This is a genomic window from Hymenobacter sp. YC55, assembly GCF_029433095.1.
GTDB lineage: Bacteria > Bacteroidota > Bacteroidia > Cytophagales > Hymenobacteraceae > Hymenobacter.
Window position 1 is genome coordinate 457,365 of record NZ_JARNTX010000003.1, and the last position, 57,671, is coordinate 515,035.

Here is a 57,671-nt window from a genome sequence, read left to right on the forward strand (position 1 = left end):
GCTCAACCAGCCCAAGTTCACGGTTGGCGACACCGCGGTGTTCACCACCAAGCGCAGCATCGATGATTTCCAGCAGCGCTACACCCGCCGCTACCGCTACAAGGTGTACGACATCGACGACCTCTACAACGCCAACGGCTCGTTGAAAGGCGAACGGCGCTACTACCCCTCGTTGCGCAAGTTCGACGACCCCACCCGCGCCACCGCCACCGTAACGGAAAGCTCCCGCGACGCCTTCATGCTGCGCTTGGGCGACATCGTCCTCATCGGGGCCGAAGCGCAGGTTCGCCTCGGCAAAGCCGATTCGGCTGCTTACTACGTGAACCTGGTGCGCACCCGCGCCGCCCTGCCCGGCCGCACCAACGCCATGCAAGTAACTGCCAGCCAAATGACCCTGGACTTTGTGCTCGACGAGCGGGCCCGCGAGCTGGCCGGCGAGCAAGTGCGCTGGCTGGACCTAAAACGCACCGGCAAACTTGCCGAGCGGGTCCGCCTCTACAACCCCGACGCCCGGACCAGCATCCAGGATTTCCACGCGCTACGCCCCATTCCGCAGAGCGACCTAGATGCCGTGACCAACAAGGCCGAGTTCCTGCAAAACCCGGGGTACTAAGTTCTGGCGGGCGCCTCATTTACCGTTCCCTACAGCAATGACTAGCACTAAGCACACATGAACAAGCGCCTTCTTTTCCTTTCCGTTCTTGCTTCTACGGCCGCCCGACCAGCGCTGGCGCAGTACCCCAAGATTCCGCCGGAAGTGCAGGCCAAGGCTGATGCCGCCCTGGCCGAAGCCGAGAAACGCTCGGACGAAGCCTGGAAAAAGGCGCTGCCCATCATTGAAGCCGAGGCCAAAGCCGGCAAGCCCTACGTGCCGTGGGCCGCGAAACCGTCGGATTTGCCGCAATCGAGCCGGCTGGCGTTTCCGGGCGCCGAAGGCGGCGGGGCGCACGTGTTTGGCGGGCAGGGCGGTAAGGTGTACGTGGTGAAGAGCCTGGCCGACAGCGGCCCCGGTACCTTGCGTGAGGCGTTGGAGCAGGGGGGAGCCCGCATTATCGTGTTCAATGTGGCGGGCATCATCAAGCTGCAAAACCCCATCATCATCCGGGCGCCCTACGTAACCATTGCGGGTCAAACCGCCCCCGGCGACGGTATCTGCGTAGCCGGCGAGTCCATCTGGATCAACACCCACGATGTGGTGGTGCGCTACCTGCGCTTCCGCCGCGGCGCCACCGACGTAGCCCGCCGCGACGACGGCTTGGGCGGCAACCCGGTGGGCAACATCATCATCGACCACGTGTCGGCGAGTTGGGGGCTGGATGAGAACATGTCCATCTACCGGCACGTCTACCACAACCCCGAAACCGGTAAGGCCGACAAGCTGCCGACGGTGAACGTGACCATTCAGAATTCTATTTTTTCGGAAGGGCTGGATACCTACAACCACGCGTTTGGGAGTACCATTGGGGGGCTTAACAGCTTGTTCACCCGCAACCTGTGGGCGAATAACATTGCCCGCAACCCCTCGGTGGGCATGTACGGCGATTTCAACTTCGCCAACAACGTGGTGTTCAACTGGTGGAACCGCTCGGCCGATGGCGGCGACAACAAGTCGGAGTACAACTTCGTGAACAACTACTACAAGCCCGGTCCCATCACGCCCGCCGGGGAGCCCATCAGCTACCGGATTCTAAAGCCCGAATCGGGCCGCGACAAAGACGCGAAAAACCTGTTCGGCAAGGCGTATGTGGCTGGCAACGTGGTAGCCGGCAACGCGAAAGTTACCCAAGACAATTGGGCTGGCGGCGTGCAGGTGGAAGGCGTGCCCGAAGCCGATAAAATTGTGGCTGCAATTAAAGCCGACAAGCCGTTCACGCTGCCTAACATGGGCACGGTGCTGTCCGCCCAAGAAGCCTACCAATACGTGCTGGCCAACGTCGGCTGCACGCTGCCCAAGCGCGACGCCGTGGATGCGCGCATCGTGGAGGACGTGCGCACCGGCAAAATCACCTACGCCAAGAACGCGCAACCCACCCCGCCAAGTCCCTACATCAAACGTCGCCTGCCCGCCGATTCCTACAAGCAAGGCATCATTACGGACCCCGCGCAGGTAGGAGGGTACCCCGTCTACCAGGGCAAGCCCTACGCCGACGCCGACAACGACGGCATGCCCGACGCATGGGAAAAAACGCACGGCCTGGACCCTAAAAACGCCGCCGACGCCACTCAGGACCGTGACAAAGACGGCTACGCCAACATCGAAGAGTACCTCAACAGCGTGGTACCGTTGCAAAACGTGCGGCCCGCTGCCGGCAAAGCAAAGTCATAGCTGAAACCATTTAAAAGGCCCTCATGCTTGATCTAGCATCCGCCTGCCGAAGCATGACGGCTTTTTAAGCTTATCAGGAGCAATACCATCACGCAAATGCCCATAAAGCCCCGCAATTTCTTCGTGCTTTTCCTGCTGGCATCGCTCACTGCGTGGGCGCCAGCCGTTGAGCCAACGGGCAAGCTGAAAGTAGCTTCCAACGGCCGGTACTTGGCCACCGAAGCCGGCAAGCCGTTCTTCTGGCTCGGCGACACCGGCTGGCTGCTCTTCAACAAGCTTAAGCGCGAAGAAGCGGAAACCTACCTCGAAGACCGGCGCAAAAAAGGCTTCAACGTCATTCAGGTGATGGTGCTGCACCAAGTGCCGAGCGCGAACGTGTATGGCGACTCGGCGCTGGTGCGTGGCAACGTGGCGCAGCCGCTGCTTACGCCCGGCAGCACTCCCACCGACGCCGCGCAGTACGACTTTTGGGACCATGTCGATTACATCATCGACCTAGCCGCCAAGAAAGGGCTGTACATGGGCCTCGTGCCGGTGTGGGGCACCAACGTGAAGGCCGGCAAAGTCAATCAGCTGCAAGCCAAAACCTACGCCACTTTCCTGGCCGAGCGCTATAAGAACCGGCCCAACATCATCTGGCTGAACGGCGGCGACATTGCCGGCTCGGACTCGCTGAAGGTGTGGAACACGATTGGCAGCACGCTCAAAGCCGTTGACCCCAACCACTTGGTGACGTACCACCCACGCGGCCGCACGCAGTCGTCGGATTGGTTTCACCAGGCGGCGTGGCTGGATTTCAATATGTACCAGTCGGGCCACCGGCGCTACGAGCAGGACACCTCCCGCAACGAGAAAAAGCTCTACGGCGAAGACAACTGGCGCTACCAACTAGTAGACAACAAGCTAACGCCCACCAAGCCTAGTATCGACGGTGAACCCTCCTACGAGGGCATTCCGCAGGGTCTGCACGACATCACGCAGCCCCGCTGGAACGATGCCGATGTGCGCCGCTACGGCTATTGGTCGGTGTTTGCGGGCGCGTTTGGTTACACCTACGGGCAGAACTCGGTGATGCAGATGCACAGTTCGTTCGACAAAGGCAGCGCCTACGGCTCTTCGGAGTTGTGGTCGTCGGCCATCAACGCGCCGGGCGCGGCCCAAATGGTGCACCTCAAGAACCTGATGCTTTCCCGGCCCTTCTTCGAGCGGGTACCCGACCAGTCGTTGATTGCCGGGGAAGTGGGGGAGAAGTACAACCGCCTGTTCGGTACCCGGGGCAAGAACTACGCGTTCGTGTACACTTACAACGGCCGCAACATCAAGGTGAACCACGGCAAAATCAGCGGGGCCAAGGTGAAAGCTTCCTGGTTTAGTCCGCGCGACGGCAAAACCACCGCCATCGGCACCTTCCCCAACAAAGGCATCCAAGACTTCAACCCGCCCGGCGAGGTGAAGAATGGCAACGATTGGGTGTTGATTCTGGATACTGTGTAGCGCTTACTGAACCTATAAAACGAAAGAACGTCATGCGGAGGCGGAGCCGATGCATGGCGTGACAGTCTAGCGTTTCTGAAAAAAATCAATGATCAAACGTAAAGCCCTGCGCTTCCTTACTCCGCTGCTTGGGGCCGCCCTGCTGAGTGCGTGCTCGAAGGACGTGTACATGTTCACGTCGTTTCGGGAGCCGGCTACTGACGGGCTACGGCTGCTCTATAGCCACGACGGCTACAAGTGGACGGACATGGGCCGCTCGTTTCTGACGCCGCAGGTGGGGCCAAGCAAGCTAATGCGCGACCCGTCCATAGCCCGCGGGCCGGACGGCACTTACCACCTCGTGTGGACCTGCGGCTGGAAAGGCGACAAAGGCTTTGGCTACGCCAGTTCCAAGGATTTGGTGCACTGGTCGACGCAGCGTTTCATTGATGTGATGGGGCACGAACCGACCACCGTGAACGTGTGGGCCCCCGAAATCTTCTACGATGCGCCCACCAAGCAGTACCTCATCGTGTGGGCCTCCACCATCCCGTTCCGCTTCCCGAAAGGCATCGAAGAAGAAGACAACAACCACCGACTCTACTATACTACTACCAAGGATTTTCAGTCGTTTACGCCCGCCAAGCTCTTTATCGACCCCGGTTTCAGCTCGATTGATGCCGTGGTGGTGCAGCGCGCCGCCAAAGACTACGTGCTGGTAGTGAAAGACAACACCCGGCCCAACCGCAACATCAAAGTGGCCTTCGGGCCGAGTGCGCTCGGTCCGTTTCCGAACGTGTCGGAGCCGTTTACCGGCAACTTCACCGAAGGCCCGAGCGTGGTACGCCTCCCGCACGACGAGTGGCTGATCTACTACGACGCCTACAAGGAAAAGCGCTACGGCGTGATGAAGACCTCTGATTTCAAGTCGTTCACCGACGTGTCGGGGCAGACCAGCGTGCCGGAAGGGCACAAGCACGGTACCATCTTCGCGGTGCCGCGCAAGACTTTCAACACCTTGTTGCAAAGCGCCCCCGCCGGGGCGGCCGCCGCAACGTCAACGAGCGGAACTCATGAGTAAGCATATAGCACCTCTCGCGGCTACTGCGTTAACTGTGCTGGGCAGTCTTTCCGCCCGCGGCCAGGAAACCATCCGCTACACCGGCACCACGCTCAGCAACGTGGACTACCACCACGGACAGCTGCGGCCGGCCATCGGGACGCACACCCGGCAGGTGCTGCGCGCCAACCGCGAGCAGCCGAGCGCCGCCAACGGGGAGGGGTGGACCTACAACCATGCCCCCATGTTGGCCTACTGGAACGGGCAATTTTACCTGCAATACCTCAGCAACCCGGTGGGGGAGCACGTGCCGCCGGGCCGCACGCTGCTGCTTACCTCCAAGGACGGCGAAACCTGGACCAACCCCACGGTGATTTTTCCGCCCTACAAAATTCCGGACGGCGTTACCAAACCCGACCAGCCCGGCAAAGTCGCCAAGGACTTAGTGGCCGTAATGCACCAGCGCGTGGGCTTCTACGTGTCCAAGAAAAACCGCCTACTAACGCTCGGTTACTACGGCATTGCCCTCGACGCCAAAGACGACCCAAACGACGGCCAAGGCATCGGGCGGGTGGTGCGCGAGGTGCTGTCCAATGGCAAATTCGGCCCGATTTACTTTCTGCGAAACAACAAGACCTGGGACAAGTCGAAGTCTACGTACCCGTTTTACACCAGCAGCAAAGACAAGGGTTTTGTAGCGGCCTGCGAGGAAATTCTGGCTTCGCCGCTGATGATGCAGCAGATGGTGGAAGAGCAGGACCGCGACGACCCATTGATTCCGCTCAAAAAGGAGTACAAAGCCTTCAGTTACTACCACCTGCCCGACAACCGGGTGGTGGGCATCTGGAAGCACGCCCTCACCACTATCAGCCCCGACGGCGGCAAAACCTGGCCCAATCCGGTTGTTCGGGCGCCGAAGTTTGTGAACAGCAACGCCAAGATTTGGGGCCAGCGCACCTCCGATGGGCGCTACGCCACCGTGTACAACCCCTCGGAATTCCGATGGCCGCTCGGCATTTCCACCAGTGAAAACGGGTTGGACTACACCGATCTGTGGCTGGTGCACGGCGAAATCAGCCCCATGCGCTACGGCGGCAACTACAAGTCGTACGGCCCGCAGTACGTGCGCGGCATTCAGGAAGGCGACGGCACACCGCCCGACAAAAAGCTGTGGGTGACGTACAGCATGAACAAGGAAGACATCTGGATTGCCTCGGTGCCCGTGCCAGTGCACGCCAAAGCGGAAACGCAGGCCAACGAAGTATTTGCGCAACTGCCGGCTGGGCAGGAACTGGTGAACTGGAACACCTACAGCCTGGTGCAAGCGCCAGTGGAAATCGGTAAGCTGCCGGATGGCACGAAGGGTCTGGTGTTCAAGGACTCCGACAAGTTCGACTATGCCAAAGCCGAGCGCGTCATTCCAGAGGCCAAGAAAGTGGTAGCGGAGTTTTCGGTGGTGCCTGCTCAAAACGACAAGGGCCTGCTGCAAATCGAGTTTCAGGACGGCAAAGGCACGCCGGCCGTGCAGCTCACCTTCGATGCCGAGGGTAATTTCCGCCACAAAGCCGGGGCCCGCTTCAAGAACATCACCAAGTACCAAGCCGGCCAGCAGTACGACGTGCGCGTGTCGCTCGACGCCGATGCCCGGTCCTTCACGGTGTCCATCAACGGCAAGCCCTCTGGTACCTACATCTTCTTCGCGCCGGTAGCTTCCTTCGAGCGAATCATGTTCCGCACCGGTGAGGCCCGCCACTTCCCCACGCCGGACACCCCCGCCGACCAAACCTACGACCTACCCCAAGCAGGCGAATCAGACCCGTTAGCCACCTTCTATTTGAAGTCGCTGAAAACAAGCGTGCCAGAGGCCGCAACCGGCTCCGCCGCTAATTGACCCCACCCGATGCCCAAACTCCTACTTGCCCTCTTGCTCTGTCTAGCTGCTACTGGCCTCCGCGCGCAGGGCACCGAAACGATGTTCCTGTCTGGTACCGACAAAGACCACGCGAAGAAGTGGAAGTTCTACTGCACCGCCGGGCGCAATTCCGGCAAGTGGACCACCATTGCCGTGCCCTCGAATTGGGAGTTGCAGGGCTTCGGCAAGTACAACTACGGCCACGACAAAGACACTGCGCGCGGCAAGGAAAAGGGCCTCTACAAGTACCAGTTCAACGTGCCCGCCGCCTGGAAGGGCAAGACGGTAAACATCGTGTTTGATGGCTCGATGACCGATACCGAAGTCAAGATCAACGGCCAGTCGGCGGGGGCAGTGCACCAAGGCTCGTACTACCGCTTTAAATACGACATCACCAAGCTGCTGCAGTACGGCAAAACCAACTTGCTCGAAGCCACCGTATCCAAGCATTCCACCAACGAATCGGTGAACGATGCCGAGCGGCGCGGCGACTTCTGGCTGTTCGGTGGCATCTTCCGGCCGGTGTTTTTGGAGGCGCTGCCCACCACGCACCTCAACCGCGTAGCCGTGGATGCCAAAGCCGACGGCTCGTTTAAAGCCGACGTGTACGTGAACGGAACAGTCGCCGATGAAGTGGTAGGCCAACTCTACACGCTCGATGGGCAGAAAGCCGGCGGCGAGTTCAAAGCCACCGTAACCGCGGGCAGCGCCGCCACGCGTCTGCAAACCACCTTGGCCTCGCCGAAACTCTGGACGCCGGAAGCCCCCAACCTGTACCGCGTAGCCTTCACATTGCGCAAGAGCGGTCAGCCCGTGCACACCCTCGACAAGCGCGTGGGCTTCCGCACGGTGGAGCTGCGCGAGCGGGAAGGCTTCTACGTGAACGGCATTAAAATCAAGTTCAAGGGCGTGTGCCGGCACTCGTTCTGGCCCACCTCGGGCCGCACCACCAGCAAGGCGCTCAGCGTCACGGACGTGAACCTGATGAAGGACATGAACATGAACGCCGTGCGCATGTCGCACTACCCGCCCGACGACCATTTCCTGGCTGCCTGCGACTCCTTAGGCCTTTTCGTGCTCGATGAAGTAGCCGGCTGGCACGGCAACTACGATACGCCCACCGGCACCAAGCTCACCGAGGAAATGGTGGTGAAAGACGAAACTCACCCGAGCATCGTGGTGTGGGTGAACGGCAACGAGGGCGGCCACAACTTCGACCTCGACCCCGTCCTCGACCGTCTGGACCTGCAAAAGCGCCCCGTCATTCACGCCTGGCAGGTGTTCCGCGGCACCGATACCCAACACTATATCAACTACGACTACGGCAACGGTACCCACTTGCACGGCCACAACGTGGTATTCCCCACCGAGTTCTTACACGGCCTCTACGACGGCGGCCACGGTGCCGGCTTGCAAGACTATTGGGAGCAGATGTGGCGCGAGCCGCTCTCGGCCGGTGGCTTCCTGTGGGACTTCTCCGACGCCGGCGTGGTGCGTGCCGACAAGGGCGGCATCCTCGACACCGACGGCAACCACGGCGCCGACGGCATCCTTGGTCCGTACCGCGAAAAGGAGGGCAGCTTCTACACCATCAAGGAAGTGTGGGCGCCGGTGTTTTTCGAGCGCCGCGAAATCACGCCGAACTTCAACGGTGCCTTCCGCGTGCAGAACCAGTTTTTCTTCACCAACCTCAACCAGTGCCGCTTCACCTGGAAGCTAGCCCAACTACCCAAGCCCGGCAGTTCCGCCGCGGCCGTCACCAAAACCGGCCCCATCACGGCTCCGGCCATTGCGCCTAGCGAGTTCGGCTCGCTCCAGCTCACTCTCCCCACCGACTGGCAAACCCACGACGTGCTCTACATCACGGCCAACTACCCCGACGGCCGCGAAATCTATACCTGGAGTTGGCCTCTTGCCCGTCCGCAGCGCGTAGCTCAACAGCTCGTCACAATGGATGGTGCCACGGCCGCAACTGTGTCGGAAAATGACTCGCTCTACACCGTAGCAGCCAACGGCGTGCAGCTAGCGTTCAGCCGCAAAACCGGCTTGTTGCGGCAGGTGCGCAACGCCAAAGGCATCATCCCGTTTGCCAACGGTCCCGTGCTGGCTGAGGGCACCACCGAGTTCGAAGGCCTCTCGCAAAAGCAAGACGGCAAGAACGTGGTGGTCAGCGCCAAGTTTGGAAAGAAGAGCAGCTACCAGTCCTTGGATTGGACTATTTATTCCTCGGGTTGGGTGAGGATGACGGCCAAGTACTTTCCCAAAGACTACGAGTTTACCCTGGCCGGCCTGAGCTTCACCTACCCCGAAAAGCAGGTACGCGGCGTGCAGTGGATGGGCGACGGGCCTTACCGCGTGTGGAAAGACCGCCTGAAAGGCAACAACTTAGGCGTCTGGACCAAGGCCTACAACAACACCGCCACCGGCGAAACCGAAGGCACGAAAGGCCCCGAGTACCCGGAGTTCAAGGGTTATTACTCCAACTTCTACTGGATGAAGCTGCAAACCACCGAGCAGCCCATCACGATAGTATGCGACCAGGAGGATGTGTTCTTGCGCCTGTTCACGCCGCGCTTCTCGGCCACGCCCTTCAACACCGCGCCCGCCTTCCCGACGGGCACCATCTCGTTTATGCACGCCATTCCGCCCATCGGCACCAAGTCGCAGAAAGCCGAGAACATGGGCCCCATGGGTCGCCCTAGCATGTACTACGACTACAGCAAAGACCCCTCGTACGCCAAGGAACTAACCTTGTACTTCGATTTCTCCGGCCAGCAGGCCACCCCGGCAGCCGTTGGGAAGCGGTAAGAACTTTGTGTCATGCTGAACGCAGGGAAGCATCTCTACCGTTTCGTTGTTGCGTATCTTGAAACTACAAAAGCTGCGTTTCTGCGTAACTATTGTAGCTTCGTTACATTAGCCACAGCCTGAACCGCCTAACCGTTATGAGCACGAAGAAAAGCAGTGTAACCATCCTAAGCGAGTTCAGAGGCAAGCACTATGGCCCACGCGGAGTTGTCAAAGGGGAAGCGCTGGAAACTGGCTACGAGAATTTCAAAAAAGCGAATGCAGGAGCAGTAGAAGCCCCCGCCGCTCTTGATCTTTCCGCCCTTTTTGGCGCATACTTTAGTAGCGAATCTGCTGATGAAATACTAGCGAGAATCAGAAGTTCCAGAGTTTATACCCGCGGCGATACGTCTCTTGATTGCTAACCCAGCCAGTACAGTAACATTAAATAACACCGCCATGGCAAAGCTTACACGATTCACAAGCTTCGAAGCGTTGAAGTCAGATGCTGAAGAAGCCAAAGCAACTCCAGCAGCACGTGATAAAGCACACGCGGAGTTCGAGGAGTTTATAAAGATTTTGCAGCGTGAGCTAGCCGCCAAAAAGAAGGTGCAATCTTCTGATGAACGCTAATCTAGTAGGTAGCATCCTCGCTGTCTGTAGCATTCTCAACAAGCATGAGGTTGAATATCTTGTTGTTGGAGGTACTGCGGTAGCTTTGCACGGCTACTACAGACAGTCAAGGAATGCAGTCGGCGCAATTGCGGATAAACCCGATTTAGACATATGGTATAATCCGACCTATACTAATTACTTCAAGCTACTACAGGCACTTGAGGAGTTGGGGCAAGATGTCACGAAATTTAAAGAAGAGCAGGCCCCAAATCCTAGTAAATCCTTCTTTAGATACGAATTCGAGCAATTTACGCTTGATCTTCTGCCAGAATTGAAAGCACCACTGAGGTTCGGTGTTTCGTTTAAAAGCCGCGAGACTATTGCTTTGAGGGAAGTTGATATTCCGTTCATCAGTTATGATGATTTGTTGGTTGACAAAGCAGCAAATGCTAGGCCGAAAGACGTGACGGATATCAACCAATTGAAGGCTAGGCGGGCATCTAACGAAAACTAGTAAATGGTGGTGTCACGCCCATCGGCACCAAGTCGCAGGAAGCCGAGAACATGGGCCCGATGGGCAAAACCAACATGTACTATGACTACAGCAAAGACCCTTCGTACGCCAAGGAAATTACACTCTACTTCGATTTCACCGGCAAGCAGATGACACCTGCCGCGGTTGGGAAACAGTAAGAGATAGCGTTAGAATGTAGCAGCGGGTAGCAGGCCGATGAGGTTTGATGCCCGCTGTTTGTTTACAGGCCAATAGCTGCTTTATTTGTGCCTTTGTGTAGCATTGAGTGTATAATTTTTTTAATACTAAGTTCTTTTTATAGCGGAGAGATGGCAAAGACAACTTTTTGGAATATAATTGAAAAGACAATAGAGAAAGCAGGTACACCTTTGTCTCCGAAAGAAATTTGGGTGAAAGCAAATGAACTGGGTACAATTGGTGATTTTGTGACTTCCGGCAAAACTCCATGGGATACTATAGGTGCTTATTGCTACACTGATATTCAGAGAGCTGGGGATAATTCGCTCATTATTCAAACTAATGAAAGACCTGCGCAATTCTTTTTAAGAAAATTGTCCATTAAAACCGATCTAGATAAGGTTCAAAAGCAAAAGGAATTAGAAATTGCTAAAAAAGAGAAAAGTGAAACTAAGAAATTTAATGAAAGAGATTTACACACTATGCTTGTAGCTTATGCTTATGGCGATACTCATTTCAAAGCTAATGTTAAAACAATATATCACGAGACATCTACAAAGAGTGGAAAGGGGCAGAATGAATGGCTGCATCCAGATTTAGTTGGTGTCTACTTTCCCTTTCGTGACTATAAAACTGAAACATTAGATATTCAAAATCACTTGTCAATCAGTTCAATAAAATTATTCTCATTCGAGCTTAAGGTTTATATCAACTTTTCAAATCTTCGGCAATCATATTTTCAGGCAGTCTCTAATTCTAGTTGGGCTAATGAAGGGTATTTAGTAACCCTGAATTTGGACGATGATGCTTCCCTGAGAGACGAAATTAGGAGGCTTAATAATGCTTTCGGTATAGGCGTTATTAAGTTAAATGCTGAGAATATTTATGAGAGTGAAATATTGTTTCCAGCAAGGATAAATAATGGAATAGATTGGGATACGGTAAACAGACTGGTATCTGAAAATCCAGATTTTAGTTCTTTCCTAAGGCTTATATCCGAAGATTGTAAATTGGGTAAGGTAAAAAGCGAATATGATAAAGTTTTGAAAATAGACGAATTAACGAAGTATATAAAAGATAAAGGGATAAAGAATAGCACCGATTAAAATAGATACCGTATGCACTTTGCCTGAATATGTAGTAGCATATTATAATAAGGAGGTATATGTTAAGACAATTGATACGATACTCTTATTCCTTCCATGCCCAAATCCTAAAGCATTATGCTAAGATCGTAGAATGAACGAGCGGGAAATTTGGCGAACTATGGGACTTGAAAAGTGCCCTGCACAAACCCGCGGACTGCGCCTGTCAATCGTCAGGCTTTCCCTTTCCGAAATGAGAGGGAACCGGGGGTAGGGTCATCCCCTATGAACGCAAAACGCCTGCTTGTCTTTCTTTGTACGATCTTACTGCTCACGGCTTTTCGGGCGAATAAGCCCGTGGCCGTGCAGCTCCAACGCCTGCGCTGCGAGCTGCTGACCAACCCCGAAGGCATCGACGCAACAGCGCCGCGGCTTAGTTGGGAGCTGAGCGGTACCGAGCGCGGCCTGGAACAAACCGCCTATCAGGTGCTGGTGGCCTCCACGCCGGCGAAGCTGGCCGCCGACGAAGGCGACCTGTGGAACTCGGGCAAGGTGAATTCCGGGCAGTCGGTGCACGTGGCGTATGCGGGCACGCCGCTCCATAGCCGGGCGCAGTGCTACTGGAAAGTGCGCACCTGGACCAACCAGGGCGAAAGCGCCTGGAGCACGCCGGCCCGCTGGAGTGTGGGCTTATTGAACTACCTCGACTGGAAAGGCCGCTGGATTGGCTTCGACCGGGCGTTTGCCTGGGACAAAGAGGAAAGCCACGCCCGGCTGTCGGCGCGCTACTTCCGCAAGGAATTCAAAACCGAAAAGCCCATCAAGCAAGCCACGGCCTACATCATCGGGCTGGGGCTGTACGAGCTGTACGTGAACGGGCAGCGGGTAGGGGAGCAGGTGCTGGCGCCCGGCCCCACCGACTACACCAAGGGCGTGAAGTACAACACCTACGACGTGACGCCGCTGCTCAAGCAGGGCCCCAACGCGCTGGGCACCGTGCTCGGCAACGGCCGGTTCTACGCCATGCGCCAGAACTACAAGCCCTACAAAATCAAGACTTTCGGCTACCCCAAGCTGCTCATGCAACTGGAAGTAACTTACGCCGACGGCACCCGCGACGTCATCAAAACCGACGATACCTGGCAGGGCACCGCCGACGGCCCCATCCGCACCAACAACGAGTACGACGGCGAAGAATACGACGCCACCAAGGAGATGCCCGGGTGGAGCACCGCCGGTTTCGACGCTAAAAAGTGGGGGAAGGCCGAGCTGGTACAGGAGCCCGGCGGCGCGTTTGAGGCGCAGATGAACGAGAACATGAAGGTGATGGAAACCATCAAGCCGGTGTCCATCAAGCCCCTGGCCGGCGGCAAGTACATCTTGGACATGGGCCAGAACATGGTGGGCTGGCTCCAGCTGCGCACCAGTGGCCCGAAAGGCCAGAAAGTGACCTTGCGCTTCGCCGAAACCTTGCAGAAAAGCGGCGAGCTGTACGTAGCCAACCTGCGCGATGCCCGCGTAACCGACGTGTACACGCTCAAAGGCGGCGGGCGCGAAACCTGGGAGCCAACCTTCGTTTTCCACGGCTTCCGCTACGCCGAAATCAGCAACTGGCCCGGCGCCGCGCCCACCGTAGCCGATTTCGATGGCCGCATCGTGTACGACGACATTGCCACCACCGGTGAGTTCACCACCTCCGACGCCACCATCAACCAGGTGTATAAGAACGCCTACTGGGGCATCCGCGGCAACTACAAAGGCATGCCCATCGACTGCCCGCAGCGCAACGAGCGGCAGCCCTGGCTCGGCGACCGGACCACCGGCGCCTACGGCGAGAGTTTCGTGTTCGACAACGCCCGCCTCTACGCCAAGTGGCTCCGCGACATCGAGCAGGCCCAAAAAGTGGACGGCAGCATCCCCGACGTGGCCCCCGCGTTCTGGCGCTACTACGGCGACAACGTAACCTGGCCCGGCACCTACCTCACCATCGCCGATATGCTCTACCGGCAGTACGGCGACGCCGCCCCGCTCACCCGCCACTACGATTCTATGAAGCGCTGGCTGACCTACATGCGCCAGAACTACTCGGAAAACGGTCTTCTCACCAAAGACAAGTACGGCGACTGGTGCGTACCGCCCGAGTCGAAAGAGCTGATTCACTCCAAGGACCCCGCCCGCAACACCGACGGTGTGCTCATTGCCAGCAGCACCTACTACCACCTGCTGGGCTTGATGCAGGGCTTCGCGAAGGTGCTCGATAAGCCGCAGGACGCGCAGGAGTTTGCCACGCTGGCCGCCGAGCTGAAAACCGCCTTCAACCAGAAATTCCTGAACAAGGAAACCTGCCAGTACAGCAACGGCACCGTCACGGCCAACCTGTTGCCGCTGGCTTACGGCATGGTACCCGAAGAAGATCAAGGCAAAGTGTTCCAGAACATTGCCGACAAGATTCTGGTGGAAAACAAGGGCCACATCAGCACCGGCGTAATCGGCACGCAGTGGCTGATGCGTGGCCTCACCGCGCACGGCCGCCCCGACATTGCCCTGCGCCTAGCCACCAACCGCGACTATCCAAGCTGGGGCTACATGGCCGCCAATGGCGCCACCACCATCTGGGAGCTATGGAACGGCAACACCGCCGACCCCGCCATGAACTCCCAAAACCACGTGATGCTGCTCGGCGACCTGCTGGTTTGGTACTACGAAAACCTGGCCGGCATCAAGTCGGCCCCCGACGCACCCGGCTTCCAGCGCCTGGAAATGAAGCCCACACCCACCGCCGGCCTCACGTCGGTGCAGGCCTCGTACCACTCGGTGCGCGGGCTGATCAAGAGCAGTTGGAAGCAGGATGCCAAGCGCTTCACTTGGAACTTGAGCGTGCCCGGCAATACCAAGGCGCTGGTTTATATCCCGGCCAAAGACGCGAAAGACGTGCAGGAAAGCGGCAAAAAAGTGTCCGGTGTGGCGGGGGTGAAGTTCGTGCGCATGGAAGGGGATAGGGCCGTATTCGAGGTTGGGTCCGGGGACTACGCCTTTGTAGCCAATACTAAGTGATTGATTTTGTGGATATGAACGATAATTTCGCCGGGCGTTGGATAGCAGTGTATGGCATAGCCAGTGCGCTGATTGCGTCACCGAGCTTCGGCGGACCGCTCTTCGACCACGACCTAACCGAGCTAACCGAGCCCGCTGACCCGCGGTTCCCCAAGAAATGGTCGGAACGGATGCTGGTGTCGGTGCTCAACCGCAGCCCCTGGATGGCCGACGCCGCGCAGAAAGACACCTGGGGCTACACCCAAGGCCTGATCATTCATGCCCTGGAAGAAATGTGGCGCAAAACCAAAGACCCGAAGTACCTGGCCTACATTCAGCGCTACGGCGACAAGATGGTGGACGAGCAGGGCGCTATCAAAACCTACAAACCCGAAGACCTGAGCCTCGACAACCTTAATTCCGGCAAAGTCCTCTTCAACCTCTACAACCTCACCAAAGACGAGAAGTACCGCAAGGCCCTCGACCAACTGCGCCACCAACTCAAATGGCAGCCCAAAACCACCGAGGGCGGCTATTGGCACAAGCTGAAGTACCCCTGGCAGATGTGGCTGGATGGCGCCTACATGGCCAGTCCGTTCCTAACCCAATACGCCAGCACCTTCCACGACGAAGCTGCTTTCGACGAGGTGGCCCGGCAACTGATGTTGATGGAAAAGCAGCTCCGCGACCCCAAAACCGGTTTGCTCTACCACGGGTGGGATGAAAGCCGCCTGCAGCCGTGGGCCAACAAGCAAACCGGCGTATCCAGCAACGTGTGGGGCCGGGCTATGGGCTGGTACGCCATGGCCCTGGTCGATGTGCTCGACTACTTTCCCTCAACGCACCCGCAGCGCAAAAACCTGCTCGCCATCCTGGACCGGGTGGCCGTGGCCGTGCACAAATACCAAGACTCGAAATCCGGGCTCTGGTACCAGGTGATGGACCAACCCGAACGGGCCGGCAACTACCTGGAGGCCTCGGCTTCGTGCATGTTTGTGTACGCCCTGGCCAAAGGCGCCAACCGCCACTATCTCGACAAAACCTACCTGCGCGCCGCCGAGAAAGGCTATTCCGGCATCCTCGACCGGTTCGTGGAAACCAAGCCCGACGGCGAGCTGAATTTGTTGCAAGTGTGCGAAGTAGCGGGCCTCAGCGCCGACCGCGACGGGTCCTATGAATACTACATCAAGGAGCCTGTTCGGGTGAACGATCCGAAAGGTACGGGCCCCTTCATTTTGGCTAGCCTGGAGCTAAACCATTAATTCAGGTTGCAACAAGACCACTGCATGAAAAAGATACTTCTGGTTGTAATTGGGAGCCTATTAGCGGGCAACCTAGCGGCGCAAACCAAGCCATGGAAGCAAGGCATTCTGACCGATGAGTTCATCTTCGAGAAAGCGCCGTTTCCGGAAAGCCACGCCGCCACCATTGCCGAAACCCCCAAGGGCCTCGTGGCGGCTTGGTTTGGCGGCACCAAGGAGCGCAACCCCGACGTCGGGATTTGGGTGAGCCGGCAGGAAAACGGCCGCTGGACCACGCCCGTGGAAGTCGCCAACGGCGTCGTGAACGAGACGCTGCGCTACCCTACCTGGAATCCGGTGCTCTACCAAGCTCCCGGCGGTGACCTGCTGCTGTTCTACAAAATCGGCCCCAAGCCTTCGGATTGGAAAGGCTGGCTGAAAACCTCGAAAGACAACGGCCTGACGTGGTCGGCGGCCGAGGCCTTGCCGGAAGGCTACATCGGGCCCGTGAAAAACAAGCCGGTGCTGCTCAAAAACGGCACGTTGCTGAGCCCTACCAGCACCGAAGGCAGCGGCGGCTGGCGCGTGCACTTCGAAGCCACCCCCGACTTCGGCAAAACCTGGACTATGACGGCTCCCGTCGAGAACGGCCAGACGCAGGGTGCCATTCAGCCAAGCATTCTGCTGCACAAAAAAGGCCGCTTGCAGGTGCTGTGCCGCAGCCGCGACCGGGCCATCTTGGAATCGTGGTCGGATGACAACGGTAAAACCTGGTCGCCACTCGCTAAAACCAACTTGCCCAACAACAACTCCGGCACCGACGCCGTGACCTTGGCCGACGGCCGCCAATTGCTGGTGTACAACCACGTATTGCCGCCCGGCACCCTCGCCAAAGGTCCTCGCACGCCGCTGAACGTGGCCGTTTCCAAAGATGGCAAAACTTGGTACGCCGCCGCCATCCTCGAAGACTCGCCCATCAGCCAGTATTCCTATCCTTCGGTAATTCAAACGAAAGATGGCCTGGTGCATTTCGTGTACACCTGGCGCCGCAAAAGCATCAAGCACGCCGTCATCGACCCAAAAAAGCTGAAGCTGGTCAAGATCGAAAACGGCCAGTGGCCCGCCCTGAAAGGCTACCAAGCCCCCTCCGCCACGGCCGAAATCACCCAAGATTAGGGACTAACAAGTGCCTGACCAGAACGATATCCCCTAATGACAGCCGTTCCTCCACCATGTCTAGAATCCTGCACCTGCTTTTTGGCTTGCTTCTGCTGACTACGACCACCGTGGCCCAAACCTCGGACGACCAGTACCGCCTGCCGCTGCAAACGGTGCTCGACCAGATTCAGCAACGCTACGGCGTGAAAATCAGGCCCGACGCGGCCATGGTGAAGGATAAGTGGGTGACCTATGCTGAGTGGCGCTACCGGCCCGACGTAGACGAAACCCTGAAAAACGTGCTGGCCCCGTTTGACCTCCAAGTGTCCAAAACCGGCGACAAGGCCTACAAACTCAAAACCTTCCAGTACCACCTGAAAACGCCCGAAGAAGGTGCCGCGCAGCTCGCCTACCTCGCCACCCGCTACCACGACGCAACTACTTGGGAAAAGCGCAAAGCCGAATTACGGAGCTGCATGTGGGAGGCGTTGCGCCTCTCCCCGATGCCGCCCAAACCCACCAGCAAACCCATCATCACCAACAAGCGCCAGTACGACGGCTACACCGTGGAAAACTTGGCCCTGGAAACCATGCCGGGCGTGTACGTAACGGGTTCGTTGTATAAGCCGCTCAAGGCCAAGGGTAAAGTGCCCGTTATCATCAGCCCCGATGGGCACTTTGGCGATGGCCGCTACCGGGCCGATGCCCAGTATCGCTGCGCCACGCTGGCCCGCATGGGGGCCATGGTATACAGCTACGACCTGTTTGCGTGGGGCGAATCCTTGCTGCAGTTTAAAGGCGAAGACCACCGCCGCAGCCTGGCCATGACGGTGCAGGCCCTGAACGGCCTGCGCAGCCTGGATTATTTGCTGTCCTTGAAAGACGCTGATAAAACCCGCGTGGCCATTACCGGCGGCTCGGGTGGCGGCAGCCAAACCATGCTGCTCACTGCCCTCGACGACCGGATCAAAGTAAGTGTGCCGGTCGTGATGCTCTCCACCTACCACAATGGTGGCTGCCCGTGCGAAAGTGGTATGCCCGTGCACCTCTGCGGCAACGGCACCAACAATGCCGAGCTAGCCGCCATGGCCGCCCCGCGCCCCCAACTCGCCATCACCGACGGCGGCGACTGGACCGCCCACACGCCCGAAGTGGCGTATCCCTATCTCCAAAAAATCTACGGCTACTACGGCAAAACCAGCTTAGTTGAGAACGTGCACCTCCCCAAAGAAGGCCACGACTACGGCGCCTCGAAGCGCCAAGCCATGTACGAGTTCCTAGCCAAGAACCTAACCCTAAACCTTTCTGCCGCCGAAGACAAAACCGGCAAGCTCGACGAATCTAAAGTCACCATCGAGAAAGAAGAAGTGCAAAAAGTATTCGGCAAGAACGGCGAGCTGTTACCATCAAATGCCCTAAAAGGCTTCGAGGCCTTACAAGCCGCTTTCAATAAGTCAACGCCTGCTACCGGAGAAGCCAAAAATCATAATTAGATGAAGACTAGAATCTAATTCCCCTCCTCATCCTCAGATCAGAGAAGGAACCAGCTCTTGCTTCCACCGCAGATTGAACACTTAGAAGCATTGATGATACGAACTCTTGCATACGGCCTGCTACTCGCGTTCAGCCTGCTGACTGCCCAAGGCTACGCGGCTGATATATGGGTGTCGCCAAAAGGTTCTGACCGGGCTGCTGGTACGGCCTTGCAGCCGCTGGCTACGGTAGCGGCAGCCTTGCGGCAAGCGCGGAATTTGCGCCGGTTGAACGATCCTTCGGTGCAAACGGGTGTGCACATTTGGGTGCGCGGGGGCGAGTACCGACTGTACGAGCCGTTGTTTCTGCGGCCCGAAGATGCCGGTACTGCTACCAGTCCGACGCTGATTGAAGCCGCCCCCAACGAGCAACCTGTATTGAGTGGTGGCGTGACCCTAACCGGCTGGCGCAAAGATACCAGCAACCGACCCGGTTTGCCGGCTGCCGCGCAGGGGCAAGTATGGGTGGCCGATGTGCCGATGGTAGGTGGCCGGGCCTTGGCGTTTCGGCAACTGTGGGTGAATGGCCGCAAAGCCGTCCGGGCCCGCACCCCCAACAATGATAATCTGCCACGCCTGCTCACGTGGGACATAAACAAGAAAGAAGCTTGGGTTCCGGCCACCGCGGTAGGTGCGCTACGGCAGGCCGGCCAACTGGAAATGGTGTTGCACCAGATGTGGGCCGTGAATGTGCTGCGCGTCAAGACGCTGACAGTGCAGGGTGCCAAGGCCCGCGTCACGTTTCATGAGCCCGAAAGCAAAGTTCAGTTCGAGCACCCCTGGCCACGGCCCATCATCGACGGCAAAAACGGCAGCTCGGCCTTTTACCTAACCAACGCCGTCGAGCTACTCGATCAGCCCGGCGAGTGGCACTATGATGCGCAACGCGGACAAGTGTTGTACTGGCCCCGGCCGGGCGAAATTATGAGCAGCGCCCACGTGGTGGCGCCGGTGCTGGAAACCTTGGTGCAGGTATCCGGCAGCCTCGACCAGCCGGTAGCCTACGTGCAGTTCAAGGAGCTAACCTTTGCTTATACCACCTGGCTGCGACCCTCCGAGCAAGGCCACGTGCCGTTGCAGGCGGGCATGTATTTGCTGGATGGCTACTCGCTTCAACAACCCGGTACCCCCGATAAAGCCGGTCTCGAAAACCAAGCCTGGATTGGTCGTCCGCCCGCGGGCGTGGAGCTTGCGGGTGTGCACCACACGCGCTTCGAGCGGTGCCAGTTCCTGCACATGGCCTCCGCCGCCCTCGATTACCAAAGCGGCACCCACGACGATACAGTAGTCGGCTGCACCTTTCGCGACGTGGCCGGCAACGGCATCCAACTCGGCAAATTCTCCGACGAAGGCACCGAAACGCACCTGCCCTACAACCCCAAAGACGAGCGCGAAATCTGCACCAACGAGCTGCTGGAAAACAACCTGCTCACTGATTGCGCCAACGAGGATTGGGGCTGCGTGGGTATTGCCGCCGGCTTTGTACGCAACACCACTATTCGGCACAACGAAGTTTCGCAAGTGCCTTATACCGGTATCAGCGTAGGGTGGGGCTGGACCAAAACCGCCAACTGCATGCGCGACAACCGCGTGACGGCCAACTACATTCACCACTACGCCCAACACACCTACGACGTAGCCGGCATCTACACCCTCTCGGCCCAACCCGGCACGACCATCACCGAAAACCGCGTCGAGGGAATCGGCCAGGCGCCCTACGTGCACGACCCCGACCACTGGTTTTACTTGTACTTGGATGAAGGCTCGGCGGGCATCACGGTCCAAGACAATTGGTGCCCGGCCGAGAAGTTTCTCGCCAATGCCAACGGCCCCGGCAACGTCTGGAAAAACAACGGCCCCATGGTAGCCAACGCCATCAAGCAAGCCGCCGGCCTAGAGCCCGCCTACCAGAACTTGCGCCCTGAAACCAAGAAGGCAGACGCTATCAAATCACAAGCCAAGCAATAGCAAGCCAAGCAATTAAAGAACGTCTGCTGAATGAAGCTGCTGCATCTCGCTAGGGTGGTAAACTCCTAATGCATAGGCAATAAAGCGGTAAAGATGCTTCGGCAAGCTTCGCAAGACAGTCACTTTGGCAACGCTCTAGCATGATGGCATAATGCAGCCACATGACTTAAGGCCGATCAACCTATCACCCCACCTGATGATAAACCAGTATCTGACCCGCATTGCCATGGCCGCCGTTATGCTAGTGATGTTGCTTACAAGTGCTTCCCAAGCGCAGCAACGCGCGAAAGCAGCCACTTGGATCTGGTATCCTGGTGACTACGAAATCTGGTTGGGTAACCAAATGCAGAATCGGCGCACCGAGCGGGGCTCGTTCTTCCCGCCGTTTTGGCGGCTGGATAGTCATTATGCCCTGATTGATTTCCACCAGGATTTCGACCTCAAGCAGCCGGAGGAAGTTGAACTGCGCGCCGAAGGGCAGTACAACGTAAAGCTGGATGGCAAGCTGATTTCCGGCGCGCCCGAGCGGCTGACGGTGCCCGCGGGCAAGCACCGCCTCAACATCAAAGTCTACAACCAGGAGCACGTGCCGGCGGTGTACGTGCGCGGCGCCACCATCGCCACCGATGGGTCGTGGCTGGTGACGTACGAGGACAAAGAGTGGATTGACGCGTCGGGCAAGGTTTCCGACCAGTCGGGTACGACGTGGCTGACGGCGAGTTCCTGGAACTTCAACGACCCGCAGGTGCTGCCTTCCGCCTTCCGCCTGACAACCGAGCCGCGGCGGGCAGCCAGCGTAACGCGCACCCCGGCAGGCGGCATGGTAGTGGACTTCGGGCGCGAAACCTTTGGCTACGTGCAACTGCACGGCCTGAAAGGAAAGGGGCCGGTGACGCTGTACTTCGGCGAGTCAAGAGAAGAAGCCTTAGCCACCGAAACCTGCGAAACGCTGGAGCGCCTGAGCGTGGACCAGCTGCAGAAAGCAGATAAGCTGACCGCGCTGTCGAAAGCGTTTCGCTACGTGAATATCCGGCCAGAAGCGGGCGTGAGCCTTGATTCGGTGTCGATGCTGCATGAGTACGCGCCGGTGGTGGAGCGGGGCAAGTTTCGGTGTTCCGATGAGCAGCTAAACAAGATCTGGGACGTGGCGGCCTACACCATGCACCTCAATACGCGCGAGTTTTTCATCGATGGCATCAAGCGGGACCGGTGGATATGGTCGGGCGACGCCTACCAGAGCTACTTGATGAACTACTACCTGTACTTCGACACGCCCACGGTGAACCGCACCACCTTCGCGCTGCGCGGCAAAGACCCCGTCACCAGCCACATCAACACCATTATGGACTACACCTTCTACTGGTTTATCGGCATCTACGACGCCTACCAGTACACCGGCGACAAAACCGTGGTGACGCAGCTTTACCCGCGCATGCAAAGCCTGATGGACTATTGCCTCGCGCGCCGCAACAAAGACGGTTTGCTTGAAGGCTTGGCCGGCGACTGGGTGTTTATCGATTGGGCTGATGGCCTGAGCAAGAAGGGCGAAGTCAGTTTCGAACAACTCTTGTTTTGCCGCAGCCTGGAAAGCATGGCCCTGTGCGCTAATCTGGTAAACGACCAAGCCGGCGCGCAGAAATACCAGCAACTGGCCGCCGACCTCAAAACCAAAATCTTCGCCACCTACTGGAATGCCGAGAAAGGTGCCCTAGTACACAGCCGCGTGAATGGCCAGCCCACCGACAACGTGACGCGCTACGCCAACATGTTCAGCATCTTTTTCAACTACCTCTCGCCTGAGCAGCAGCAACAGGTAAAGCAGTCGGTGCTGCTGAACCCGCAAGTAGCTAAAATCACCACGCCCTACATGCGCTTCTATGAGCTGGAAGCGCTATGTGCCTTGGGCGAGCAGCCCTACGTGCTCAAGGAAATGAAGAGCTACTGGGGCGGCATGCTCGACCTGGGCGCTACCTCGTTCTGGGAAGAATACGACCCCGCCAAAAAGGGCGCCGAGCACTACGCCATGTACGGCCGGCCCTTCGGCAAGAGCCTTTGCCACGCCTGGGGTGCCAGCCCAATTTACTTGCTGGGCAAGTACTACCTGGGCGTAAAACCGCTAACCGCCGGTTACGCTACCTACGAAGTGGTACCGAATCTGGGCGGCTTGCAGTGGATGGAAGGCACGGTGCCCACGCCCCAAGGCGACATCACGCTGACCGCCAGTGTCAAGCAACTCAAAGTTAAGGGCGCCGCCGGCACTGGCACATTGCGCTTCCGCAGCAAGTCGAAGCCAAGCTGCAAAGGCGCCAAAATTCAAGCGAAAGGCAACGGGCACTACGAGCTACAGCTAGAGAAAAACCGGGAATACGTGGTGACTTACCAAGCGGGGTAATGAGACAGCCACCACTTGATACCCGGAACGAAGTTAAACCGCATACCTGCGTCTTGCCCTTGTTGCTGGTATTGAATTCGCGCGACAGCATTGGTTCATCGCCGAAACACGATTACCTGTCGCGGCCTCGTTCCTTGGTTTGCCTTCTAACGACGGTTTTGGTGCTGTTTTCTCTTGGTTCTGCTTGCGCCCAAACGAGTGGTAAAGCAGCCATCCTCGAAGTAGTCGGGTCGAACGCGGCGCCGGTTGCAGCCGATAAACTGCTAGCGCTGTGCAAGCAGTATCAAATGCCTGCTTCGAGCGTGTATCGTTGGCAAAATCACTTGGTTGTGTATGGGCCGGCGGCCAGCATCCAGAGGCTACAGCAGCCCCTAACTGCCGCTTACCGCGGGGCGACAGTGAAACACTACGCCGCGCCGTTCTACAAATTCGACCGGCAGTGGTGCACCGACAAAACGGTCAGCCAGCAGTGGGACAACTTACTCCTGACGGCCAACTTGGTGCGCGACCCGGCCAAGCAGCAAGAGTACTTGCGCTACCACGCCACGCAGTTCGAGTTGTGGCCGGAAGTGGCCGCTGGCTTCTGCAAGGCTAGTTTTCAGCAACTCTTGGTGTTCCGGAACGAGCGGCAGCTTATGCTGGTCATCAGCGTTCCGAAGGGGGCCAGCCTCGATGAACTAAACCCAAAAACCACCGAGAACAATCCGCGCGTCGATGAGTGGAACGCGCGGATGAAGCAGTACCAGGAAGGCATCCCCGGCACCAAGCCCGGCGAGGTTTGGGTGTTCTTGAAGCCTGTAGTCGCGCCAGGGAAAACCATTATCAAACAGTGAAAAAGGGTGTTATGCAGAGCGCAGCAAAGCATCACCTTTTATACCATAATTGATTTCAACATGCTGAAATTAGGAATCCTGGGTTTGGGCGAGGGGCGAAGCACCATGTCAGCCGCGCTTAACAGCCCGAAAGTGTCGTTGCAAACCATCTGCGACCGGAATGAGGACTTGTGCCGACACCGGGTCGCGGAATTTCAGTTTGAAGGTCGGGTCACGACGCAGTACCAGGACATGCTCGAAGACCCGGAAATCAACGCCATTGCCATCTACACGCCCGACCACCTGCACGCCGAGCACGTGAAGCTGGCGCTGGAGCACGGCAAGCACGTGGTTTGCACCAAGCCCTTCATCGACGATTTGTCGAAGGCGAACGAACTGCTGGCGTTGGCCGAGCAATCGGGTAAGAAGGTGTTTATCGGCCAGAGCTCCCGCTTTTTCGAGCCGATGAAGCGGCAGCGGGTTGATTTCGAAGCGGGCTTGTTAGGGGAGTTGATTACCATCGAAGCCTACTACCACGCCGACCACCGGTGGTTTTTAGAGAAAGGCTGGTCGTTGGAAAAAGCCTTCAAGTGGTTGTACGGCGGCCTCAGCCACCCCGTAGATTTTATCCGATGGTACTTGCCCAACGTCGAGGAGGTAATGGGCTACGGCATGCTTAGCTCGAACGGTGCGAAAGGCGGCCTCAAGCACCAAGACACTATGCACTTCATTTTCAAAGCCACCGACGGCCGCGTGGCTCGCGTGAGTGGCGCCTACACCGGCCCCGTGCAGCCCGTCACCCGCGACTCGGAAATGAGCTGCATCCTGCGCGGCACGGAAGGCTGTAGCCAAGGCGACTACATGGACCTGCGCTACGCCATCACCGACCGTACCGGCGAAGAACGAATCGTGACCTGGGAGCACAAGCTGAAGCATTATTTCCGCTTCGAAGGCAAAAGCCACCACGCCGGCGAATACCAGAACTACCTGGAATACTTCGCCGATTCCATCGAGCAGAACTTCATTGCCTACCCCGACATCCAGGAAGGCATCGGCACCATTGCCCTGCTGCAAGCCATGGACCGCTCCCTGGCCACCGGCCAGCCCGTGAAAGTCCGCGACGTGCTGGCTGAGCATGGCGTTGAGCTCCCGTAGGTGCGGTCCGGCCGTCTTTACATCCTTGAAATCCTACTCCAACTGCTACCCATATGGGAAACAACCTACTTGGCCGCTTGACAATCTGGGATTATGCCATCGTCGTGGCGTATGTGGTTATCCTGTTCATCATTGGGTATCAGGCCAGCTTTTCCGGTTCCAAGAAGACCGGCAACTCTATTTTTCTGGCCAACAAATCGTTGGGGTGGGCCAGCATCGGCTTCAATATGTGGGGTACCAACGTGGGGCCTTCCATGCTGCTGGCCTTTGCCTCGATTGGGTACAGCACGGGCATTGTGGCGGTGAATTTCGAGTGGTACGCTTTCGTGTTTCTGTTTCTGCTGGCAACCGTGTTTGCCCCGCGCTACCTGGCCGCCAACGTGAGCACCATGCCCGGCTTTATGGGCCGGCAGTACGGCGACTCCACCCAAAACATCCTGGCCTGGTACGCCCTCATCAAGATTCTGATATCGTGGCTGTCGTTGGGCTTGTTTGCGGGCGGCTTCTTGGTTCGGCAGATACTCGGGATTCCGATGTGGCAGTCGGTGATTGTGCTGGTGCTGTTTGCGGGGCTGTTTGCGTTTGCGGGCGGCTTGAAGGCTATTGCCCGAGTGAACGTGTTTCAGATGATACTGCTGATTGTGGTGTCGCTCACCCTCACGCTTATCGGCGTGGCGAAAGTGGGTGGGCTGACCAAGGTGTTTTATAGCGTGCCCGGCAACTACTGGAATCTGCTGCACCCGGCTTCCGACCCGAAGTACCCCTGGTACGCCATTCTGCTTGGCTATCCGGTGTCGGCAGTGGCGTTTTTCTGCACCGATCAGGCCATGGTGCAATCGGTACTCGGGGCCAAAAGCTTGGAGCAGGGGCAGTTGGGGGTAGCATTCATCGGCTGGCTGAAAATTTTGTCGTTGCCCTTGTTCATCCTCACGGGCATCTTGTGCTACATTCTGTTTCCCAACCTCACAGACCCGAGCGAAGCCTACATGACGATGGTAACCAGTTTGTTCCCGCCGGGCATGAAGGGCCTGGTGATTGTGGTGCTGGTTGCGGTGCTGGTCGGTACGATTGGCTCGTCGCTGAATTCGCTGAGCACGGTATTTACCATGGACGTGTACGCCCGCAACATCAACCCGCAGGCCACCAATCAGCAACTGGTTACGGTGGGGCGAGTTACCATTCTGGTTGGGTGCCTGTTTGCCGTCCTGATGGCCCTGGCCATTGACAGCATCAAGGGCCTGAACCTGTTCGATGTGTTTCAGTCGGTGCTCGGGTTTATTGCGCCACCGCTGTCGGTGGTGTTTCTGCTGTCAGTGTTCTGGCAGCGCACCACCCGGCGCACGGTGAACGTGATTCTGTCGCTCGGCTCGGCCTTCAGTCTGGGCGTTGGGGTGGTGTATCTGTGGGTGCTGCCGCCGGACAAGTACAGCTTCTGGCCGCACTACATGATGTTGTCGTTCTACATCTTCGCGGCCCTCTTCCTTGCGGCCGTGCTGCTCTCCCTCACCGATAAAGCCGGCCAAGAAAGCCGCGAAGCCGTGGAGTATGGGGTGCTAGTCAAGCCCACGAAGCGGGTCCGGATCCTGTGGGGTGCGCTAGCGGCGGTGATGGTCGGATTGTACTTAGTTTTCAACGGGCATTAGTTGCCGCAATATCTGGCCAGGCAGCATGACAATTATTTAAAGCCAACCAGCCCAGCCACCTTACGCAAGGCAACTGGGCTGGTTGATTTTAGACAATTAGCGGAAACATGCCGCTAAGCGTGGCTATACCAGTGTGCTTAGTGCCTCGCGGCTATAGCCCTTCATTTCGTCTGAGCGGCCCTGCTGGATTTTCTCCACCCAGTTCGGGTCCACAATCAGCTGGCGACCCACGGCCACGAGGTCAAACTCGTTGCGGTCGAGGCGGCGCAGCAACTCATCAATGGAACGCGGTTCAGAAGCTTCGCCCGCGAAACCAGCCAGAAATTCGCCCGACAACCCCACCGAGCCTACCGTGATGGTGGTTTTACCGGTAAGCTTTTTCACCCAGCCAGCAAAGTTTAAATCCGAACCTTCGTTTTCGAACTCGGGCTCCCAGAAACGGCGCTGCGAGCAGTGAAAAATATCTACGCCGGCATCGGCTAGGGGCCGGAGCCAAGCCTCCATTTCCTGCGGCGAGTGAGCCAGCTTCACGTCGTAGTCCTGCTGTTTCCACTGCGAGAGGCGCAGGCTGATAACGAAGTCTTCGCCCACTTGGCGGCGCACTTCCTGCACCAGTTCCACGGCAATGCGGCTGCGGGCCGTTAGTTCGTCGCCGCCGTAGCTGTCGGTACGGTGGTTGAGGCCGGCCCAGAAAAACTGGTCGATCAGGTAGCCGTGGGCGCCGTGCAGTTCCAGGCAGTCGAAGCCCAGGCGCTTGGCATCAGCGGCAGCCCGGCCGAACGCGGCAATGGTGTCGGTGATGTCATTTTCAGTCATAACCTTGCCGGTGGCTTGGCCAGGTTTGAGCAGGCCCGAGGGTCCTTCGAAGGCTTCCGACGGTTTCCAGCCGGAGCGGTGCTCACTCATCACGCCCATGTGCCAGAGTTGCGGGCCCATTTTGCCGCCGCCGGCGTGCACTTCCTCGATAACGTGCTGCCAGCCGGCCAGCGCCTGCTCGCCATAGAAATGGGGAATATTAGGGTCGTTGGACGAGGCCGGGCGCTCTACTACGGTGCCTTCCGACAAAATCAGGCCTACCTGGCCTTCGGCCCGGCGGCGGTAGTAAGCGGCCACGTTGGGGCCGGGCACGCCATTGGGGGAAAAGGAGCGCGTCATGGGAGCCATGACAATGCGGTTCTTGAGTTGTAAAGACTTCAGCGCAAACGGCGCAAACAAGGCATTGATTGACATATACTCGGGTTGTTGAAACAAGAACCATTACAACCAACAAGCCTACCTATTTGATTTTTCAAACCACGATTATCGCCCAAAAAGCCGTTGCCTTGTCACTAAGCTAAGCCTGCGCAAACATCTATCAATCCACCACTATATCCTTGCGGCGCGACTCCGGTATCACCTTTAGTATCTGCACGTTTCCATCTTTTACCACGGCTTCCACAGTGGTTTGGTAAGGCGCGTGCAGCTTGAAATGCACGTCCCAGGTTCGGGGCCAGGCGGGCAGCAACAAGATTTTGCGGCCGTCGGTTTGCAAAAGCATTTCCTGGAGGCCGAGCATGCCGGCGCCGCCCCAGTTGTGGTCGGGCGCCCAGTCGTAGCCGGGGCCCCAGAAGGCGGGGAAGCGGCGGCCGGAATCTTGCAGCTTCTTCACGGTTAGCTCGGCGGCTTCGTCGGTCAGGCCGAGGCGGGCAGCAAAAATGTTGTGCTGCTTCCACCCGATGTGGCTGCGAAATTTCTGCACATCCGGGTCGTAGCGGTAGGTATTGACGGCCACCGCCAAGTCGGGCTTGCCGATGCCGTACAAGCCCCACGGAAACACGGGGTAGAGCTGCGGACTTTCCACGTTGTTGATTCGCTCCCAGGACTTGGCCGGGGCGAGCAGCTTGTGGCCTTCCACTTCTCGCAAGCTGATGTCGGGAACCCGGTCGAGCATGGCCGTCCACGTTTTGCGCTGTTCGGCGGTACCGTAGGTAGGCGGCAGTTCCAGCAGGCGCGTCAGTACGGTGCGCAAAGCGGCAATGGTGGCAGTGGAATTGTAGGCCATCTTGTAGGTTTCGGCACCCGAGCCAGGATAAAGCACCAGGTGGCCTTCTCCGTCGAGGGCTTTGGCGCCACGCTGGCGCGCCAGGTATTGGTAGTGCTCATCGAAAAAAGTCAGGCAGCTTTCCACGAAGGGCAGGTAAGCGGCTACGTCGTGGCCGGCGTAACGCTCGGTTTCCAGCATCATCAAGCAGAATTCCAGCACCGTGTCCCACTCGTATTCCAGCCAGGCGTTGTGCTCTAGGCCGGGGTCGAAGCCGGGCGGGCGTTTCCAGTTGTATTCGGCCGGGTTGGGCAAGCCGAAGTTTTCGAGTTGCTCGGTGAAGCAGGCGCCTTTGTGGTGCCAGTACGTTTCACTGCGCAGCTCGGCATTGCGCAGGATGCGCAGGTAGAAATCGAACTGCGGCTTCATTAGGGTAGCATCGCCGCTTTTCAGCATCGGCCAATACACCAGCCGCTGGTTTTGGGCGGTGTGGGTGCCGCCGCCCCAGTTGCGAAAATCCGGGGTGAACTTCAACGTGGAATCCGTTAGCGAAGGGTCGTAGGTGAACAAACCCCCGTTGAATTTGGTGGGGTAAGCACCGAACGCATTGCAACCTAGCATATAGCGCATTAGCTGGTAGTTGCGCCCCGCCTGCCACTCGGGCGCGTTGGCGGCCTGCTGCCCCGGTTGCACATAAATGAAGCTGCGGTTCCAGTAGTCGCGCCACCAGGCCAGCGTGCGTTGCCGGCTTTCTTTCAGGTTTTGTTGCGCAGCCGCTAACGTCTGTTGCAAGCTCTGCCGCCACTGCGCCGCGCTCGGCGAATAGGCGGTGTGCATGGCTACCACCATGGAGTGGGCGCGAGCCGCCCGACTTTTCAGCTTCCAGCCCTGATAAGGCGTATCGAGGTACTTGCCGGAATAAGTGCCGGCCGGAGCGAAGCCGCGCCCTTGCAGCGCACCGCCGAAAATCAAGTTTTGCAGCGGGTTGAATAATTGCGGCTTTATAGCTGCCAGTCCTTGCTGCTGCACCGTCACGTCGAACACCGTTTGGGCGCGATTCTGGTGGAAGAACTCCACGCCCTGGCGGCGGAAGCGGATGCTGTCTTGCAGGGTTTTTACCTCGCCCTGCGGCGCCCACTTATAGGAATTCTGGTTGTTTTCCTTGCCTTTGGTGGGGTGGTCTTGGTAGCGCCAGCTTTCGTAGCTGGCCTCCGCCACCAGTTTCTCGGAGCTGCTGACCTCAACGTGTACGACCGGCTTGAACACGTCCACCCAAATGTGCACCTGCGCCGAGTTGTTGCCGACGGTGCCGCTCAGGGTTACGTCGCCGGCTTCAAGGTTGAGGTGTTGCTTGAAGGTGCCGCCTGCGAAGGGATTTGGGGAAAGCCGCAGCCGTACGCGGCCGAGCTTGAGTAGCGTATTGTTTTCGTCGAAGGTGCCACTGCGGGCCACGTAGAACAGCACGTCGCCTTGCTCCACCCACACGTTCAGGCCCACGTCGCCGCCCCCACAGGGCATGGATTCGCGGGCGTTGCAACTCGGGCTGGTCCAGGTGATGTTGCAGGCCGCTAGCTCGGGGGCGGCTGCCGCGGTTTTTTGGGCGCGAATAGTAAGCGGGAGCAGGCACAGCAACAGCGCGCCCAAGCGCCCAAGAAGAAACTTATTCATTGCGCCCAATCATCAGTCCGAAACGACGATACGGGCAAGCCTTCGTTGCTGAACAACGTGGCGCGGGTGAAGTCCTGGAAGGCGTAGCGCACGGCCACCGGCGCCTTCACCGCCTCGCTCGACACCGTGATGACGCTGCCGTTGATGGCGGCTTTGGCGGGGTAGAACTTCTGGTCGGTGCCGGCCACTTCAAAGCCCGTTAGCTCCAACCCGAAGCTGCTCAGGCCGTTCGGTGCGTCCTTGAACTTCACTGCTACGGCCCCGTCTTTCACCTCCAGCGACTCGTAGGCCGGGCTAGTAGCGCCGAAGCCTTTCAACCCATACGTTTTGGCTAGGGCTAGCAGCGCCAAGCGGGTACCGCCGGGCTCTTTGCGCATGGGGTGAATGGAATTTTCTTCGCCCACATCAAGCAGGACGGCCATGGCGACATTCGGAATTTGGGGTTCGGCCTTGCGCTGGGCGTCGCGCAGGAAGGCCGAGTTGAACTTGCCGCCTTTGTTGTAGGGCGGGAGCTGGGCGTAATTGTACGGGGCAATTTGGGCGTAGTAGAACGGAAAATCGCCCATGCTCCACTCCGTGCGCCACTCTTTCACCAACGCTGCCAGCCGGGCCGGGTACTCGTCGGGGTGCTCGTAGTTGGATTCGCCCTGGTACCAGATAACACCCCGAATACCGTAGCCGACCACCGGGTGCAGCATGCCGTTGTAGAGCGTGGTGGGCGTGCGGTTCACTGCTTTGATGGAGTCGGTTTTAAGTGGAATTGTCACGCCGGCGAATTGGCGGAGCGTTTCGGCGTTCATCCAGGCCTCAATAGTAGAGCCGCCGTAGCTGCAATTGATCAGGCCCACCGGCACGTGCAACAGCTCGTTGAGCAGCCGGCCAAAGTAATAGCCGGTGGCGCTGAAGTTCGACACGGCTTCGGGCTCGGCCACCTTCCAAGTGAAGGGCTTGCTGTTGTCTTTGGGTTCGGTGCGGGAGTTGCGCGGCACGTTGTAGAGCCGAATGTTGGGGTTGCTCGACTTCAAAATAGCCTCGTTGGCGTTTAGAATCGGTTGGCCCTTGAAACCCTTCATCGGCATTTCCATGTTCGACTGTCCCGTGCAGAGCCACACCTCGCCCACCAACACGTTCTTCAACGTCACGGGCTTTCCGTCGCTGATGGTTAGTTGGTACGGTCCACCCGCTTGTGGCGTCGTTACTTTAAGTTTCCACTTACCCGCCGCGTCGGTTTTGGTGCTGTACTTCTGCTTGCCCCACGAAGGCGCTACGGTGATGGTGCTGCCCGCCTTTGCCCATCCCCACACCGCACACGCCGCTTGCTGCTGAAACACCATGTTGTCGGTGAAAAGGGCAGGCAATTTAACTTCCGCCCAAAGCAGGCGAGGAATAAGCAGTGCGGCGAGGCAAAAGAGAAGTGACTTGGTGTTCATGTAAAAGAGCGGCAAACTCAGTTGGACGTTCGGGTGGTGTTGGGAGTGGCAGCACGCATTTCTGTTTTGCTGAGCAAAGCTGAAGGTTGATGGGCTTTTGGTGTTGGGGAATGCATGGCAAACCACTACCGGCTCACTGGAATCCAGACTTGCATATCGGTGTGGCCGCGGTTGCCCCAGGCGTAGTAGGGGATGAGGGTGAGCGGTACCGTGGTGGGTTTGCGGTTGGAAAGTGGGCGGTAGAGCTGGCTGCCCCATTGTGGGTCGGGTGTTAGCTCCCCTTTGCCGGTAAGGGTCATTACGCTGCTGCCCTCGATGCGTAGCTGCTTCGGCGAAAAGCGAGTGCCGGCCGAAATGGTGAGGGCCGAGAGCTTTTGGCTAGCCGGGAAGTCTTTGGTTTCCGCGCAGTACACGATGGGGCCGCGTTTCACGGCTACCTGGTTGCGGGTTTCCTCGACTAGCGGGTTGGCTTCCACGAGTCGAGCGGGCATCGGCAATTGCAGCTCCACTAGGTCGCCGGCCTTCCAGGTGCGGTTCACTTCGGCGTAGGTGCCGGGCTTTAGCGCCACGTTCTGCGCTTTGCCATTGACGAGCAGCTTAACTTGCTCGCTCCAGCCCGGAATCCGGAGAAACAGCGAAAACGGCTTAAGTGGCGCTTCGTTCAGCGTCAGCTTCACGGTGCCGTCCCACGGGTAGTCGGTTACTTGGCTCATGCGCACGGCGGAGCCATCCCGAAGCTTGGTGTTCAGCGTATTGCCGCCGTACATATTCAGCCACAGACCTTTGTCTGATACGCTGTACAGGTAGTTGCTGACCTCGGCTACGGTGCGCACTACGTTGGGCGGGCAGCAGTTGGAAAGGCTGATGTAGTCGACCCGATCCTTGGACCACCGCTGGCTGAATGGCAGCTCGTCGGAATACGCCAGCGGATTGGTGTACAGAAACCGCTTGCCATCTAAACTGATACCAGAAAGCACGCTGTTGTAGAGTGCCGTTTCCAGCACGTCGGCGTACTTGGCGTCGGCGGTGACTTGCAGCATGCGCCAGTTCCAGAGCACGTTGCCGATATTGGCGCAGGTCTCGCCGTGGGCCGTGTAGTTGGGGAGCTGGTAGTCGCGCCCATACGCCTGGTGAATTTTCTGCACCGTGTCGGGTTTGTAGGCGGTGCCGTCGGGCGAAACCCCGTCGTAGAGCGCTCCGCAGGCGCCGGTGACGTACATTTTGTGGCTGGTCACGTCGTCCCACATCTTGTCTAGGGTAGTGAGCAACGTTTTGTCGCCGGTTTCGGCATATACGTCGGCCACGCCCGCAAACAGGTAATTGGCGCGCACGGCGTGGCCGCCGGCTTTCTGCATCTGCCGGAACGGCAGGCGGTCCTGGTTGTCGTCGGTGCCGTTCTGCACCAGCCCCCGGATATTGATCAGGTTTTTGGCGAGTTCCAAGTAGCGCGGGTCGCGGGTGGTGCGGTACATTTCCACCACGCCCATGTAGTGGGAAGGGCAGATGGCATTGCGGGCCAGCTCTGGCGAGGACCGCTGATAAAAGTTGTAGAGGTAATCGGTAGCCTTTTTCGCCAAATCCAGCATGGTCGTTTTGCCGGTGGCGCGGTAGTGCACGCAGGCGGCCGTCATCAGGTGGCCTAGGTTGTAGCTTTCGAAATTGAGCCGGTCCTGAAACTCGGTGCCCTTGCCCGTGTTCAGCGCCGCAATGGTAGCCTGCGTATTGAGGTAGCCGTCGGGGCGCTGGCACTTGGCAATAACGGTGATGGCCTCGTCCATCATGCGGTCCAGGGCCGGGTCTTTGGTGGTGGCGTAGGTGGCGGCCACGGCTTCAAACAGCTTGTAAAAATCGCCGTCGTGGAAGGGCGGACCTTTGTGCTCGCCTTTTTCCAGCCCCGCCGCAATTTCAAAATTGCGGAACGAGTGATTTTTCACTGGATCATGGTACAAGGCCCACATGGTTGGAATCATGGATTCGCGGCACACTTTAAACCGGTCGGCCCAAAAGCCTTGCTGCCAACTCACGCTGCCTACGTCCACGCCGCTCAGCTTGGCATAAGTGCTGGCAGATGTGTTAACCAGTCCTTTGTCTTGGGCCGTCGCTGGTCGGGCAATCAGCGTTGCGAAGCTCAAAAGCGCAACAAGAAGGAAATTGCGGGTGGAACGATTCATGGCAATAAGCTCAGAGTCAAAAATTAAGAAAGGCCATTGTGCTGACCTGGCACCTGTCCTGCTGAGCGCAGTCAAAGCATTTCGCTAGTGTGGTAAAATCAACCTCAACACGCGAGATGCTTCGACTGCGCTCAGCAGGACGTTCTGGTTGGCAATAGCAACACAACACAAGCCTCGCGGCACTCTGCACGATGGTTTTTGAGGTTCATATTTCATTTCGACGATTCCGTGGAAACGCTGATGCCAACTGGCCCGAGCAAGCCAGCCGGTAGCAGCGGCTTGCCAGCGGCTGGCGAAGGCGCAGGCGTCCAGGTGTGGCGCTGGTCAGTGGGGAGGGCTTGGTCGCCGATGAGACGGTTAGCCCAAGTGTTGGTCACGAGAATGCGAAGCTGGTTGTCGCCCTTGCGTAGGGCGTTGGTGATGTCGATGCGGTAGGGAGCAGTCCAGGTAATGCCGCAAGCTGTGCCGTTCACCTGCACTTCGGCTAGGTTGGCGAGTTGGCCGAGCTCCAGCCACACCCGCTGCTGGCGGCGCTTACTTTGCTTCCAGCGGAAAGTCTTGGTGTACTCGGCGGTGCCGGAATAATGCCGGATGGCCGTGTCGGGGTGCTTGCTCCAGTCCCTGAGGTCATGGAAGACGACGGGTTGGGCGGGGCCACCGGCTTTGGCGTCAAAAGAAACCTGCCACGGCCCGCTCAGGGTTTGCTGCAACTCTAAGTCCGTCCAGTTTCGGCCGGTATGGGCGGCTTGCTGCGTGGTCGGCTCCCGAAACACCACGAACACGGACTCGTTGCGGTTTAGCCGCAACGGCAGCCGGGTCCGGCCATTTTCGAGTTGCCAGTCTTGCGCTAAGCGCGTTTCACCCGTTACCGGGTTCCATAGCTCCGGCTGCCGCCCCGCCACCCGCACCGACAGGTTGATGGTTTGGAGCGAGTCGAGCTGATTGGAAATGAAGTAGATATCGAACTGCGCGTCGGTGCGGTGATTCCAGGCAATGCCGCGGGCGCGTTGGCCGCTGGCGCTGGTTGCTACTACATCCCGCGTCAAGCCCAACGCCTCAAACGAATCAGCGGTGAAAGGTCCTTGCACTACTCGGCCTTGACCGAAGGAAAGCGGCGCCACGGAAGTTGAAGCGGTTAAGTTGTTCGTGGAAGGCAGTTGCGCCGTGAGCTGCTGAATTTGTTTGTCGGCCGCCGGGAAGTCGCGCAATTCCGGCGAGTGAGTTGGCCGGCGGTTCAGGAGCACGGTGGCCCCGGCTTGCACCAACTCCCGCAGCCGACCGGCCACGGCCGGCGACATAGCCGTGCTATCGGGTGACAGGGGGTGGGCTCCGGGAATTATCAGCAAACTGTAGCTGGCCCCGCCCGGTAGCGTGATGCGGCCGTTCTGCACCGTGGCGCGGTTCAGCAGTACATCCTTGTTAAAGGAATCGTAGGCATAGCCGTGCAGCGGATCCACCAGGGTTTCGGCCGTGGCCATGTTGGCGGAAGCCGATACTTTTTCGGGCAACTCGCGCATGGGCAAGCCAACGTTGGCGAGGCGCTGCTTTTCGCTGGCTACGGTAGCCGCCCCGAAAATGCCCGGCAGCGTCGAAACCAGCCGGTCGGGCAGGATGGCGCGGCGCGGGGTTTCCTCGCCCGTGAATACCGCTACGTCCGTAACGGGGTGGCCGAGTTGGAGCAGGGCTTGGCAGCGGCGGGCGTAGTCCACCCAGGCGCGGCCAGGTTTCCACCAGGTTTGGTCGCGCTGGAAAAATAAGCCGATGCCACTTAGCGTCATGCCGGGCTTTCGGTTCAGCCAGGGGTTGTGCACGAATACGTGGTACACCATCCGGTTGATGCCCAGCGCGTAGTTGCGGTCCTGCAAGGCTTTGAGCATGCCGGGGTGCTCGTCCCAAGCTAGCCTGAGTTCGGTGAAAGCTTCGGCCTGCACGATGTTCTTGCCGTAGATATGCGCGCCCGAAATGGCGTCGAGCATGTCGTTGGGCTTGTCGTGGGTGGGGCTGCGCAGCCAGAACTCGCCCATCGGTACGTCGGCGTGTTGGTAGTGCAGCAGGCCGTCACTCACCATGGTAGGCGCAATAGCCTCGGCCGAAAACGTGCAGCCTTTGGCGTGGGCCTGCTCTTTCAGCGTCACGTAGAACTTGTCGTTTACCAGTTCCGCAATGGTTTGGCGCACATCAAATAACACCCTTTCCGATACGTCGGCGCTTTCCAGCGGCACCCCGGTCAGCACCGGCAGATAGGGCAGTACATCGTAGCCGCGGCGCTGTTTGAACTCAGTGGCAAAGTTAATTGACCAGTTCTGCGAGCCGCATTCCCAACTGTCCACGTGAAACATCTTCAGCACCCGACTGGCTAAATCTGGCCCACCCTGGCGGATAGCTTCGCCAAACCAGCTGTCGAATTGCAGCTTCACGGCTTCGGGATTGAACTTGTCGCACTCCAGCCCCCGGGCCCCGCCGCCCGTGGTATTGATTTGGCCCGTCGAGCCGTGGCCGACACGCAGAATTGTCCAGTTGCCGGGCGGGGCGTTCCAAAGCAAGCGGCCGGTAGCGTCCAATTTGCCGGTCAGGTTGACAACTTTGCTTAGCGGCACGCATAGCGAATCCGGGAGCTGTTGCGCAGTAGTTCGCTCACTTACGCGCCACACCTCACCGTTTTTGCCTTCGTACTGATGAATGCGCGCCGCGCCCGACAGCCGGATTTCATTCACTTTCAGCGACTGTTTCCACTTGGCTGCGTCCAAGTCCTCGGCACCCGGTTCCGAACCCGTCGGGTCGTAGCGGAAGCGGAAGTAGCGGGCGGTGGTGGGGGGCAGCGCGTGCGTTACGGCGCTGCTGTCTTGCCAGCCGCTGCGGGGCGGTTGCAGCCGCGTGACGGGCCGGAACTGCTGCCCATCGTTGCTGACTTCCACCAGCAAGCGGTTGGCCTGGTAGTTATAGCCGTTGGAACGAATGCGCAGGGAGCGGCAAGTAAAGGGCTGGTCGAAGGCGTACTGAATCCAGCCCGGTTCACTGGTTTTAAAGCCTTCTTTGTTGCCTGCCACGGCCAGCAGTTCTGGCTTGCCGCCCGCTATGTTGCTCGTAACGCGGGGTTTGCTGGTGGCCGTGGAGCTAATGCCTTGGGGAGTAGGATAGGCGTACACCGCAATGTCGCGGTAGTAGTTTTGCACGGTGGCGGCCTGCGGCAGCACTTGGTTTATGCGGCGGCCACCTTTCACCAGGCTCTGCGTGTACACCACCTTCTGCATCGACAGCTCCGGCGTAATCCAGGGGCCACCGGCCAGGGCAAATCCGTCGCTCACATGCATGGCGAGTTTCAGGCCGAGGCGGTCGGCTTCCCTCATGGCGTGCTTCACCATTTTCCACCATTGCGGCGAGAGTTGCACGGCTGGCGGCGTAATAGCCGGCGGATTTTCAATGCCCTTTATCGGCATGAGGTAGGCCCCTCCGATGCCCGCTTCGCTCATAGCTTCCAGGTCGGCCGTAATGCCCTCGGGCGTCACGGCGGCGTTCATCCAGTACCAGAACACCCACGGTTTGGCCGCCTCGGGCGGATTCTGAAACGCCGCCTTCAAGTCGACAGGCGCCACGCTGGACTGCGCCTGCGCCTCGGGGCTGACCACGCAGGTAACCAGCCCGAGAAGCAGGTTGCACGCGAAGAAAGAAGGAGTGAGCCTACGATTCATGCTACAGTTTGCCGGTGCTGCCGACGGTAGGTGTTTTTCCTTCGCGAACCTGGGTTTTACTCTCAAACCGCACCTTCCGCGCTAGCGCGCTGACGTCAACTTTCTTGCCGCCTAGGGGTAGCAAATAAAAGCTGTAGGCGTAGGGTTTGGCGGGCAACTGGTACTTATCAATCGGCGCGGCCTGCGCATCCCAACTGGTGTTGCCGCCGACGCCCATCTGCGCGAGGTCGATGTTGAGGGTGATAAAACCCGCGTCTTTAAGCTTGTTGGTGTGGCGGGCCGCCTGAATGTTTTGCTCGGTGTAGGGCCAGGCGCTCATACTCAATAAGCTGTCGGCTACTACCAGCAGGCCAGCTTTCTGCTGGTCGGCGAGCTGCATCCAGCGAACATCGGTGCGGTTGGCGTATTCCATGGGCACCACGTAGGAATCGGCAAACTCGCTGAGCGGCTGGCTGTAAATGCCCGCGTCGAAGCCGTAGCGCCGGTCGATATAGTTTTCCAACGGGCCGCGGCCGTAGTAGCTGATTTGGTCGTAGTTGCGCCGAATGCCCACCTGCATGCCCACCTTCGGGATGTTGGGCAAACCCGCGGCGGGCGTCAAGGCGTACTCCACTTTCAGCACCCCATCGCCGTTGACGGTGTAAGTCACTTGCACCGTGGTTTTGTCTGCGATAAGGCGGTAGGTGCTTGTCACACTGGATATGCCAGCACCCGACTTATCGAGCGTCATGGTTTGCAGCTTGGGGGAGGCCGTGTACCACTCCTTCAGCTTTTTGTCGGCTTTCCAGCCGCGCCGGTCGTTGTCGGTGAGGGGACGCGTGAAGTGGGGCAGGAGCGGGGCGGCTAGCTGCTCGGTGCCACGGTGGCGGTAAGACGTTAGCGCGCCGCTGGTTTTATCGAAGGCTACCTGAAAGTCCTTGCCACTGAGCGTGTAGGTGTTCGCTTCCTCGCGCACCGTCACGGCCGGATACTTGCTAGCCGATGCCGATGGCCGGGCCAATCCAGTCAGCGCAAACTGGTTGCTGGCTACCTCGTGGCCTTTGGGGGCCCAAGTAGCTTGCTCCGGCAGCGCGAAGGAAATCGTGGCCAGATACTCGGCGCCAGATTTCATTTTTGGCAGCAAGGGCTTGAGGGAAAGAATGGTGTCGCGGCCCGCCGCCAGTTGCAGGCGCGGCAGCGTCTTAACGGAAACTACCCGGCCATCCTCGCGCACTGTCAGCGCCGCCGTGTAGTCGCCTAAGGACTTACTGGCGTGGCGGTTTTCAATTTTCAGCAAGCCTTTGCTGGCATCAGTCAAGGTGCATTCTGCCGGTTGGTACACCCGCTTGCACTCGTAGATGGCCGCGTGGGGCTTGCCGTCGGAGGCCACAATGCCTTTGATGGTGAAGTCGTCGTAGTACTTCTCTTGAAAGTCGCCCCCGTAGGCATAAAAGGGCGTGCCAATTGAGTCTCTTTTCAGGAGTCCCTGGTCTTTAAACTCCCAAATGCAGCCGCCAATCACGCGCTTGGTGGCACGCCAACCGTCCCAAAATTCCTTCATGTTGCCGGTGGCGTTGCCCATGGAGTGAGCGTACTCGCAAAAGAAAATGGGCCGGGTGTCGCCGTTTTGCTGGTTGGCGAGCAACTCGCCGGTAAACAAGCCGGGGTACATGCGGCTCACCATGTCCACGTAGGCTTGGTCGCGGGGCGTTTGGATGCGGTAGGCGTGGTTTTTGGGGTAGGCGGGGTCGTTGGGGTCGATGTAGCCTTCCACGTGCGGGTCGCCCATGGCCGGCTCGTAGTGAATGGGCCGGGTGATGTCGAAATCGTGCAGCCAGGCGGCCATGGCGGCGTGGTTCGGCCCGCGCCCCGACTCGTTGCCGAGGCTCCAGAAGATGATGCTCGGGTGGTTTTTGTCGCGTAGGGCCATGCGCATGCTGCGCTCCTGGTAGGCAGTGGTCCAGGCCGGGTCGTTGCTGAGTTTAGAGCCTAACCCGTGGGTTTCCAGGTTGGCCTCGTCGATGACGAGGATGCCGTACTCGTCGCAGAGGTCGTAGAAGTACGGGTCGTTGGGGTAATGGCTGGTGCGGATGCAGTTGAAGTTGAACTGCTTGAGGGTCTGCACGTCCTGCCGGATGTCGTCCCTGGTCACCGCCATGCCCTTGGTGGGATGGTGGTCGTGGCGGTTGACGCCGTAGAGGTAAGTTTGCTTGCCGTTGAGTAGTAGCTTGCCGTTGTCCTTGGAAAACTCGATGCTGCGGAAGCCAACCTTGCAGCTCTTGGCTTCCAGCACGTTGCCGGCTTGGTCGGTGAGCGTCAGTACCAGCGTATAGAGGTTGGGCGCCTCGTCGCTCCACTTCAGCGGGTTGCGGATGGTGGTTTCCAGCAGCCCGAACTTGGCGTTGTCGAGGCGCGGGTAAGGCTCGTTGATGATGCTTTCGGCAGTGCGCTGCAAGGGCTGAGTTAGCACCGCGGCCCCCGCCTTATCATAGAGCTGCGCCTTTACTTGATAGCCGCTTAGGTCGTTGTTGCCGGTTAGGTTTTCTAGCCGGGGCCGGATGCTAAGCACCGCGTCTTTGTACTGCTTATCGAGCTTGGCCTGCCAATGGAAATCGGCAATGCGAAACTTCGGCTCGACCAGGAGCAGCACTTCGCGGTAGATGCCGCTCAGGCGCCAATGGTCCTGGTCTTCGAGGTAGCACCCATCCGACCAGCGCATCACCTGCACCGAAACGGTGTTCTCACCAGCTTGCAGATAAGGCGTTACGTTGAATTCCGATGGTAGGCAACTATCCTCCCCGTAGCCCAGAAACTTGCCATTTACCCACACCTTGAAGGCCGAACTAACGCCGCCGAAGTGCAGCGTCACGTTCTGATTTTGCCAGCCCGCGGGCACCGTGAACGTGCGCTGGTAGGAGCCCACGCCGTTGTAATCCTGCGGCACGAAGGGCGGCGCAACGGGGCGAAACGGGTACTTGGCGCTTTTGTAGATCGGTAGGTCGTAGCCGTTCATTTCCCAGTTGGCGGGCACCGCCAGCTGCTTCCAACCACTCACCCGGCTTTTGTAGAAGTCTTTGGGAGCGTCAGCGGGCCTGCTGGCAAAGCTGAAATCCCAATTGCCATTCAGCGAAAGCAGCCGCGGGGTTTTGGTCCGGTCGCCAAATAGGGCCTCTTTTTCAGAAGGGAAAGAGTACGCCGTGGCCCGGGCCGGGTCGCGGTTGAGTTCGGTAATCTGCGGAATCTGGTAGCCGTCGGCTTCGCCGGCGTACACTGTCGGCGGATGAGAAACCCCGGGAAAGAAGTACACGCTGGCCTCTTGGGCGTGGAGTAGCGTGGGCAGCAGGAGCAGCAGGGTGGCCCAAACAGTACGCCTCACTTCCCGGCTTCCTCTCAACGGGAGCAGGAAAGCCAGACGATTAGCGGCGTGGAAAGTAGAATTCAAACAGTGATGAGTCATTGGTTTTACAATCAGTTCTTTGCCGCATGCGACTGACTTGCCTGCTCTTTTCCGGTTAATGCCCCGGGGACTGCTGCGCTTGTTAGCGTCACGGCGGCCGACGTCAGGTTGTCGGCGGTGGCCTGCACCGTGATAGTTCCTTCTTTTTCCGTGGTTTGGATGATGGCCAGGCACATGCCGTTGTAGGCTTTGCGCGACTCAGCCTTGAACGGCTCCAAGCTGGCTTGATAGCCGTTGTCGACGCCAGCTACCAAGCCGGGGCCGTTGACTGCAAACTTCACCAGGTTGGCCGCATCGGGTACCAAGTTGCCGGCGGCATCTAGCACCCGAACGGTGAGGAAGGACAAATCTTTGCCGTCGGCTTGGAGCTTGCTGCGGTCGGCGGTTAGCTCGATTTTGGCGGCGGGGCCAGCCGTGTTGATGGTGCGCGTCAGCACGGTTTGGCCGCCTTTGCGCGACACCGCTTGCAAAGTGCCGGGGGCGTAGGGTACGCGCCATTGCACGTGCAGGTCGGCGCCTTGCTTTTTGCGGGTGCCCAGCGACTTGCCGTTGAGTAGTAGCTCCACTTCGTCGGCTTGGCTGTAGTAGGCCCACACGTCCACGGTTTGGCCGGGGCGCCAGTTCCAGTGCGGCAACAAGTGCAGTACGGGCTGGTTGGTCCACTCGCTTTGGTAGAGATAGTAGGCATCCTTGGGGAAGCCGGCCAGGTCGATGACGCCGAAATAGGAGCTGTGCGCCGGCCAGGGGTAAGGCAGCGGCTCGCCGAGGTAGTCGAAGCCGCTCCACACAAAGGTGCCGGTCAGGTGCGGGTTCTGCTTGATGGCGCCCCAGGCGGCCTCGTGCGTGGCGCCCCAGTAGGGTCGGGCGTTGTCGTAGCTGGAAGCCGTGAAGTCGGGGTTGCCGGTGGTAAGCTTGGTTTTGCCGTCCAGCGGCCAGACGCGGACACTATCGGATGGCAGGTCGTAGTGCCCACGGGTTTCGAAGGCCGCCGCGGTTTCGGTGGCCAGAAAGATTTGGCCGGGAAAGCGCTGAGGCAGCTTGGGATATTCCGCGTGCTTGTAGTTGAAGCTCAGCACATCGAGCACGCCGGCCTGACTGATAAAGTTCTTGTCGGGCTCCTGCTCGGTCAGGGCCGAGGTCACGGGCCGGGTGGAATCGAGTTGCTTGACAAGGGCGGTCAGCTCCTTGGTGAGGCGAGTGCCGGTGCTGTCGAATTGCTCCCTGATTTCGTTGCCAATGCTCCAGATAAATACCGAGGGGTGGTTTCGGTCGCGGCGGATTTGGTCTTCCAGGTCGCGGCGGTGCCACTGCTTGAAATCGAGGTGGTAGTCTTTGCCGTTTTTCTTTTTCTGCCACATGTCAAACGCCTCGTCCATCACCAAAAAGCCCATTCGGTCGCAGAGGTCGAGCAGTTCGGGCGCGGGCGGGTTGTGCGACATCCGAATGGCGTTGCAGCCCATAGCGCGCAGGATTTCCAGCTGCCGCTCGGCGGCCCGCACGTTGAAGGCCGCCCCCAGCGCCCCCAAATCATGGTGCTGATTAACGCCTTGAATGCGCAGCAGTTGGCCGTTGAGTTGAAACCCTTGTGGTTTAAATACGGCAGTACGCACACCCAGTGGCGTATCATAGGAATCCACAGCCTTCTTGCCCTGAAACACGGTGGTATGCACCCGGTACAGGTAGGGCCGCGTCGTTGACCATAGTTGGGGGTTGCTCAGGCTAAGGGTCTGCGCTACGCGGGTAATAGAATCGGTGAGTTTGATACCTTTCGTGAGCTGCCGAGCCACTTCTTTGCCCTGTGCATCCAGCACGACTGTTTCCAGGTTAGCTTGTTGCTTGTTGCCCGCCGCGTTGCGAATCTGCGTTTGTACGGCTACCGTGGCGGCCGTCGAACTTACCTGCGGCGTGGTCACGAAGGTGCCCCACTGATCTACGGCCACCGGGTGGGTGGTTACCAGCCGTACGTTGCGGTAGATGCCCGAGCCCGTGTACCAGCGGGAGTTCGGCTGCGCGGAATTGTCAACGCGCACGGCCAGCACGTTGACCTGCCCGGAGGGGCGGAGGTGAGGCGTCAGGTCGTAGCGAAAGGAAATGTAGCCGTTGGGCCGGTAACCCAAGGAGCGGCCGTTCAGCCATACCTCGCTGTGCTGATGTACCCCGTCGAACTCGATGTAGACCCGCTTGTTTTTGACAGGGGGCAGCGTGAAGGTTTTGCGGTACCAGCCAACGCCAGTGGGCAAGCCGCCACCCTCGGGTTTGGCCGGGTTCTTCTCGTCGAATTTCCCTTCGATGCTCCAGTCGTGCGGCAGGGTAAGTTTCCGCCAGGTAGCGTCATTGAACAACACTTCTTTGGCTTGCGTCTGGTCGCCCAAGAAAAACTTCCAGTTTTTACTGAAGTCAACTACCACCCGCGTTTCCGGTTGCGCACCGAAGGCCGTGCTTGGCACGCCTAGCAGTAGCAGCAGAAGAAAGGGGAGGAGAGAACGAAGCATAAGTGTTAAGTTTTGAAATGATGGGCCGGGGGTGGGGTTAGTTAGGGGAGGCTTTAACTTCTTTTTTCTTTTTCTCCGGTGGGGCAATGAAGGTGATGTTGCTCTTGCCCAAGTCTTTGGAGGTGGCCACGGCAATACCGCGCTGGTCGGGCTTGTTTACGGCGCAGTAGTAATGATAAACCACTCCTTTGTGCTTCACTACAAACGACTTATGCGCAAATAGCTCGTCGTAGGGCTCGGACGGTTCCACGAGGTTGGCACCAGTCCAGTCGGTCCAGTTTTTTAAGTCGTAAGAGCAGGCAAAGCGGTTCACGGCACCGCTCACGCCGGGGTAGAAGGCACCGAAGTAGAACATCACCCACAGCCCGTTATTTAGTTGCTGCAGGTAGGCATCGCCGCTGATGCCCCTGTGGTGGTTGATAACCGGGTTGCGCAGGTACCGCGACCAGTGCGTCATGTCGTCCGAGACGGCCATGCCGATGCGCTCGGCGCCGCGCTTGGTGTCGAGCGAGTCACCGTTGGCATTGTAGTACATCACGAACGGGTGGCCGGTGAGCTTGCTCTTGTCCCAGATGACGGAGCTTTTGTAGATGGTGTGGTTTTCCCACCAGCGGACATCCTTGTCGTCGGGTCGCAGCACCGGTTGGGGCAGGCGTTGCCACTGGTGCACGGTGGTTGGGTCTTTGGTCGTGTAGGCCATCCCGATGGAGAGCAGGCCTTTTTCGTAGCCGCGCGAGTTGCCGCCGAAATACGACAGCCAGTATTTGCCCTGGTAAGGTTGCCACTCGTAGCTGCCACCCCATTTGTGGTCTTGCAGGGCCACGTAGCCCGCTTTTTGATTGGTGTCCCAGTCGGTGGTGTCGGTAAAGGCCATGATTTTGCCTTTTGTTTCCCACTTCAATAGGTCTTTGCTTTGCGCCAGCCAGGTTTCGTAGCCGCGGCCGTCGTAGATGATGTAGGTCATGTACCACTTGCCGTTTTTGCGAAATACGCTCGGGCAGTCCATCTTCTTGCGGTTGTCGTCGGTCACGAGCACGAGGCCGTACTTGTGCGGCGTTTTCACTTCCTCGTACACTTTCTGCATCACGTCGGCTGGCACCTGCGGCGGCTTCGCTTGCGCACGGGCTTGGGATTGACTCAGCCAACCAAGCAGCAACAGACAGGCATATTTCAGTTTCATGTGCGGGAAAGTTTTGTTGTCAGATTTATCGTCCGTCCTATTAGCTCCAGCGTCCATCTATGTAATATCTCGCGTGCTGCCGTTGTGCTAACAGCTGACGTTATAGAGGCACTGTCATGCTGAGCGGAGCCGAAGCATCTCGCGTACTGATGCTAGAGTAGTAATTACCATACTAGCGAGATGCTTCGGCTGCGCTCTGCATGACGGTCATATAGATATGGATTGGGCAACGGCAGCGCGTGTGCTACTTCGGCAGCCTCAGTAGGAAGTTCTTTTATCATTGAACAACGACAAAATGGTAGGTGCCCGAACCCACCTGGACGCGAGTTTTTCCTTTATCGAATCCCAAACTGGTCAGTTCTTTGCGCTGATGGAGTTGCTGGCCGCTTTCCGTGATGATTGACGAAGCCATGGCCGGCAAATGGATAATGGCGGTGGTATTGGCTGGAATAGTCACCTTCATCTCAAAGCTGGTACCCGTCTTTTTCCACTCGTTGGCAATCAGCCCGTAGGGCGAAAGGTGGCTAGCTTTAGCGGAAGTCACGTCGCCGACTGGTTCGGGTCGGATATCGATTTTGTTGAAGGCCACCGCATCCTCGGCCGGCCGAATGCCCGCTAAGCCTCCGTAGAACCATTCCATTAGGTGGCCCAGCATCAGGTGGTTGTTGGACACCGAGGGCAGCGCCGCCCACGATTCGGTAAGGGCGGTAGCGCCTTTAACCAGTTGGTAGCCGTAGCCGGGCACATCGGCGCGGTTGTTCATTGCAAAGATGACATCGGACCGGCCTTCGTCGTCGAGCACTTTCAGTAAGTAGCGGTAGCCGATGTCGCCGGCTGTCAAGCTGTTATCGCGGTTGCGAATGTCTTGCACAATGTTTTCCACCACGGCGGCCTTGTCGGCAGGCTCCACCAAACCCATGTACACGGCCATGGCATTAGCTGCTTGGCTGCCAGTGGCGTATTGTTTGGTGCCTTTGTTGAAAAACTTCGCGTTGAAAGCAGTTTTCACTTCGGCGGCCAACTTTTCGTAGGCCGCGGCATCTGCTGGTTTGCCTAGCAAGCGTGCAATGGTGGTTAGAATCGTAAGGTCGTAGTAGTAAGTAGCGGTGCCGGTTACGCCCATCGGGGTTTGTTGCGACACACCGGGCGGCTTAGGCCCGAGGTCGTACCAGTCACCGAGGCCTTGGCTGAGAATATACCCTTGGGCTTTGGTGCCGAGGTAGGCTACGTAGCGCTGCATCATGGGGTAGCTTTCGCGCAGTACTTGCTTGTCGCCATACCATTGGTACACGTACCAGGGTAGGATCACACTGCTACTACCCCATTCCGGCGAGTCGCGGAACATGTCGCCGCCCCACTCAAACTTCACGTACTCGGGCGCAATTTCCGGAATCAGCCCCTCCGGCGTCTGCGATACTCTTAGGTCTTCGATAACCTTGCGGCAGAGCGCGGCAATGTCGTAGTTGTAGCGCACCGACGAGCCCATCAGATGGGTTTCCTCCTGCCAGCCTAGCTTTTCGCGGTGCGGACAATCCGTGAACACGCTGGCCATGTTACTCTTGATAGACCAGTCAATCAGGGAGTTGGTGCGGTTGAACAGGTCGTTGGAGCAGTTGAACTCACCTACTCGGGAGGCCGCGTTGCGCGTGTGCAAGGCTGTCAGGGCCAACACCACGGGCCGGTTGTTGGGATTCGCTTCTCCCTTGGGCACGCCGCCTTCCACCTGCGCGTAGCGGAAGCCATAGTAGCTGAAGCGCGGCCGCCATATTTCCACGCCTTTGCCTTTCAGTACGTAGGTGAAATAGTAGGGGCCGCCGCTGTTCTTTTGCGTGATAGTGTTGTCATCTTTCAGCAATTCAGCAGGCAGAATTCGTACCGTGTCACCGGCCTGGCCTTGCACTTGCAACTCGATGATGCCCGAGGCATTCTGGCCGAAGTCGTACACCCATTTGTTGGCGGGTAGCGGCGTGATTTTCTGAGGGGCAAAGGTCTCGTGTACTTTCAGTGGGTCGGCCATCTGCGAGGCCAACTCGGGCGGACCGCTCACTAGCAGCGCCGGTTTCCAAGTTTTATCATTGAAGCGCGGGGTGTCCCAGCCGGGCTGCTCGAGCGTGGCGTTGTAGTCCTCGCCGCCGTAGATGCTGCTGAAGGTTATGGGGCCTGTTGTGGTTTTCCAGGTGGCGTCGCTTAGCACATGCTCCGTGCTGCCATCCTGGTAGTCAAGCACCACACGGCACAGCAGTTTCGGGTAGCCAAAGGCGGTTTTGAGCTTGCGGAACCGGCCCTTCACGGGCGGCACGTAGTAGAAGCCGTTGCCCAGTAGTACGCCCACGGTATTGGCGCCCTTGCGCAGTTGCTCGGTCACGTCGAACGTGACGTACTGAGCGTGCTGGTCGTACTTGGTCCAGGCGGGGTCCAGAAAATGGTCGCCCACTTTCTGCCCGTTCAGGTACAGTTCAAACTGCCCAAGGCCGCAGACATAAGCAGTGGCGCGTTGCAGCTTCTTCCGAACGGTGAAATCCTTGCGTAGCAGCGGCAGCACGTTGTTGCCGACAAACACGTCCTTCTTGCCGTCGGTCGGTAGTACGTTGACGTGGTCGTCGGGCAGTTTCTCGTAAGCAATCCAGTGGGCACCCTGCCAATCGGCGGTAGTCAGCAACCCCATCTGCCACCGCGCCGGTCCCGACCACGCCGAAACCCGTTGTGCTTGGTCCCAGACCATCACTTTCCAATAATAGGTTTTGGTAGCCTTCAGCGGAGCGCCAGCGTAACTCACCTGAATGGAGGCGCTGGAAGCTACTTTTTCCGAATCCCAAACGTTGCCGATGTTGTTGCCGAGCTGCTTTTCGGTATCCGCTACCAAGATTCGGTAGCCGGTTTGCTTGGTTGCGCGCTGGTCGGACGTCAGCTCCCAGCTGAAAACTGGCGCCGCGCGCGGCACCCCCAGTGGGTTACGCTGGTACTCACACTTTAAATTGCCAACGACCAAGGGCTGCGCCGAAGCCCAAAAGCTGGCGAATACGAGTACTAGGAGCACGCAAATCGTGCAGGAAGTAGAGTACCAGCATACTGAAAAGGGTTGACGCATTACTTTCCGGTTTGCTGAGCAAAGGTCATTGGGCCGAGCGGGGTACCCGCAGGCGTTCTATTTCGAATCCTCTACTAGGCTTGTAAGGGGCCATTCAAGTCAACTTTTCTCGAGGTGACGGAGGTGGGTACAAATTTAAATTCTCTGTTGCCGCGCCTGTACTGGCCGTTAGCATCTTGTTGTAGGATGTTAGCAGAGATACTAAAAGCAGCCAACGAAGAAGGCTAAAGATGAAGTGACTTGGTTTAGCGTAGGGCACCCTCGCAAGTGTTATTCGGGATAACCTGATCTTATTTAATTGAAAAAGCACTCTTGACCTTGATGTTTATCAAGGCCAAGAGTGCTGCGGATCGTATGGATATATACTCTGGCCGAGGTGCTCTTGCTGAACACCTAGCAACGGATGAGCAATGTCACGAGGCCTGGCTGGAAGAAGCTAAGCAAGAAGATACCTTAGTGAACGAGCTTGGCTTGCCACAACGCTATGCTACCTCGGTACTGAAACTGCTGCTCTGCTTGCCTACAGCCCGTAAATCCCGCCGGAAACCGACAGTTTTTCGCCCGTAATCCAGGCTGCATCGTCCGAGGCCAGAAAAACGGCCACTTTGGCAATATCTTCGGGCTGGCCCGTCCGGCCCAGGGGCGTTGTTGCCACTAATCTGGTTTCTGCCTCGCTGCCGATAAAACCAGCACTGCGCGAGCCCTCGGTTTCCACTACGCCTGGTAAGATAGAGTTGATGCGGATGTTGCGGCCGCTAAACTCTTTCGACAAGGCCGTGGTCATAGCGTCCAACGCGGCTTTGGAGGCCGAGTACACCGACCCGGTGGGCAGCGGCGTCCGAGCGGCTTCGGAACTGATGTTGAGGATGGTGCCGCCCGCGGTCCCGAACTGTTTTACGGCCGCCTGAATGGCGAGCAACGAGCCCAATACGTTGATATTGAAATGCTGATGAAACGCGGCGATGGAAACTTCCTCTACTGGGGCGTACTGGTAGATACCCGCGTTGTTAACCAGAATATGCACGGGGCCGAACGCCGCGTTGGTTTCGGCAAACAGGCGGTTGACATCGGCTTCGTTGGCTACATCGGCCTGCACTGCAATAGCCGAGCCGCCGGTAGCAGTAATAGCTTTCACCACCCGGTCGGCCCCATCCTTGCTGGTGGCATAGTTCACCACCACCTTGGCTCCTTCGGCAGCAAAATAGGTGGCGATAGCCGCTCCTATTCCTTTAGAAGCGCCGGTAACGATGGCGACCTTATTGTTTAATTTGCTCATTTTTTAATTAATTCGAGAAGTTGAAAATTTGCCTGTTCGGCGCTCAAAGACCCTGGAGGCTAAGCAGAGTCTATCATTGCCAGCGCCTGGAACACAGGGCGCTGGACTATGCCGTTTGGTTTCGCAAAATTGGGGATGGACCCGGGGGCGAAACGAGGACATTTATCACCGAATTCAACACTTCCCGGACTGCCTGGTCATTGCTACAATAGCCTCCGGTGCCGTCAACCCTTGTATTCCAGCGAACAGGCCATGTCTCGGACTTAAAACAAGTTGCCAGGGTTGCAGTAAGGCTTGTTACGCGCTGTTGTATTTACTCTACTGCGGAGCGCCAAACCCTAGCTCTGACGGAGTGGTTTACTTAGTTAGATAAAACCGTATTTGCTTGGCCTAGCTTTCCCGTCCTGCAAGGCGGCTGTTCAGCTAAGGCAAGCAGCTCACTTAAAACAACGTGCCTCGTCATGGTTGAACCGTTCCGGAACTACCTAACTTCGAAAGCCGCTTTCACCGATGCCGAGTTAGAGCAGTTAGAAGCGCGGGCCATAACTAGAAAGTTGAAGCGGCGCGAATATCTACTGCGGAAAGGCGATGTGTGCCGCTATATGGCCTTTGTTGTTAGTGGCTCCCTGCGTCTTTACCGCACCGACGAGGCGGCGCAGGAGCACATTCTGCGCTTTGCAATCGAGAATTGGTGGATTACCGACCCCGAAAGCTTTCGGATCGGCCTGCCGGCCCAAGGGACCATCGAGGCCCTGGAAGACACCCGCGTGCTGCTGTGGTCAAAAGAAAACTTCGAGTTGGTGAAAAGAGAAGTACCCGCCTTCCACGCCCTAGAGAATCAACTAGCCGGCCACTACGTGGATGCGCAAGTCAACCGGCTCTATACAGCCATCAGTTACAGCGCCGAAGAACGTTATCAGGAGTTTGTGAGAGCTTTCCCCGATTTCTACCAGCGCATACCCTTGCACATGATAGCCTCTTACTTGGGGGTGTCGCGCGAAACCCTTAGCCGCATCCGGAAGCAGACCGGTCTTTAAGATGAGTATTCATCGTAACACTGCGCTACCTTACGTAGATTGCTGCAGGGCCTAAATCCATTCGACTGCCCCTGGTAACGTCTTTTTTGTAGCAGGTGCTATCAGCCGCTCGTACGTGAGTGGAATATCGGCGTTCGGTATTTCGCGCTGGGCTCTGTCTGCTACCCAAAACTTGCAATTGTAACCCGGAGCTATTTGTGTTTCGCAATGCCGAGAATAAAGCATAAGTCCTTGAATAAGGTGGCAGGCCCGAAGCCGGCGTGTTTTTTTAGCGGCCAGTGAGTCCGCAGCAACTGAGGCTATTTTAGCTTGAGCACCTGCTGCTGTGCAATTTGCTTTGCGGGCGGAATACCAGCCATTGTAGACTGGCAAATGGCTTAAATAAATTACCCTCGATAAGCTTTACTTATCGAGGGTAATTTCGGTTTCAGCTAAGCTAGAGTTGTTCTGATTGCAGTAATACCTTTCGCCGTAAGTAAAACAGCAAAACAGCAAGAACATACTGCTGCGAACAACTCATTGAAAACCTGCAAGTAAGGCTATAATCGCTGCCTCATATTTAGAGTAATCACTAAAAGGTAATCGCTAGTTGCAGAGTTAAGTTTAATTTTTGTGCTAATCCACTTTGGTGCTAAGTACAAAGAATAATTTTGTACTTAGCACCAAAGTGGATTCTCAGCACTCAATTCGGAACTGTTATTTTGCAACTGGCGGTTTGTGAATTCTTGTAACCAGGGGTTCGCTATCCTACCTGCACCACGATTTTACCGAAGTGCGAACCATTGCCCATGTAGTTAAGGGCCTCCTTTACTTGATCGAAGCGGAAGGTTTCCCCGATGACAGGCTTAAGGTGGTTACGGTCAAAAGCGTGGAACAAGTCGCTGAGCATCTGCGCGCTCCCCACGTAGATGCCTTGCAGGCGCTGCGTGTTAATTGGGAGCATGGCCAGGTTGGGAGTTTCCTCGTTGGGGCCACCCACCGCCCCAATCTGAAAGATGCTGCCGCCTGCTTTCAGCGCTTTAATGGAGCGCGCCAACTGCCCGGCAACTTCCACTACGTGAGTTGCTCCCTCACCGTGGGTTAGCTCCCGGACTTTTTCTTCCCAGTTTGGGGTGTGCTTGTAGTTGATTAGGCAGTCGGCCCCGAGGGCTTGGGCTTGCGCAAGCTTTTCATCCGAGCTGGACGTGATAATCGTTTGGGCGCCTAGCAGCTTGGCAATTTGCAGGCCGAAGATGGAGACGCCGCCCGTGCCTTGCAGCAGTACGGTATCGGTGGGTTGCAGCCGGCCTTCCACAACCAGCGCGTGCCAGGCCGTAACACCCGCGCACGGAAAAGCCGCTGCTTCTTCAAAGGAAAAGGAGGCGGGTATTTTCACAACGGCCTCTGCGGGGAAAGCTACGAACTCGGCCAAAACGCCGTCGGTACTGCCCCCTAAGGAGCGGGCTGTTTTAGCAGCCGAGAACGTTCCATCGTGCCAGTCGGGAAAGAAGTTGACGGCTACTCGGTCCCCGGGTTGCAGCTTGGTTACGCTGGCTCCCACTTCCGTTACAATTCCGGCCGCGTCGCTGAAGGGAATAAAGGGCAGCTTTTCCCCGGGATAGCCGAACCAACCGTTGGCTAGTGCCCAGTCGCGATAGTTCAAGGAAACGGCCTTCACTTGAATCTTCACTTCGTTGTCGCGCACGACAGGCTCGTCGTAGTCGCCGAGCTTGAAATTATTTAAGCTCTTTGGCCCGTGTAGTTGGTAAGCTTTCATACGAATGGTGGCAGTAAAGCCCGAACAACCGCTGGCGCGTCGGATTGTTGCTCGTAAAGCGCGAAGCCTTGGTACTGGTAAACTCTGCTGTGTTGGCCTCGGAGGCATTCCGCTTTAGTAGGAATGATTGTCCGCTGCCAGACTATACTACTAGTAAAGCCCTCACTAGGCGGTTGTAAACCGCGGCGGGGTTGAGGCGCTTTTCAACTCTTCTTGCAAAGGTTTTCAGTTCCTGCTGTAAGCTTCCTACATTAGGCTAGGTTGAACGTTCTTTCTTGTGGCCCCCTCGATGCGAAATATTCTGTACCTGGCGCTACTGCTGGTCGCGGTTGCCTGCCCCACTGATTTACCTGCCAGCGAGCCCTCAGTTGCCGCTAAGCCCCGCCCGGCCATTATTGCCTACTACGCCGGCGATGCCACCGGTTTTCAGCAATATCCAACCGAGAAGCTCACCCACATTATCTACAGCTTTCTGCACTTGAAAGGCACAGCTTTCGCCTTCGATAGTCCGCGTGATCAAGCCACGGTGGCCGCGCTGGTTGCCCTCAAAAAACAGCACCCGCAGTTGAAAGTGATGCTCTCGCTCGGTGGCTGGAGCGGCTGCGAAACCTGCTCGATGGTATTCGCTACCGCCCAGGGCCGCAACGAGTTTGCAACTTCGGTTAAGCAGGTGCTCACCGCTACCCACACCGACGGCATCGACTTGGATTGGGAGTACCCCGCCGTTGCCGGACCGCCGGGGCACCGTTTTGCGCCGGAAGACCGCCACAATTTCACGCTGCTGGTGCAGACTTTGCGCACCACGCTCGGCAACAACTATGAAATCAGTTTTGCTGCCGGCGGCTTCCCCGATTACTTGCAGCACGCCGTGGAGTGGCCACTTGTCATGCCGCTGGTCAACCGCGTCAACTTAATGAGCTACGACTTAGTTAACGGCTACAGTACCAGCACCGGGCACCACACGCCCTTGTATTCCACCCCGCAGCAAAGTTTCTCGGTGGACCAGGGGGTGCGTTTTCTGGATTCGGTGGGCGTGGCGCCGGGCAAGATCGTAATTGGCGCGGCGTTTTACGCCCGGGTATTTAGCGGGGTGCCGGCCGCCAACAAGGGGCTCTACCAAGTCGGTAAATTCAAGCAAACCTTTAACTACAAAGATTTCAAAGACAGTCTGTCGGCGGGTCGGGGGTTTGTTTCCTACTGGGACGCTACGGCCCGGGCGCCTTATGCCTACAGCTTGCGCCGCCAGGAGTTTGCTTCCTTCGACGACGAGCAATCTATTCGTTTGAAAACGAAATATGTGCTAGACAAGCAGCTTGGCGGTATTATGTTTTGGGAGCTAACCGGTGACAAACCTCGGCAAGGCCTTCTCGATTGCTTGTACCAGGCCGCTCAATAACTCCTGGTTTTAACCTGGTAGCTAAGCTTGCGCAGTACAGAAGGTTGGTTGTGGTTTCCTATTACTGCAACTTCTATCCTCATAAATAATCAGCTCGTACGGTTACACTATTTAGGTTCAACAATACCATGTTAAATAATCTGCGTATCAAAGCAGCTACGTTTCTGTGTATCAAAGATAATATGTATCAAGGATTGTATATATCTAAAATACATTGATGCGTTGATACATTATGTTTAAGTATCTTTGTATCCTATAGGTGAGTTAACAATATGACTATTTAATGTACTTAACCTGGCATTTTCATTGTAATCGAAAACATTAGATAGCATGTTTACCATTACTTGTGTTTTATAAGCGCGGCCCCCGCCGCTTAAGTGGTAAGATTGAGCTTTGATTGGTTTCCATAGCCCTGGGGGTGGGTAGTTGAGTTGTAGGGGTAGCAGGCGCTAACGTTCTTTGCTGCTGGTTTTCTAAATAGAGTTTGGCAATCTCGCGTCCGTGTTTACGCTCACCGCTCGTGCCGCGCAACAACTCGTTTACCTGGTTTTGAAAGAGAGGCTTGATAGCAGCTTCAATTGCTTTATTATCGACTTGGCTACGTTCTAATCTTTGCAACCACGCCAAGCGGTGTTCCCGCTCTATGCACGGCATTACATCAACCAAGGCTAACGGGGCGTCAACTCCTTTTAGCAGGGAGTCCTTGGCCTGGGTTAAAAAGAACTGCGTTCCTACTCCGGCCCCGTATTGTATGTTATTGCGAGTTAGACCTTGGCCGTACTCGGCGGGCTGGGCCACGATAACGCTGGCTGCCTTGATTGGACGAAGTACTCGGTATACGGCGACGCGCGGACTGTATAAATGCTCGCCGATATCTGCCTGCCGATAAGGTTTAACTTGCAGGGCCTCCGCCAAATCGCGGGCTTTTACTTCCTGGGTAGGGGTTAAATGCTTGAGCAGCGTGGCTGCATCAGTGAAATAGGCGGACACAGTTGCTTCTCCTTGCCTGATGTCAGCCTCGGGTCGAAAGTCGAATTGCACTAGTAGCGTGCCCGCGGGCAAATCATGCTTGGGGTGAAGCCACTGATCTACGCCAGGGTAGAAGTTGGTGCCTTGGTCGAGAAAAGCCGTCCAGGCGGGCGTGTTAACGGGGGGGATCAACGAGGCCACGCTTACAGCTGAAAAATAAGTGGTGGCCCTGGTACCGAGGCCTGATTTATAGCCACAAAATTACGAGTGTCTTCCACGGCAGTACCCGTTAGCGTAATCGTAGACGGAAACGTAAACTGCTCTCGCAGCTGAGCTACGGGCAGTGGCTGACGAAATAAATACTCGCCGTAGCCGTCGCGGTTGAAAACAAATTCGTCCCCGTTAGCAGGCTCGTTGCCAAGGGCCTTTAGAAAGTCAATGACAGGCTGCAAGTGGGCAGTCCGCGAATCTGGTAGCTTCTCAACGAGTGCTATTTTGTCTGATGTTAAACTCATGCTATTAAGCTGGAAAAATAAACGTGTAAACAGGCAGCTGATGCAATGCCTTGCTGCAGAAATCGACGCAAGCAAGATAAAGTTGTTGTCCTTAAATTTTAAAGCAATAAAATCTTTGATCAGCATTTTGCACTTAGCCGGGCAAAATCATTTTACTGTGGCGTACACGCAGAAGCATAAAAAAGTAATAAAAGTAAATAATCTTAATCTATTTGTGCCTTTTTAGACTAAAGTGTATATCATTAGGCTTAGCTTCCTATCCTGACAGTCCTTAACCAGTTTTTATACTAAATTTTAAGTTAACTTTTAATATCCTGCACACTAGAATTTGCGTCCATCAATCGCCCTTTAGTTCTACTGCCGATAACGCTCAGGTCTGTAAGGTCGTATCATTGCAGATTCTCGGTACAAAATCTTACTCCTCAGATAGCCTTGCTCATGAAAGCTATTATCCTCTTGACAGCCGCTTTTATTGCTTCGACAATGCCGGCGCTAGCACAAACTGCAGTTCCTACTGCCGCAGTCCGCGCCACTGCTGATCGAGTTACAACTAAAAAAGGCCCCCTAACGGTACAGCCTATTACGCACGGCAGCGTCGTGTTTACCTGGAATGGTAGAACCATTTATGTTGATCCGTACGGTGGGGCCTCGGCTTATGCCGGACTGGCCGCGCCCGATGTAGTTCTAATCACCGATATTCACGGTGACCACCTGGACCCGAAAACGCTCGCGGGCCTTGCCGTTGGCAAGGCCCTGCTAGTGGTACCCCAAGCGGTGGCAGATCAGCTGCCGGCTGAGTATAAAGGGCGAGTTCGTTTGCTTGGCAACGGCCAGCGCCTCGACACGCTCGGCCTGGGCATCTCCGCCGTTCCCATGTACAACCTGCCCGAAGCAGCCGATGCCATGCATCCTAAAGGCCGGGGCAACGGCTACGTGCTAAACCTCGGCGGCAAAAACATCTACGTATCGGGTGACACGGAAGACATCAATGAAATGCGCGCCCTGCAAAATATCGACGTGGCATTCGTGTGTATGAACCTACCTTACACGATGGACGTGCAGCAGGCCGCACAGGCCGTGTTGGCCTTTAAGCCGGGGATTGTGTACCCCTACCACTACCGGGGTCAGAATGGGCTGAGCGACGTGGACAGCTTCAAGAAAACTGTGAATGCGACCAACTCGAAAATCGACGTTCGTTTGCGCAACTGGTATCCGGCCGCTAAGTAAAGGCGCTTAGTTTCACAGAACGTGTTGCCGAGCAAGTGAAGCTAACTCGGCAGCACGTTCTCATGGCAACCCATGGCACGCCGGCACAGGGTGCCACTTACTCAGTTCAGGGCCTTGGAACTAACGGGAACGACAAGGCCATCGAGGTGTTGATAAGCAGAATGTTGTTTCTTGCCGCCTATGACAGAACAAGAGCAGATAAACCGAGAAGAGCAGCTTGCAAAGTTGCTGTGGAGCCCGCACGACGACAACCACCTCAAGCAGTTCGATTTCGAGGATGGAACGGTTTGGATGGTTTACACAACAAAAGAAAACCCCGCCACCGATATGGCCACGGACGTGGTTCGTTTGGTTGCTACCTACCCCGACACCGCTGAACACGGCGTTGACAAGTGGCACACTATCTGGCAGGATTTTCCGGTCACGGATCCGGGGGATGCCGCTACGATGCTGGTGCTGTTCGATCAGGAGTACGCCCGTAAATGGCGAGAGGAAAGAAAAGAGCAAAGCAACCAACCCAACTACTAACTTCTGCCTATCAACCCCAAACTCTCGTAAAGATTGCCCGGGGTTTACTCGGCCGTGGTGACGTAAGTAATAGGGCACCCGAGGCGTTGAAAAGCATCTTTGAGCGGCCCCCAGTCCGGATCCGTACCGTGGGTCGACGCCACAACCGCTTCTCCGGGGGCCAGATGATCAACCAAGAATCCTTGCTCGGTTAGCAATTCGCGGGCGGCCACGAGTTGCTCGGGGTCGGCCTCTGGCGTGAACCGCAACTCGTGGCGTACTAATTGGGTGTTGTTGGCGGTCGGGTCGTTGTGCATGGTAAACCAAGTTAAGTGACGTACGCACTCGTATACGAAAAGCAATTGCGTAGCGCTGAGTTGCTAGCCACAAAAAGCTCTCCTCCATAAGGGACAGTTTAGTTTCCAACGCTGGGGACCTTACCAGACAGCAGCCGGCTACCTTGCATACACCCGGCTACTCGAGCAAACAGGTAGTTGCCCCGCAACGCACAAAAGGCTAGCTTAGCGCGTCAGTAGTTGAATTCCCCTCCCGCCTCCACACTTCTTGTAAGGCGTCTGCGGTTAAAAGTCTTCTGCAGCCGTTAACGGTTATTTGTACTCTTGCCACTTAATCGTTATGCTCCCTTCTCCAGCTGCGGATGAGTCGCTTTCCGAAACCGAGTTACTAACGCAACTTTTTCCGGGTGGGGGCGAGATGGGGAAGCGCATACGCCAGTTAGAATGGTCGAAGACCTTGCTCGGGCCCGTGCACGGCTGGCCGCAAAGCTTGCGCACGGCCGTAAGCATCATGCTGGGCTCCCGCTTTCCGATGATGGTGCACTGGGGCCCGCACCTGGTGCATTTTTATAACGACGGCTACGCAACTATTCTGCAAGCCAAGCACCCCGGCG

General features: G+C 57.4%; 38 protein-coding genes (2 of these 38 cut by a window edge). 24 read left to right on the plus strand and 14 right to left on the minus strand.

All coding sequences use genetic code 11. The features are described from left to right. The 19 genes from P1X16_RS22240 to P1X16_RS22330 all read left to right on the plus strand — a co-directional run. Positions 1–613, plus strand: the final stretch of a protein-coding gene (locus P1X16_RS22240) for a RagB/SusD family nutrient uptake outer membrane protein (RefSeq protein WP_277233907.1). Its footprint begins 1,127 nt before the window's first position; only the last 613 of its 1,740 coding nucleotides appear in the window; the start codon falls outside the window, past its left edge; its stop codon occupies positions 611–613. A 57-nt stretch (positions 614–670) separates the two neighbouring features. Continuing rightward, positions 671–2,326 carry a polysaccharide lyase gene (locus P1X16_RS22245; RefSeq protein ID WP_277233909.1) on the plus strand — a complete coding sequence of 552 codons (1,656 nt, stop codon included), beginning with the start codon at positions 671–673 and terminating at the stop codon, positions 2,324–2,326. A gap of 96 nt (positions 2,327–2,422) precedes the next feature. Further along, the gene (locus P1X16_RS22250; protein WP_277233911.1) at positions 2,423–3,820 is read left to right on the plus strand and encodes a glycoside hydrolase family 140 protein; all 1,398 of its coding nucleotides are present in this window, start codon (positions 2,423–2,425) and stop codon (positions 3,818–3,820) included. 88 nt (positions 3,821–3,908) lie between these two features. After that, the gene (locus P1X16_RS22255; RefSeq protein ID WP_277233913.1) at positions 3,909–4,880 is read left to right on the plus strand and encodes a glycoside hydrolase family 43 protein; all 972 of its coding nucleotides are present in this window, start codon (positions 3,909–3,911) and stop codon (positions 4,878–4,880) included. Next, positions 4,873–6,750 (plus strand): six-hairpin glycosidase, encoded by a 1,878-nt coding sequence (locus P1X16_RS22260; RefSeq protein ID WP_277233915.1) that lies wholly within the window; start codon positions 4,873–4,875, stop codon positions 6,748–6,750. The genes P1X16_RS22255 and P1X16_RS22260 overlap by 8 nt, the downstream gene beginning before the upstream one ends. 9 nt (positions 6,751–6,759) lie before the next feature. Next, a complete protein-coding gene (locus P1X16_RS22265; protein ID WP_277233916.1) occupies positions 6,760–9,579 on the plus strand; it encodes a glycoside hydrolase family 2 TIM barrel-domain containing protein in 2,820 nt (939 codons plus the stop codon). A gap of 137 nt (positions 9,580–9,716) precedes the next feature. Beyond that, positions 9,717–9,983: a hypothetical protein gene (locus P1X16_RS22270; RefSeq protein WP_277233918.1), complete on the plus strand. Its 267-nt coding sequence runs from the start codon at positions 9,717–9,719 to the stop codon at positions 9,981–9,983. 34 nt (positions 9,984–10,017) lie between these two features. Continuing rightward, positions 10,018–10,191, plus strand: coding sequence for a hypothetical protein (locus P1X16_RS22275; protein ID WP_277233920.1), 174 nt, complete (start codon positions 10,018–10,020; stop codon positions 10,189–10,191). Further along, a complete protein-coding gene (locus tag P1X16_RS22280; protein WP_277233922.1) occupies positions 10,181–10,687 on the plus strand; it encodes a hypothetical protein in 507 nt (168 codons plus the stop codon). The genes P1X16_RS22275 and P1X16_RS22280 overlap by 11 nt, the downstream gene beginning before the upstream one ends. A gap of 329 nt (positions 10,688–11,016) precedes the next feature. Further along, a complete protein-coding gene (locus tag P1X16_RS22285; RefSeq protein WP_277233924.1) occupies positions 11,017–11,991 on the plus strand; it encodes an HTH domain-containing protein in 975 nt (324 codons plus the stop codon). Positions 11,992–12,255: 264 nt separating this feature from the next. Continuing rightward, a complete protein-coding gene (locus tag P1X16_RS22290) occupies positions 12,256–15,024 on the plus strand; it encodes an alpha-L-rhamnosidase (RefSeq protein ID WP_277233926.1) in 2,769 nt (922 codons plus the stop codon). A gap of 14 nt (positions 15,025–15,038) precedes the next feature. Further along, on the plus strand, positions 15,039–16,265 hold the full coding sequence (locus P1X16_RS22295; protein WP_277233928.1) for a glycoside hydrolase family 88 protein: 1,227 nt from the start codon (positions 15,039–15,041) through the stop codon (positions 16,263–16,265). 24 nt (positions 16,266–16,289) lie between these two features. Next, entirely contained in the window at positions 16,290–17,420 is a 1,131-nt protein-coding gene (locus tag P1X16_RS22300) for a sialidase family protein (RefSeq protein WP_277233930.1), read from the plus strand. A gap of 56 nt (positions 17,421–17,476) precedes the next feature. Then, positions 17,477–18,895, plus strand: coding sequence for an acetylxylan esterase (locus P1X16_RS22305; RefSeq protein WP_277233932.1), 1,419 nt, complete (start codon positions 17,477–17,479; stop codon positions 18,893–18,895). Positions 18,896–18,988: 93 nt separating this feature from the next. Then, positions 18,989–20,902: a right-handed parallel beta-helix repeat-containing protein gene (locus P1X16_RS22310; RefSeq protein ID WP_277233934.1), complete on the plus strand. Its 1,914-nt coding sequence runs from the start codon at positions 18,989–18,991 to the stop codon at positions 20,900–20,902. Between the two features lie 196 nt (positions 20,903–21,098). Continuing rightward, positions 21,099–23,294 (plus strand): alpha-rhamnosidase, encoded by a 2,196-nt coding sequence (locus P1X16_RS22315; protein ID WP_277233935.1) that lies wholly within the window; start codon positions 21,099–21,101, stop codon positions 23,292–23,294. Then, the gene (locus P1X16_RS22320; protein ID WP_277233937.1) at positions 23,294–24,127 is read left to right on the plus strand and encodes an L-rhamnose mutarotase; all 834 of its coding nucleotides are present in this window, start codon (positions 23,294–23,296) and stop codon (positions 24,125–24,127) included. Before P1X16_RS22315 ends, P1X16_RS22320 begins: the two co-directional genes overlap by 1 nt. A 60-nt stretch (positions 24,128–24,187) precedes the next feature. Further along, positions 24,188–25,261: a Gfo/Idh/MocA family oxidoreductase gene (locus P1X16_RS22325; RefSeq protein WP_277233939.1), complete on the plus strand. Its 1,074-nt coding sequence runs from the start codon at positions 24,188–24,190 to the stop codon at positions 25,259–25,261. Positions 25,262–25,314: 53 nt separating this feature from the next. Continuing rightward, a complete protein-coding gene (locus tag P1X16_RS22330) occupies positions 25,315–26,904 on the plus strand; it encodes a sodium/solute symporter (protein ID WP_277233941.1) in 1,590 nt (529 codons plus the stop codon). Between the two features lie 123 nt (positions 26,905–27,027). On the opposite strand, the gene P1X16_RS22335 is transcribed toward P1X16_RS22330, so the two are convergent. The 10 genes from P1X16_RS22335 to P1X16_RS22380 all read right to left on the minus strand — a co-directional run bounded on the left by P1X16_RS22335 (position 27,028) and on the right by P1X16_RS22380 (position 49,354). Further along, positions 27,028–28,134, minus strand: a complete 1,107-nt coding sequence (locus tag P1X16_RS22335) for an NADH:flavin oxidoreductase (RefSeq protein ID WP_277233943.1) — start codon at positions 28,132–28,134, stop codon at positions 27,028–27,030. A gap of 124 nt (positions 28,135–28,258) precedes the next feature. Further along, positions 28,259–30,592, minus strand: coding sequence for a DUF5703 domain-containing protein (locus tag P1X16_RS22340; protein ID WP_277233944.1), 2,334 nt, complete (start codon positions 30,590–30,592; stop codon positions 28,259–28,261). Continuing rightward, positions 30,589–32,022, minus strand: coding sequence for a sialate O-acetylesterase (locus P1X16_RS22345; protein WP_277233946.1), 1,434 nt, complete (start codon positions 32,020–32,022; stop codon positions 30,589–30,591). Before P1X16_RS22345 ends, P1X16_RS22340 begins: the two co-directional genes overlap by 4 nt. 125 nt (positions 32,023–32,147) lie before the next feature. Then, the gene (locus tag P1X16_RS22350) at positions 32,148–34,193 is read right to left on the minus strand and encodes a glycoside hydrolase family 127 protein (protein ID WP_277233948.1); all 2,046 of its coding nucleotides are present in this window, start codon (positions 34,191–34,193) and stop codon (positions 32,148–32,150) included. Positions 34,194–34,405: 212 nt separating this feature from the next. Further along, positions 34,406–37,882: a glycosyl hydrolase gene (locus P1X16_RS22355; RefSeq protein WP_277233950.1), complete on the minus strand. Its 3,477-nt coding sequence runs from the start codon at positions 37,880–37,882 to the stop codon at positions 34,406–34,408. 1 nt (position 37,883) lies between these two features. Then, positions 37,884–41,303: a glycoside hydrolase family 2 TIM barrel-domain containing protein gene (locus tag P1X16_RS22360; RefSeq protein ID WP_277233952.1), complete on the minus strand. Its 3,420-nt coding sequence runs from the start codon at positions 41,301–41,303 to the stop codon at positions 37,884–37,886. Positions 41,304–41,329: 26 nt separating this feature from the next. After that, entirely contained in the window at positions 41,330–43,810 is a 2,481-nt protein-coding gene (galB, locus tag P1X16_RS22365) for a beta-galactosidase GalB (protein WP_277233954.1), read from the minus strand. 37 nt (positions 43,811–43,847) lie between these two features. After that, positions 43,848–44,990 carry a glycosylase gene (locus tag P1X16_RS22370; RefSeq protein ID WP_277233956.1) on the minus strand — a complete coding sequence of 381 codons (1,143 nt, stop codon included), beginning with the start codon at positions 44,988–44,990 and terminating at the stop codon, positions 43,848–43,850. Positions 44,991–45,267: 277 nt separating this feature from the next. Then, positions 45,268–48,027 carry a family 78 glycoside hydrolase catalytic domain gene (locus P1X16_RS22375; RefSeq protein ID WP_277233958.1) on the minus strand — a complete coding sequence of 920 codons (2,760 nt, stop codon included), beginning with the start codon at positions 48,025–48,027 and terminating at the stop codon, positions 45,268–45,270. Between the two features lie 571 nt (positions 48,028–48,598). After that, complete coding sequence (locus P1X16_RS22380) at positions 48,599–49,354, minus strand: glucose 1-dehydrogenase (RefSeq protein WP_277233960.1); 756 nt, start codon at positions 49,352–49,354, stop codon at positions 48,599–48,601. A 461-nt stretch (positions 49,355–49,815) separates the two neighbouring features. Between P1X16_RS22380 and P1X16_RS22385 the strand changes: the two genes are divergently transcribed. Next, positions 49,816–50,391 carry a Crp/Fnr family transcriptional regulator gene (locus P1X16_RS22385; RefSeq protein WP_277233962.1) on the plus strand — a complete coding sequence of 192 codons (576 nt, stop codon included), beginning with the start codon at positions 49,816–49,818 and terminating at the stop codon, positions 50,389–50,391. Between the two features lie 742 nt (positions 50,392–51,133). Here the strand turns inward: P1X16_RS22385 and P1X16_RS22390 are convergent. Continuing rightward, on the minus strand, positions 51,134–52,147 hold the full coding sequence (locus tag P1X16_RS22390; protein ID WP_277233964.1) for an NAD(P)-dependent alcohol dehydrogenase: 1,014 nt from the start codon (positions 52,145–52,147) through the stop codon (positions 51,134–51,136). A gap of 289 nt (positions 52,148–52,436) precedes the next feature. Here P1X16_RS22390 and P1X16_RS22395 point away from each other — a divergent pair, with 289 nt between their 5' ends. After that, positions 52,437–53,543: a glycoside hydrolase family 18 protein gene (locus P1X16_RS22395; protein WP_277233966.1), complete on the plus strand. Its 1,107-nt coding sequence runs from the start codon at positions 52,437–52,439 to the stop codon at positions 53,541–53,543. Between the two features lie 351 nt (positions 53,544–53,894). On the opposite strand, the gene P1X16_RS22400 is transcribed toward P1X16_RS22395, so the two are convergent. After that, on the minus strand, positions 53,895–54,713 hold the full coding sequence (locus P1X16_RS22400) for a hypothetical protein (RefSeq protein WP_277233968.1): 819 nt from the start codon (positions 54,711–54,713) through the stop codon (positions 53,895–53,897). Between the two features lie 2 nt (positions 54,714–54,715). After that, positions 54,716–55,027 carry a hypothetical protein gene (locus tag P1X16_RS22405; RefSeq protein ID WP_277233970.1) on the minus strand — a complete coding sequence of 104 codons (312 nt, stop codon included), beginning with the start codon at positions 55,025–55,027 and terminating at the stop codon, positions 54,716–54,718. A gap of 438 nt (positions 55,028–55,465) precedes the next feature. Between P1X16_RS22405 and P1X16_RS22410 the strand changes: the two genes are divergently transcribed. Next, positions 55,466–56,254: an MBL fold metallo-hydrolase gene (locus P1X16_RS22410; RefSeq protein ID WP_277233972.1), complete on the plus strand. Its 789-nt coding sequence runs from the start codon at positions 55,466–55,468 to the stop codon at positions 56,252–56,254. Between the two features lie 180 nt (positions 56,255–56,434). Then, a complete protein-coding gene (locus P1X16_RS22415) occupies positions 56,435–56,782 on the plus strand; it encodes a hypothetical protein (RefSeq protein ID WP_277233973.1) in 348 nt (115 codons plus the stop codon). A 44-nt stretch (positions 56,783–56,826) separates the two neighbouring features. Here the strand turns inward: P1X16_RS22415 and P1X16_RS22420 are convergent, their stop codons facing one another. Then, positions 56,827–57,078: a hypothetical protein gene (locus tag P1X16_RS22420; RefSeq protein WP_277233975.1), complete on the minus strand. Its 252-nt coding sequence runs from the start codon at positions 57,076–57,078 to the stop codon at positions 56,827–56,829. A 319-nt stretch (positions 57,079–57,397) separates the two neighbouring features. Between P1X16_RS22420 and P1X16_RS22425 the strand changes: the two genes are divergently transcribed. Next, positions 57,398–57,671: the 5' portion of a GAF domain-containing sensor histidine kinase gene (locus P1X16_RS22425; RefSeq protein WP_277233977.1), read on the plus strand. The gene runs 1,484 nt beyond the window's last position; only the first 274 of its 1,758 coding nucleotides appear in the window; it begins with the start codon at positions 57,398–57,400; the stop codon falls past the right edge of the window.

What these genes read in the sequence shown, in the direction of transcription:
- P1X16_RS22305 (WP_277233932.1), top strand. Translation starts at nt 17,477, where the DNA reads ATGTCTAGAATCCTGCACCTGCTTTTTGGCTTGCTTCTGCTGACTACG.
- P1X16_RS22345 (WP_277233946.1), bottom strand. Translation starts at nt 32,022, where the DNA reads ATGAACACCAAGTCACTTCTCTTTTGCCTCGCCGCACTGCTTATTCCT.
- P1X16_RS22410 (WP_277233972.1), top strand. Translation starts at nt 55,466, where the DNA reads ATGAAAGCTATTATCCTCTTGACAGCCGCTTTTATTGCTTCGACAATG.
- P1X16_RS22385 (WP_277233962.1), top strand. Translation starts at nt 49,816, where the DNA reads ATGGTTGAACCGTTCCGGAACTACCTAACTTCGAAAGCCGCTTTCACC.
- P1X16_RS22270 (WP_277233918.1), top strand. Translation starts at nt 9,717, where the DNA reads ATGAGCACGAAGAAAAGCAGTGTAACCATCCTAAGCGAGTTCAGAGGC.
- P1X16_RS22310 (WP_277233934.1), top strand. Translation starts at nt 18,989, where the DNA reads ATGATACGAACTCTTGCATACGGCCTGCTACTCGCGTTCAGCCTGCTG.
- P1X16_RS22335 (WP_277233943.1), bottom strand. Translation starts at nt 28,134, where the DNA reads ATGTCAATCAATGCCTTGTTTGCGCCGTTTGCGCTGAAGTCTTTACAA.
- P1X16_RS22420 (WP_277233975.1), bottom strand. Translation starts at nt 57,078, where the DNA reads ATGCACAACGACCCGACCGCCAACAACACCCAATTAGTACGCCACGAG.
- P1X16_RS22260 (WP_277233915.1), top strand. Translation starts at nt 4,873, where the DNA reads ATGAGTAAGCATATAGCACCTCTCGCGGCTACTGCGTTAACTGTGCTG.
- P1X16_RS22415 (WP_277233973.1), top strand. Translation starts at nt 56,435, where the DNA reads ATGACAGAACAAGAGCAGATAAACCGAGAAGAGCAGCTTGCAAAGTTG.
- P1X16_RS22315 (WP_277233935.1), top strand. Translation starts at nt 21,099, where the DNA reads ATGATAAACCAGTATCTGACCCGCATTGCCATGGCCGCCGTTATGCTA.
- P1X16_RS22245 (WP_277233909.1), top strand. Translation starts at nt 671, where the DNA reads ATGAACAAGCGCCTTCTTTTCCTTTCCGTTCTTGCTTCTACGGCCGCC.
- P1X16_RS22370 (WP_277233956.1), bottom strand. Translation starts at nt 44,990, where the DNA reads ATGAAACTGAAATATGCCTGTCTGTTGCTGCTTGGTTGGCTGAGTCAA.
- galB (WP_277233954.1), bottom strand. Translation starts at nt 43,810, where the DNA reads ATGCTTCGTTCTCTCCTCCCCTTTCTTCTGCTGCTACTGCTAGGCGTG.
- P1X16_RS22250 (WP_277233911.1), top strand. Translation starts at nt 2,423, where the DNA reads ATGCCCATAAAGCCCCGCAATTTCTTCGTGCTTTTCCTGCTGGCATCG.
- P1X16_RS22290 (WP_277233926.1), top strand. Translation starts at nt 12,256, where the DNA reads ATGAACGCAAAACGCCTGCTTGTCTTTCTTTGTACGATCTTACTGCTC.
- P1X16_RS22280 (WP_277233922.1), top strand. Translation starts at nt 10,181, where the DNA reads ATGAACGCTAATCTAGTAGGTAGCATCCTCGCTGTCTGTAGCATTCTC.
- P1X16_RS22405 (WP_277233970.1), bottom strand. Translation starts at nt 55,027, where the DNA reads ATGAGTTTAACATCAGACAAAATAGCACTCGTTGAGAAGCTACCAGAT.
- P1X16_RS22355 (WP_277233950.1), bottom strand. Translation starts at nt 37,882, where the DNA reads ATGAATCGTAGGCTCACTCCTTCTTTCTTCGCGTGCAACCTGCTTCTC.
- P1X16_RS22300 (WP_277233930.1), top strand. Translation starts at nt 16,290, where the DNA reads ATGAAAAAGATACTTCTGGTTGTAATTGGGAGCCTATTAGCGGGCAAC.
- P1X16_RS22325 (WP_277233939.1), top strand. Translation starts at nt 24,188, where the DNA reads ATGCTGAAATTAGGAATCCTGGGTTTGGGCGAGGGGCGAAGCACCATG.
- P1X16_RS22340 (WP_277233944.1), bottom strand. Translation starts at nt 30,592, where the DNA reads ATGAATAAGTTTCTTCTTGGGCGCTTGGGCGCGCTGTTGCTGTGCCTG.
- P1X16_RS22255 (WP_277233913.1), top strand. Translation starts at nt 3,909, where the DNA reads ATGATCAAACGTAAAGCCCTGCGCTTCCTTACTCCGCTGCTTGGGGCC.
- P1X16_RS22350 (WP_277233948.1), bottom strand. Translation starts at nt 34,193, where the DNA reads ATGAATCGTTCCACCCGCAATTTCCTTCTTGTTGCGCTTTTGAGCTTC.
- P1X16_RS22395 (WP_277233966.1), top strand. Translation starts at nt 52,437, where the DNA reads ATGCGAAATATTCTGTACCTGGCGCTACTGCTGGTCGCGGTTGCCTGC.
- P1X16_RS22285 (WP_277233924.1), top strand. Translation starts at nt 11,017, where the DNA reads ATGGCAAAGACAACTTTTTGGAATATAATTGAAAAGACAATAGAGAAA.
- P1X16_RS22390 (WP_277233964.1), bottom strand. Translation starts at nt 52,147, where the DNA reads ATGAAAGCTTACCAACTACACGGGCCAAAGAGCTTAAATAATTTCAAG.
- P1X16_RS22380 (WP_277233960.1), bottom strand. Translation starts at nt 49,354, where the DNA reads ATGAGCAAATTAAACAATAAGGTCGCCATCGTTACCGGCGCTTCTAAA.
- P1X16_RS22320 (WP_277233937.1), top strand. Translation starts at nt 23,294, where the DNA reads ATGAGACAGCCACCACTTGATACCCGGAACGAAGTTAAACCGCATACC.
- P1X16_RS22295 (WP_277233928.1), top strand. Translation starts at nt 15,039, where the DNA reads ATGAACGATAATTTCGCCGGGCGTTGGATAGCAGTGTATGGCATAGCC.
- P1X16_RS22275 (WP_277233920.1), top strand. Translation starts at nt 10,018, where the DNA reads ATGGCAAAGCTTACACGATTCACAAGCTTCGAAGCGTTGAAGTCAGAT.
- P1X16_RS22265 (WP_277233916.1), top strand. Translation starts at nt 6,760, where the DNA reads ATGCCCAAACTCCTACTTGCCCTCTTGCTCTGTCTAGCTGCTACTGGC.
- P1X16_RS22330 (WP_277233941.1), top strand. Translation starts at nt 25,315, where the DNA reads ATGGGAAACAACCTACTTGGCCGCTTGACAATCTGGGATTATGCCATC.